This window comes from Paenibacillus cymbidii (assembly GCF_004764705.1).
In the GTDB taxonomy this organism is placed as follows: Bacteria; Bacillota; Bacilli; order Paenibacillales; family NBRC-103111; genus Paenibacillus_AN; species Paenibacillus_AN cymbidii.
In genome coordinates this window covers 1-57671 of the sequence record NZ_SHLX01000020.1, presented here as the reverse complement: position 1 = coordinate 57671, position 57671 = coordinate 1, and the positions used below count along the sequence as shown (strand labels likewise).

Annotated in this window: 41 protein-coding genes and 2 pseudogenes (1 of these 43 running past the window's edge); 35 read left to right on the top strand and 8 right to left on the bottom strand. The window is 50.7% G+C overall.

Annotation, left to right across the window (positions count from 1 at the left end):
* On the bottom strand, positions 1-818 hold the 5' portion of the coding sequence (locus EXY20_RS24690) for an RMD1 family protein (RefSeq protein ID WP_135554795.1). Its footprint begins 22 nt before the window's first position; 818 of the gene's 840 nt are visible here — the first part of the coding sequence; the start codon lies at positions 816-818; its stop codon lies off the left edge, out of view.
* Positions 819-1612: 794 nt separating this feature from the next.
* Between EXY20_RS24690 and EXY20_RS24685 the strand changes: the two genes are divergently transcribed.
* The 6 genes from EXY20_RS24685 to EXY20_RS24655 all read left to right on the top strand — a co-directional run bounded on the left by EXY20_RS24685 (position 1613) and on the right by EXY20_RS24655 (position 9473).
* Positions 1613-2560, top strand: coding sequence for a helix-turn-helix transcriptional regulator (locus tag EXY20_RS24685; protein WP_135554794.1), 948 nt, complete (start codon positions 1613-1615; stop codon positions 2558-2560).
* 78 nt (positions 2561-2638) lie between these two features.
* Positions 2639-3043, top strand: coding sequence for a VOC family protein (locus EXY20_RS24680; RefSeq protein WP_135554793.1), 405 nt, complete (start codon positions 2639-2641; stop codon positions 3041-3043).
* A gap of 2384 nt (positions 3044-5427) precedes the next feature.
* Positions 5428-6669 carry a TolB-like translocation protein gene (locus tag EXY20_RS24670; RefSeq protein WP_135554792.1) on the top strand — a complete coding sequence of 414 codons (1242 nt, stop codon included), beginning with the start codon at positions 5428-5430 and terminating at the stop codon, positions 6667-6669.
* Positions 6666-7292, top strand: a complete 627-nt coding sequence (locus EXY20_RS24665) for an acyltransferase (protein ID WP_135554791.1) — start codon at positions 6666-6668, stop codon at positions 7290-7292. Before EXY20_RS24670 ends, EXY20_RS24665 begins: the two co-directional genes overlap by 4 nt.
* 11 nt (positions 7293-7303) lie before the next feature.
* Positions 7304-8353, top strand: a complete 1050-nt coding sequence (locus tag EXY20_RS24660; RefSeq protein ID WP_135554790.1) for a glycoside hydrolase family 88 protein — start codon at positions 7304-7306, stop codon at positions 8351-8353.
* The gene (locus EXY20_RS24655) at positions 8331-9473 is read left to right on the top strand and encodes a heparinase II/III domain-containing protein (protein WP_135554789.1); all 1143 of its coding nucleotides are present in this window, start codon (positions 8331-8333) and stop codon (positions 9471-9473) included. Before EXY20_RS24660 ends, EXY20_RS24655 begins: the two co-directional genes overlap by 23 nt.
* Here EXY20_RS24655 and EXY20_RS24650 read toward each other — a convergent pair.
* On the bottom strand, positions 9448-10254 hold the full coding sequence (locus EXY20_RS24650; RefSeq protein WP_135554788.1) for an AraC family transcriptional regulator: 807 nt from the start codon (positions 10252-10254) through the stop codon (positions 9448-9450). The genes EXY20_RS24655 and EXY20_RS24650 overlap by 26 nt on opposite strands.
* Before the next feature lie 189 nt (positions 10255-10443).
* Here EXY20_RS24650 and EXY20_RS24645 point away from each other — a divergent pair, with 189 nt between their 5' ends.
* The 11 genes from EXY20_RS24645 to EXY20_RS24595 all read left to right on the top strand — a co-directional run bounded on the left by EXY20_RS24645 (position 10444) and on the right by EXY20_RS24595 (position 27252).
* Positions 10444-11151, top strand: coding sequence for an RraA family protein (locus EXY20_RS24645; protein ID WP_135554787.1), 708 nt, complete (start codon positions 10444-10446; stop codon positions 11149-11151).
* Positions 11152-11170: 19 nt separating this feature from the next.
* Positions 11171-11881, top strand: coding sequence for an SDR family NAD(P)-dependent oxidoreductase (locus EXY20_RS24640; RefSeq protein WP_207671333.1), 711 nt, complete (start codon positions 11171-11173; stop codon positions 11879-11881).
* 197 nt (positions 11882-12078) lie between these two features.
* Complete coding sequence (locus EXY20_RS24635) at positions 12079-14442, top strand: helix-turn-helix domain-containing protein (protein ID WP_135554786.1); 2364 nt, start codon at positions 12079-12081, stop codon at positions 14440-14442.
* 103 nt (positions 14443-14545) lie between these two features.
* Positions 14546-15499 carry an ABC transporter permease gene (locus EXY20_RS24630; protein WP_135554785.1) on the top strand — a complete coding sequence of 318 codons (954 nt, stop codon included), beginning with the start codon at positions 14546-14548 and terminating at the stop codon, positions 15497-15499.
* An 18-nt stretch (positions 15500-15517) separates the two neighbouring features.
* Positions 15518-16369 (top strand): carbohydrate ABC transporter permease, encoded by an 852-nt coding sequence (locus EXY20_RS24625; protein WP_135554784.1) that lies wholly within the window; start codon positions 15518-15520, stop codon positions 16367-16369.
* 79 nt (positions 16370-16448) lie between these two features.
* Positions 16449-17978 (top strand): extracellular solute-binding protein, encoded by a 1530-nt coding sequence (locus EXY20_RS24620; protein WP_135554783.1) that lies wholly within the window; start codon positions 16449-16451, stop codon positions 17976-17978.
* A 98-nt stretch (positions 17979-18076) separates the two neighbouring features.
* On the top strand, positions 18077-19489 hold the full coding sequence (locus tag EXY20_RS24615) for a family 4 glycosyl hydrolase (protein ID WP_135554782.1): 1413 nt from the start codon (positions 18077-18079) through the stop codon (positions 19487-19489).
* Between the two features lie 3 nt (positions 19490-19492).
* Positions 19493-21241 (top strand): MGH1-like glycoside hydrolase domain-containing protein, encoded by a 1749-nt coding sequence (locus tag EXY20_RS24610; RefSeq protein ID WP_135554781.1) that lies wholly within the window; start codon positions 19493-19495, stop codon positions 21239-21241.
* An 89-nt stretch (positions 21242-21330) separates the two neighbouring features.
* Positions 21331-25224 (top strand): Ig-like domain-containing protein, encoded by a 3894-nt coding sequence (locus EXY20_RS24605; RefSeq protein WP_135554780.1) that lies wholly within the window; start codon positions 21331-21333, stop codon positions 25222-25224.
* Positions 25225-25343: 119 nt separating this feature from the next.
* Positions 25344-26396: an SGNH/GDSL hydrolase family protein gene (locus EXY20_RS24600; protein ID WP_135554779.1), complete on the top strand. Its 1053-nt coding sequence runs from the start codon at positions 25344-25346 to the stop codon at positions 26394-26396.
* 430 nt (positions 26397-26826) lie between these two features.
* Positions 26827-27252 carry a hypothetical protein gene (locus tag EXY20_RS24595; RefSeq protein WP_135554778.1) on the top strand — a complete coding sequence of 142 codons (426 nt, stop codon included), beginning with the start codon at positions 26827-26829 and terminating at the stop codon, positions 27250-27252.
* Positions 27253-27385: 133 nt separating this feature from the next.
* Here the strand turns inward: EXY20_RS24595 and EXY20_RS40465 are convergent, their stop codons facing one another.
* Both EXY20_RS40465 and EXY20_RS40460 read right to left on the bottom strand, forming a co-directional pair.
* A complete protein-coding gene (locus tag EXY20_RS40465; protein ID WP_328592589.1) occupies positions 27386-27694 on the bottom strand; it encodes an alpha-L-arabinofuranosidase C-terminal domain-containing protein in 309 nt (102 codons plus the stop codon).
* Complete coding sequence (locus tag EXY20_RS40460) at positions 27633-27953, bottom strand: alpha-L-arabinofuranosidase C-terminal domain-containing protein (RefSeq protein ID WP_328592590.1); 321 nt, start codon at positions 27951-27953, stop codon at positions 27633-27635. Before EXY20_RS40460 ends, EXY20_RS40465 begins: the two co-directional genes overlap by 62 nt.
* Positions 27954-28402: 449 nt before the next feature.
* Here EXY20_RS40460 and EXY20_RS24585 point away from each other — a divergent pair, with 449 nt between their 5' ends.
* The 4 genes from EXY20_RS24585 to EXY20_RS24570 all read left to right on the top strand — a co-directional run bounded on the left by EXY20_RS24585 (position 28403) and on the right by EXY20_RS24570 (position 33657).
* Positions 28403-29560: a type III polyketide synthase gene (locus EXY20_RS24585; RefSeq protein ID WP_135554777.1), complete on the top strand. Its 1158-nt coding sequence runs from the start codon at positions 28403-28405 to the stop codon at positions 29558-29560.
* Positions 29553-30293 (top strand): methyltransferase domain-containing protein, encoded by a 741-nt coding sequence (locus EXY20_RS24580; protein WP_235886180.1) that lies wholly within the window; start codon positions 29553-29555, stop codon positions 30291-30293. The genes EXY20_RS24585 and EXY20_RS24580 overlap by 8 nt, the downstream gene beginning before the upstream one ends.
* The gene (locus EXY20_RS24575; protein WP_135554776.1) at positions 30290-31444 is read left to right on the top strand and encodes an NAD(P)/FAD-dependent oxidoreductase; all 1155 of its coding nucleotides are present in this window, start codon (positions 30290-30292) and stop codon (positions 31442-31444) included. Before EXY20_RS24580 ends, EXY20_RS24575 begins: the two co-directional genes overlap by 4 nt.
* Before the next feature lie 71 nt (positions 31445-31515).
* Complete coding sequence (locus EXY20_RS24570) at positions 31516-33657, top strand: MMPL family transporter (protein ID WP_135554775.1); 2142 nt, start codon at positions 31516-31518, stop codon at positions 33655-33657.
* A gap of 81 nt (positions 33658-33738) precedes the next feature.
* On the opposite strand, the pseudogene EXY20_RS40700 reads toward EXY20_RS24570, so the two are convergent.
* Positions 33739-34014 (bottom strand): annotated as a pseudogene (locus EXY20_RS40700) (tyrosine-type recombinase/integrase); the annotation flags it as partial.
* Positions 33933-34262 (bottom strand): site-specific integrase, encoded by a 330-nt coding sequence (locus EXY20_RS40695; protein ID WP_407944936.1) that lies wholly within the window; start codon positions 34260-34262, stop codon positions 33933-33935. The pseudogene EXY20_RS40700 and the gene EXY20_RS40695, both read right to left, overlap by 82 nt.
* A 543-nt stretch (positions 34263-34805) precedes the next feature.
* Between EXY20_RS40695 and EXY20_RS24560 the strand changes: the two are divergent.
* The 3 genes and pseudogenes from EXY20_RS24560 to EXY20_RS24550 form a co-directional block, all read left to right on the top strand.
* Positions 34806-35519, top strand: a pseudogene (locus EXY20_RS24560) (IS4 family transposase); the annotation flags it as partial.
* A gap of 1818 nt (positions 35520-37337) precedes the next feature.
* A complete protein-coding gene (locus EXY20_RS24555; RefSeq protein WP_167859488.1) occupies positions 37338-37973 on the top strand; it encodes an XdhC family protein in 636 nt (211 codons plus the stop codon).
* Positions 37970-38569, top strand: coding sequence for a nucleotidyltransferase family protein (locus EXY20_RS24550; RefSeq protein ID WP_135554773.1), 600 nt, complete (start codon positions 37970-37972; stop codon positions 38567-38569). Before EXY20_RS24555 ends, EXY20_RS24550 begins: the two co-directional genes overlap by 4 nt.
* Before the next feature lie 500 nt (positions 38570-39069).
* On the opposite strand, the gene EXY20_RS24545 is transcribed toward EXY20_RS24550, so the two are convergent.
* Positions 39070-43458 (bottom strand): RCC1 domain-containing protein, encoded by a 4389-nt coding sequence (locus EXY20_RS24545; protein ID WP_135554772.1) that lies wholly within the window; start codon positions 43456-43458, stop codon positions 39070-39072.
* A gap of 183 nt (positions 43459-43641) precedes the next feature.
* Here EXY20_RS24545 and EXY20_RS24540 point away from each other — a divergent pair, with 183 nt between their 5' ends.
* The 4 genes from EXY20_RS24540 to EXY20_RS24525 all read left to right on the top strand — a co-directional run bounded on the left by EXY20_RS24540 (position 43642) and on the right by EXY20_RS24525 (position 49208).
* Positions 43642-44328: a response regulator transcription factor gene (locus EXY20_RS24540; RefSeq protein WP_167859487.1), complete on the top strand. Its 687-nt coding sequence runs from the start codon at positions 43642-43644 to the stop codon at positions 44326-44328.
* The gene (locus tag EXY20_RS24535) at positions 44325-45728 is read left to right on the top strand and encodes a sensor histidine kinase (protein WP_135554770.1); all 1404 of its coding nucleotides are present in this window, start codon (positions 44325-44327) and stop codon (positions 45726-45728) included. The genes EXY20_RS24540 and EXY20_RS24535 overlap by 4 nt, the downstream gene beginning before the upstream one ends.
* A gap of 881 nt (positions 45729-46609) precedes the next feature.
* Positions 46610-47734, top strand: coding sequence for a serine hydrolase domain-containing protein (locus tag EXY20_RS24530; RefSeq protein ID WP_167859486.1), 1125 nt, complete (start codon positions 46610-46612; stop codon positions 47732-47734).
* Positions 47735-48368: 634 nt separating this feature from the next.
* Positions 48369-49208: a histidine phosphatase family protein gene (locus EXY20_RS24525; protein WP_135554768.1), complete on the top strand. Its 840-nt coding sequence runs from the start codon at positions 48369-48371 to the stop codon at positions 49206-49208.
* Here EXY20_RS24525 and EXY20_RS24520 read toward each other — a convergent pair.
* Positions 49178-50536 carry an IS4 family transposase gene (locus EXY20_RS24520; protein WP_135554767.1) on the bottom strand — a complete coding sequence of 453 codons (1359 nt, stop codon included), beginning with the start codon at positions 50534-50536 and terminating at the stop codon, positions 49178-49180. The genes EXY20_RS24525 and EXY20_RS24520 overlap by 31 nt on opposite strands.
* Before the next feature lie 186 nt (positions 50537-50722).
* On the opposite strand from EXY20_RS24520, the gene EXY20_RS24515 reads away from it, so the two are divergent.
* From EXY20_RS24515 to EXY20_RS24485, 7 genes are all read left to right on the top strand, one after another.
* Positions 50723-51589, top strand: a complete 867-nt coding sequence (locus EXY20_RS24515; RefSeq protein ID WP_135554766.1) for an alpha/beta fold hydrolase — start codon at positions 50723-50725, stop codon at positions 51587-51589.
* Between the two features lie 285 nt (positions 51590-51874).
* Positions 51875-52288: an HIT family protein gene (locus EXY20_RS24510; RefSeq protein WP_135554765.1), complete on the top strand. Its 414-nt coding sequence runs from the start codon at positions 51875-51877 to the stop codon at positions 52286-52288.
* A gap of 482 nt (positions 52289-52770) precedes the next feature.
* Positions 52771-53238 carry an 8-oxo-dGTP diphosphatase gene (locus EXY20_RS24505; RefSeq protein ID WP_135554764.1) on the top strand — a complete coding sequence of 156 codons (468 nt, stop codon included), beginning with the start codon at positions 52771-52773 and terminating at the stop codon, positions 53236-53238.
* Between the two features lie 194 nt (positions 53239-53432).
* Complete coding sequence (locus EXY20_RS24500) at positions 53433-54227, top strand: P-loop NTPase family protein (RefSeq protein WP_135554763.1); 795 nt, start codon at positions 53433-53435, stop codon at positions 54225-54227.
* Positions 54228-54717: 490 nt separating this feature from the next.
* Positions 54718-55221, top strand: coding sequence for a P-loop NTPase family protein (locus tag EXY20_RS24495; protein WP_135554762.1), 504 nt, complete (start codon positions 54718-54720; stop codon positions 55219-55221).
* Positions 55222-55423: 202 nt separating this feature from the next.
* Positions 55424-55840, top strand: a complete 417-nt coding sequence (locus EXY20_RS24490; protein WP_135554761.1) for a cytidine/deoxycytidylate deaminase family protein — start codon at positions 55424-55426, stop codon at positions 55838-55840.
* Between the two features lie 417 nt (positions 55841-56257).
* Positions 56258-57028, top strand: a complete 771-nt coding sequence (locus EXY20_RS24485; RefSeq protein WP_135554760.1) for a nucleotidyltransferase — start codon at positions 56258-56260, stop codon at positions 57026-57028.
* Positions 57029-57671 lie beyond the last annotated feature (643 nt).

Genomic DNA, 57671 nt, shown 5'->3' with positions numbered 1-57671 from the left:
AGCTGCACCACAGCAAGGGCGAGCTCGCTTAAGATCAGCAGGACGATGATCCATTCGATGAACAAGCCGCGAGTCGAGTGGCTGATGGTCGAGAAGCCCTCCATGATCCGGTACAACATCTCCGTCTTGCTTTTGATGATCGCATAACGATCGTTCATCTCGAAAAACTCCAGCATCCGATCGTAGAAGTCGCCTGCGCTGCTGCTTGTCCACGTGATGTCCGGCTTGTCGAGAATCATAATGTAGGAAATCGTGTTGTACTCATGCCGCATGATCGCAGCGGTCGTGCGCGCAAGCTCCTTCTTGCCGAGCCGCAAATTATTTTTATCCAGCCGATCGATCATCGTTTCCAGCTTGTCGTGGATTTTGCCGAGTTGCTCCTCGATCTTCTCCAGCGCCACCGACTTCGCCAGCACCGTCGCGATCATCTCCTCGTGGAAAGGCTCGATCTCGGTGACCACGACGTATTCGTCGGTCAGCTCTGCCGTTCCCTCGGCAATCGTGCGAAGACGATAATCGTCCGTATACCGGTCCGCGTCGGTTTCGTCGATATTCGGCTCGAACGTTCGCAAATAACGAACGAAAGGCAGAAACCATTCCCGGGAAGCATCATTCACGAAGACGACGCTGCCGAACGAGAAAACGAGCGCCTTCTGCGACTCGTCGACGCTGCGCCGCACAATCATCTCAAGCGCTTCACCCTTCAGAATAAGCGGCTCCTCCCACGTGAACTTTTTCGGAATCCCGCAGTCCAGGGCGATTTTATTGAGATCGATTTCGTTGGTGACTGCAAACGCTTTGAAAATAACATCGTTCATCGGACTCAACTCACTTTACCAGATTATAAATTATTGTAAGCATATTACCCGTTCGATTATGTATGGCGGAGCGGCCGTATCCGAGAACCAAAATGAAAAAGCAAGCGCCGGAAGTGTCGATTTATGGTATAATCTGGACAGTTTAACGCGTGAATCGCAACTCGGCTTTTGAAGGGATGAAAGCATAAGACATCGCAGCAATTTGGCCGTTATGCTGGCATTTTTGCTGGTGGCGGCGATAATGCCGTTATCGACTTGGGTTAACGCCGCTCCGACCGAAGGCGCATGGCACCCCGGAACGACGACAAGCAACACTTCAACAGGCTTTATGGGCGCCGTATATAGCAACGGTGTGTTCTCGGCGGTGGGAAGTCGGGAAATATGGTCTTCCGCCGATGGCATTACCTGGACCATTCGTATAACTTCTTGTCATTAGACAGAACTGGATCTTTAGTTTAATAGGAGCAACTCTTGTCACCCGACATCTGTCCGATGTCGGGTGACAAGAACATAGGCCGAATCAAGTCCGCATAATTTGCGGGCTATTTCAGGTATCGGACAAAGTTCTTGACAATTGGCGATGTCAAGAACATTGTCAGATTGCCACGGAAAACAGATAATCAGTATTGTTGCCTGTGCTGTAACAAAGGAAATACCGGTGCCGGTGGCGAAATGTCTAACGTAACGATTCATTTAGCTAAACGAGCAGGATAGTTAACTAAATAATTCCGGTGGACCGTACCATAAGTAACGGCAAGTTTCTGTTGTACATTATTACGTTTCAAGGAGAGTCAATGAACAAAACAGATCGTTTGTTGGCCATCGTGCTGGAGCTGCAAGGCAGACAAGTGGTACGTGCCGAGGATTTGGCGGCACGATTTGAAACCAGCGTGAGGACCATCTATCGCGACATTCAGGCGCTCAGCGAAGCAGGCGTGCCGATTATAGGCACTACAGGCACAGGGTATTCCTTAATGGAGGGATATTTTCTACCTCCGATCAGTTTTACAATAGAGGAAGCCGTGACCTTGCTTCTAGGAACAGAATTTATCGAGCAACGATTTGATGATGATTATCGTGATAGAGCTAATGTTGCTAGGAAGAAAATCGAGGTCACTCTATCAGACAGTGTCCGCAGTGAGACCTCCCGTATACGCAAGTCGCTGCGATTGCTCGCTCCTGGCAAACAGACAGCTCTGTCAAACGAAAGGGGAAATCTCGATAAGATCCGCCGAGCAATACTAGATGGGCGAAAGATCAGATTTCATTATTCGAAAAGAATTACGGATTCCACGGGGAGCCGCCATGGCAAACGTACCGTCGCTCCTTATGGCCTTGTACTCGTTGAAGGGTCTTGGATGCTTGTGGCCCGGTGTGATCTACGCCAAGACATCCGCCATTTCCGGTTGTCCCGAATGGCTGAACTTATCGAACTGGACGAACGATTCGAACTCCCGGCGAATTTTGACTTAAGGGAGTATACCCCTTTAGATGATCGCACATTGCAAGTCTGCCTTCGATTTAACCAGGACATTGCAGATAAGGTGAAGGAATCGAACTATCATTACATAGAAGATATGAATGAGCATTCAGATGGATTGGATGTGGTCTTACGTGTTCGTCAGCTGGATGAATTGCTGCAATGGGTGCTTGGCTGGGGAGCGGGTGTGATCGTGTTGAAACCCGAATCTTTCCGAAATCGGATTCACGAGGAAGCCCAAAAAATTCTAAACCGTTACTGACATAACGTTGTCAGTAGCGGTTTTTTATAATTGGACATGTAAATGCAAAGGAGATAGATGAGGGAAGGATGATAGCTTGTGAATTTCGCTTCTGTACGCATCATTACTGACGACGTGGATCGTCTCGTCGCGTTTTATGAGAAAGTCATGGAGGTTGCGGCGGTGCGACCCGCGCCTGTATTTGCCGAACTCGTTGCGCCATCATGCACCCTTGCGATCGGCCACTCCCAGACGGCGCAGCTATTCGGCGCCGGTTCCGTAGTGGGGGCCCAAAACCGCACCGTCATTATTGAGTTCCGCGTCGACGATGTCGAGGCCGAATATGTACGTTTGAAGCCATTTGTCGATAATTGGGTAAAGGAACCGACAACGATGCCGTGGGGCAACCGTTCTATGCTGTTTCGCGATCCCGACGGCAACCTTCTTAACCTCTTCGAGCCGGTGACAGAGGATGCAATTAAACGGTTTAGAGGTAGACATTGACGGGGAGTAAAGGATAGCCTTCAAACTTGCCGTTACAGACAGCGCGGAGAACCTTATCGCAAATAGGGCGAATATTTTGCAGAAAGTTCGCAGGAGCCTGTATTAGCAACAAGGGGATGGTGGAGTAGGTAGCTCACACCCAGGCTGTTCAGCTATCGGGCAGAATAGCATAGCTTTCTGTATCTAACTAAACGGAACACAGCGCCGTTATTCAGCAATAAATGGTGCAAATGCGCCTGCCAAACGCCCAATAACGGCGCTGAGTTCCGTTGTGATGCGATTCATCGGGTTGTGCCCATGATAAGGGCGCTGGGTTCCGCTAGCTTCCTCCACATGTTTGTACATCCAAATTTGGAATGCATTCACGTGGGACTATCGTTTTCAATCGAAAAGTAAAGGAAGGCGAGCATTACGCTAACGGAGAACGATAGTTAAATAAGGAGCAACCGCCGCGGCAGTTGCTCCTTATTTATAATTGGACCTGGAATCAAATAATAGTCCGTCCGCAGGAGCACCATTCGGATTGAACGGCGGAAAACAATTGAGCGACACAAACGAGTTTTATTACCGCATCGTGGCAATCGGACAATGTACTTGACAACCGACAAGCAGCCACATCTGTCGGATGACAAGAACATAGGCCGAATCAAGTCCGCGTAATTAGCGGGCTTTTTTGTTAATCGGACAATGTTCTTGACAATTGGTGATGTCAAGAACATTGTCCGATTGCCGAAAATGTCAAGAACATTGTCCGATTGCCACGGAAAGTGGTTATGGCGAACCGGGGAGACGCCGGCGCCAATGCTATGTGTTGACAGGACGGTCCATTAAGCTAATCGGGATGGAATTTTTTACATTTGGCGAATGACGAATGCTGTTAACACAATCAACCTTCCGAATCGACAGCAAACAATCTGTGATTATGGTATTGAAAACCATTTTTCCCCGCTTTTCAAGGACGATGTTGGTTATGAGAATCGGTTCGTCAAGAATCCAGAAGGCTTCGTGTTGAACGTGTATGAAGAGAAAGCAACATCGGACGAGATGCACTTAGCTAGCTTTATCTTCGATCAGGGGGCGATGAGAGTCGTTGAATTAACTCAAACGAAAAGGTTTGCTCCGACAACCTTGAGGAAAAGTCAAATGAAGCAACTAAGGTCGGCATCAAACGCAATAATGTTTGGGCATTACAAGATGAAAGTTGACGAGAAAAAAGCGAGGTTCTTTATATTGTAAGAATGTGAATGAAGGCTATGCGGAAGCTAAATCTCTAGTACAACACTTATTATCCGAATCTTGATAGTTCACCAACAACAGGCTGCCGATGATTCGGTTGCCTGCAGCTATTCCTGTTAAGGCAAAGAAATGGCCTTTGCCAAAGTGGGAGCGCCTCAGTATGATGGGTTTGCCCGCTACACCATCAAGGAGACGCTCTTATTATGTCACTAAATCAACGGATTTAACTCTACTTTGCATCTATATAGTCGTAGGGAACGACATGGCCAAGGAAACACATGTAGCTACGAACTACCGTGGGATCGTGCTCACGAATCGGCATCTGTCGTTAATAACACCATAGAACGATTTGAACAGGGATCGTTGGATGACTTACAAGTATGTATCGATTAAGCAGCGTTATCATTGGAAGAAAATCGAGATAATTGTCAATCGATGAGTGACCCAAAAGATGCGTTTGTCATTGCCGATGTGCTTTGCCGCGGCTGCTACTATGATTACACGAGGCAGACCCATGTGTCTAAGCGCTTAAAAACCTCCCTCGTACTTAAGGGTCTTTCTCGCGAATGCTCAACCATTCGCAGGATTTCATGGATTCCGATTCGTTTTCCGTAGTACAGTTTGGTGTTTTAAAAGATTGGACCTGCAAACGTTCAAGGCAACGCTGAAGGAGCTACCTACACCTCAGGATCTTGCGGATCTGTCTATACCAGAAGTCATTTCGCTGTTCAGAAAACATATGCAGAGGGATCCACAGCCACACAGAAGGCCGCCGAGCTCCTTGCACAAGCGATACGGAGCGTAGGAGACATGACGGCTTTAAAGGAAACAAAGCAAGACTTGTTGCGGAGCCGTGCCGGGAAGACACCAGTGCGGTTGTGACAAACTGTGTCTGATGTGACGAATCATTAAGCTGCTATGATTAGAACGGATTAACTTTCGTTCTCGTGATGTGTGCGGCATGGATGGACGGGACGCGATAGAATGATAGGTTAGCGTAAAGAAACACAGTGTTGAGGTCACTTTAAATTGTGGGAGCAGGCACGGAAATAAGCATTTTGTGAAAAAAACCAGGCAGTCTATCAATGGCAGAGGAGCAGTCTTAAGGCATAAAATCAATGAGAAGAAAATAAACGGGGGGATGAGGCATGAATCGGGAACAAGCAACCATTGCTGCTCCCTTCCGACTGATTACGGTGCCTGAACGTTGGTGCGTTCACAGCTATTACACCTTATCTCCGTATGCCCCTGACGGCTCCGGGCGTTTACTGCTGGCCGGCGCTGATCTGGAACGGGGAACGGGAGAGGTGCTTGTGTTGGACCCGGCAAGCCGTGTGATGGACCGATTCGGGGAGAACCGATTGGATTCGTCTTTTTATCATACCGCACACTGGCAAACCTGGGGACCGGACGGACGCAGCGTCTATTACCGCAGCGGTTCCCTGAAGGAGCCGCGGATGGTGAGGCGGGATCTGGCCAGCGGAAGGGAGGTGACGCTGGAAGGGGATATGGAAGGGGCTCCGCCCTTTGGCGAGCCGATTGTATCGGGGTTATTGGGTATGCTGTACGCCGCCGGGTATGGATACAACCGCTTTCAGCCGGAGCTTGCCCCTGTGCCGTTCCAGAAGCGGGGGGAGCATGGGCTCTTCAGCTATAGCTTCGATTCTGCCTCCAAGAATTTTGGTGGGCGGCTGGTGCTAAGCGTGGAACAAATTCTTGCTTGCCATCCCATGCGGGATCGGCTCCTGTCCAGCGACCGTGAGCTGAAGCTGCGACTGGGGCAAGAGGATGGTCTTACGCTCATGGCGTATTGCGTGCGTTGGAACAGGGACGGCAGCAGACTGTTGTTTTACTTTGGCAATCATAGTGTGGTCGGCAGTCGACACGAGCCGCGGCTGGCCTATATTTTTACCGCGGACCGGGAGTTTAGAGAGATTCATTTGGCTGTCGATTTAAGTTATGGCCGCCGGGGGGTCCATTGGGGATGGCATCCGGACGGGGAGCATTTGCTCGGTTATGGACCCGACCCTGAGAATGATGGGGGCATGTGTCTGGCTCAAGTGCGATACGATGGAAGCGGTTACCGCAGAATCAGCCGCCATACCAGCGGCGGGCATCCCAGCATCTCTCCGGCAGACTACAATTTGTTGGCAACGGATGAGAGCACCGCGCCCGGCAAGGTACTGCTGATTGACCTGCGGGAGGACCAGGAGCTGATGAGCTTCACCCTGCCCCGGGTATACGGCACGGAGGAGCCCAAGGGCCGCAATCCCTTCCGCGTGTGCCATCATCCGGTGTTTTCTTCAGACGGCAGCAGGCTGCTGGTGAATGTATTGCCCGGGCGGCATTCGGCGTTGGCCGAGCTTGTGATGGAGGAGGCCCTATCATGAGCCTGTGGACCTTGCTGGAAGGCGGGTACAGCATGCCGGGCCGGCAAACGATAGGCCGAAGAATATCGGCGGCATTCGGCTATTGGCTGGCTAACCGGCACAAGCAGGCAACGATACATCCGACTTGCCTGATCAGCCCGGAGGCGAAGATTTGCCCCCGGCAAGGGCGGATTGAAATCGGGGAGGGCAGTGTTGTAGCCGCCGGTGTCTTGTTACAGGGAAATGTGGTTATGGGACGGAAGTCTTCCATTCAGGCATATGCCAATATTGTCGGCTACGGGGGGCCCGATGAGGAGAGCGGGCGTATTACCATAGGCAACGGGGTCCGGATTGCCTCGCACACCATTATGATTGCCGGCAATCACCGTTTCGACGATATGACTCGCCCCATCCATAAACAGGGGATGCAGCTGGCGCCGATTGTCATTGAAGACGATGTCTGGATTGCCGCCCGAGTCAACATTATGGCGGGAGTTACGATCGGCACAGGTTCTGTCATTGCTGCCGGAGCCGTAGTGACGAAGGATATTCCCCCATACAGCATTGCAGCGGGTGTACCGGCGGTGGTAATCAAACAACGAGGGAAGCAAGAGCAAGACGAATGCAAGATTGAAAGCCGGTAGGAGGCGTACAGATGAACCCGTTATATATTGCACAAAAGCTGTATGAACGGTATGAGCATGAAGAGGAGGTCAAGCACTATTATGGGGTGCTGGCCATATACGGTCTGGTCCAGACAGCGGAGGAGAAGGAAGACGCTTATCTGCTGGAGAAATGCAAACGAATTCTCTCCCGCTTCCCCGATCATATCGAGCATCCTCATTACAATTTCCCCAGCTACCGGATCGGAGGGATTGCCAAGTCCTACGCTTATATGCGGAATCTTGCACCGGAAGCGGAGCAGGAGGTTCGCGAGTATGCGGAGGAAATGATGACGGCTGCGCGGGATCGAAGAGGCATTGTGTGTATGCCCCGGCAGTCAGAGGAGGAAAAGATCTGGATCGACGCGGCCACGGCGGTTACTCCGTATCTGTTGTACGCCGGTCTGGCATTTCATGAGCCCAGGTACATGGATGAGGCCGTCAAGCAGACATTGCTGATGATAGATGAATTTCGCAATCCGCTGAACGGACTGCTCCATCAGTGCAAGAACTTCATTGCACCCGGCGTCTATTCCCAGGACCACTGGGGCAGGGGCAATGGCTGGGGCTACTTCCCCCTGGCGGAGCTGGTGCGCTGGCTGCCTGCCGATTCGGCTCACCGGCCTGCTGTAGAGAAGGCGTTTACGGACTTGTCTGCATCGCTCCTGCCCCATCAGTCCAAGCGAGGCCTATGGCGGCAGGAAATTCCGTTCCCTTACTCCTATGAAGAAACCTCAGGCACAGGTCTGATTCTGTATGGATTTGGCGTTGGCATGCGCCTTGGCCTTCTGAATCGTGATGAATATGGTCCGGCTTTCCGAAGAGGAGTGGAGGGCTTGAACAAGCTCAGCATTAGTCCGGATTTTTCCACCGAACACGGCTGTCCAGGTTGTTTGTGCCCGGGTGACGGGGACGACAAGGGAACGGTGAAAGCCTATGTCACCCTAAAGCTGCCTCGCCGCAATGAGCATCACAGCTTTGCACCGTTGATCTTGGCTATGGTGGAGGCATACCGCAACGGTGTCGTGGATCTTCCCCGTTAAGGCCGAGAAAGGGCACTGGAACGAGGTGGAGAAAGCGGGATTATGGTTTCGGGAAAGGTTGTCCGTGCCGGCCATTACCCTTGAGGAGGCGAAGCTGATCTTGTTAGCCCCATTCGAAACAGGCACCATCACCGCCAGGGATAAGCGGGAGAAACCAGATACCATTCTGGCGGTTCAAGGTGGCTTTCGGCAGAGGAACTTATCCTCCCGCAGCCATGAAGACAAGACCAGCTTTCTATTGGCTCATAAAAACGAGCGCTTCTTCATCGTCGACCCGGGCCATTGCTGCGATCCGTTAAACGCCCTTCATTCGTCCGGGCGGACGGATTCCCACAATACCTGGAGCTTTCAGGCGGAGCCGGATCAAGAGGGCGGGGAAGGGAAAGTTATCCTTCAGCAGCAGGCAACAGAAATAAGTCACCATTCCCAGAAATATTCCAATCGTAACCGGATGGTTCAGCAGGTGGGACAGCTGCATGTTATCCGTGTCGACAGCGCCGATGCGTACGGGGATCCTATCATGAAGGCTGAGCGGACCTGGATTGCGTTTATGCCTCATGTGCTGTTCATTGTCGACCGGGTGGAAAGCCGGACGCCGGTGAAGGTACAAAGCCATTTTCTCCTTAACAACCGGGACAACCGCCTGAAGGTTAATGTAGCCGCAGCCAACAGGCTGGTGTTCAGGCGCAATGAGGCTGCCCTGAAATTCATTCTGCTGGATGCCAGATCAGGGGAGCAAGACAATCCATACCGGCTTCGGAGGGATCGGTGCTGTAAGCATGACTGCGGCCAACCTCCGACCAATCATGAGGGACAGGACATGGCGGGAGATGCTCCTATTTTCCGCTACGAAACCGAACATTACTTTCCCAGTCATACGATGATATACGCCATAGCCATGGACGAAGAGCCGCTGATCAGGGGCTGGCACCTGAACGTGCTGGAGGATGGAAGCTGCTTCGTGGAGCCGCCGGGCAAGGCGGGCGGATTCGCCCTTCAATTGGACAAAGAAGAGTGGCTGCTGCACAATCGGGGAAGTGGGGAAACATACCGCATTGCCGCCAACCATGTGGAGAAGCTGCAGGCGCCTCCCGTCACTCCATCAGATCGGACGGATTGATCCCCAGCGTCTTCTTAAACAGACGGCTGAAATAGAAGATATCCTGGAAGCCTACGGCAAGAGCGGCTTCGGTCACATTGCACTCCCCGCTGGCCAATAGATCACGCGCTTTGAGCATACGAATCCGGTTGGAATACTTCACCGAGGTTATGCCGGTTATTTGCTTGAACAGCAGACGGAAATGAGAGGGACTCAGCCTGGCATGCCGGGCCAGCTCCTCAATGGAGTAGGAGCGGGTAAAGTCGGATTGGATCAGCTGCAGCACTCTTTCAATGGCTTGGTATTTGCCGGAATGGAACCGGACTTTATCCCGTTCCTTCAGCATCCGGTAGAGAATATCCATCAGCAGGCTTTTGCAGCGGACGCGATAGCCGTTGCGCCGGCCTGTCCAGGTATGGTGCAGCTCGGATAATTGGGATTGCAGGGTTTGCAGGTTGGGATTGCGGATAATCCCTCCCATGGAGTCGAAGTACCGGCCGCTTTCTTCATCCGTGAAGCCGATGTCGAAGGATATGGAATAGAAGGACCAGGGATTGTCCGGGTTGCTGCGGCCTGTCCGGAGACATTCCTTGGGAAACAGCAGCAGGTCTCCTTTGACCACCTTATGGTCTTGCTCTCCGAAGAAATAACAAGCTTCTCCGTCCAGGCAATAGGCAAGCACGTAGTTGGATCCCGGTTTGGTATTGGCATAGCGCCATTCCGGATTGGGCTTGCTTTCGGTAACGGTGTTGATTTTGACGATCTGAAAATCATAGTCCTGTCCCGCAGGGATGAAGGACATGGCAACCGCTCCTTCAGGATCAGCATTCTGCTGCTACTGTCAGTATAGTGCATGCGGAAAGGAGCGTCCAGCAAGGGAAACAGGGATAAATGCCTGACAGCATCACTTTGATGCCATGCGTTTGTCACGAATTCTTGCAGCTTCCTCGCTTATTTTATTGATATTTGGACCAAAGGATGGTGCGTCAAAATGGATTTGAAGCAACTGGCTGCCTCCCGGGAGCAGCATCAAGCGGTAAAACTGCCGATCCCGGACAAGGAGCTCTGCGACCGGTATGAGCAGGTCTTTACGGCTGCGGTAAACGATGTGCTGCGGGAGCTGGGCTATGTGTATCAAACATTGCCGACAGGAATTATGCCGCTTCGCGAGGAGATGAAGGTGGCCGGCATTGCTTTTACCGTAAAAGGCTCGAAGAACCTTACCTTGACCAGCGAAATGGAGCAGCGGGCGAAGATGCTGGAGGAACTGCACGAGGATTCGGTTTGCGTCTGGGATACGAGCAGCGACGATGAATCCGCCCAATGGGGAGAAATTATGACCATGGCCTCCAAACGGCGGGGCTGCCGGGGAGCCATTGTGGACGGCGGCGTAAGGGATACGGATAAGGTGCTGGAGCAGCAGTTTCCCGTCTTCTGCAAATACCGCACCTCAAACGGCATGCTGGGCCGGTTTCGAATGATTGGCTGGCAAATGCCGATCAAGCTGGGGAACGTGATGATTTATCCCGGCGATGTGGTGTTTGGCGATGTGGACGGCGTTATTGTAGTGCCCCGTCATCTGGCCTGCGATGTCCTGCTGAAGGCGGAGCATATTAAGGAGAACGAAAAAGAAATCAAGCAGATGATTGTGGATGGGCTAACGCCGTCACAGGTTGTAAGTCGCGGCGGATATTTCTGAACAAGGGAGTGGATCGGCAATGATTTCGCTGCAGGATAAAGTGGCTATTATTACCGGCGCTACAGGGGGAATGGGAACCATTCTGACCCGGGAGCTTGCCGCCCGTGGAGTCAAGTTGGCGCTAACTTCCAAAGACTCGGCAAAGCTGGAGAAGCTGCAGACCGCGGCTATCGGCGCCGGAACCCAAGCTGTGGCGCTGGCCGCGGATATTGCCAATGAGGAGGAAATCAGCAAGGTTTTCCAACTGGTGCGGGAAACGTACGGCAAAGCCCACATGCTGATTAATTTGGCCGGAGTATCCATCCCCGCGAAGGTGGAGACGATGGAGGAGGAGCAGTACGTTGCGACCCTGGAAGTCAATCTGAAGGGCACCTTCCTGTGCTGCAAGCATTTTATTCCGCTGACGGAGAAGGAGGAAGGGGGCCGAATTATCAATATCGGGTCCATGGCCGCCAAACGGGCCAACGGCAGTGCTCCCATGTACTGTGCTGCGAAGGCGGCGGTGCATATGTTCTCGCAGGGACTTGGCATTCAGGTGAAGGAAAACAATATCCGGGTCACTACGCTGAATCCGGGCCCGGCGAATACCGGTTTCTGGGGCAATCGCCAAGTGCCGCGGGAGAAGTTTCTTCAGCCGGAGGACGTGGCGGAGGTCATATTATTCGTGCTGACGGCCGATGCCCGCCTGCAATTTCACGAAATCGCCTTTGAATCTTTTTATGCGATGTAGATCATCTGTGCAACGGGCATGCGGCCTTTGATGTCGGAATACTAGTAGAACGAGCGGGAATGCGAGCTTTCTTGAAAAGCGGCATTCCCGATTTTCATAAACTCAAATTGCCATACTGACGTCGGATGGATAAGATGAAGGAACAAAGACGATAAAGTTGTAACCGCCTTCATTAGGGAAGAAAGGTGTGTCCTCGCATGTTTCAGCTTATACGAATCAAATGGGGCCTGTTCTGGAAATTATTTATTCCTTTGCTGGTCGTCATGATTGTGCCTACGGTAGTTGGCTCTTTGTACAATTATCGCACCATGGCGGGCAGTCTGGAGTCGGAAGTGAGCTATTCGAATCTGGAGCTGCTTCGTCAGACCAATCAAGCGGTCGATCATATTTTGCAGATGACGGAATATGTCGGCAAACAGATGGTCACCGACCAGGCCATTGCCAGCTTGCTGGAAACGCCGGTTTCCCTGTCCTCCTACAATGATGCGGACAGGCTCCTTCGAGTCATTCAAACAGGCAAGGGAATTATAGCCGGCTATCCGTTCATCGCCAATATTTCGGTATACAGCCAGAAGAATCACGCCACGCTTTCTGCGGCCGATGAAACTTATCGAAATGTGGATGCCAAGGCATTCGATGAAATGATACCGCAATATTCCCGTGAACAGCAGTCAGGAATTTGGCTCAGACCCCAGGATCGGGAATTTCTCGGTACGAAGTCCGGGGCGATTCGTTATGTCCGGTTTATGTACGGAATTGACGGCAGAGCCATCGGTCTTCTTGTGATTCACCTGAACGACAATGAATTGTTGCAAAGTATGAAGAATCTGTATATCCGCAAATCGGGATTTATGGCCATACTGGACGAGTCGGGTCAGCCCATCAGCAATGAAGGTGCCTCTCTTTCCCCTTTGCAGTCTCAACTCAATCAGATGAATTGGCTTTCCAATAAAGAAGGGATCGCTCGTTTGTATGGAAGTGACAAAGAATCGCTGCTGTTTTCTTATACCACCTCACACTTGACGGGGTGGAAATATGCAGCTGTATTGCCCGCGGATGAATTGAAGATAAAGAAAGAAATCATTGCCCGGAATATCGGGTTCGTCAGTTTGTTGTTTACCGTAGTAGCTGTCCTTGTTTCCCTTGCCATGGCTAGGGGGATTTATCATCCGGTCCGGCTTATAAAAAGTCTCATTAGCGGCGAGAGTCTGGACATGAAGAAGCTGGGCAAGCTGTTGCTGCGCCAAGATGAATTCGGACAAATCAACACGGGGATCCGTTATATGTTCGATCAAATTTCGCAGGAGCAGACTCTCCGCCGCCAGGCTGTAGGGGAGCATAATCAATTGAAGGCCAAATGGGAGAGGATCGTGCCCGAGCACGTGCAATACTTTTTGTATCGAGTGGCCAGGGGAGATATCACCGATTCGCAAGAAATTCGGGAGCAGGCGGAAGAATTTCAAATCGCCGCGGATGCAGCTTATGTCGTCCTGCTCATGGAGTGGAATGGGCCGACTGGCAATCCGGCTTCTTACAGCCAGCAGGCACAAGTGAGCAGAAGCTTTTTAACCATCTTCAAAGGATGCCCTCAGGCGGATGAAGTATATGCATATAAGGAGCAAGAGCACCTGCTGGTTGGAATTGTCTGCTGCAATAAGGGGACTTTCGACAGCAATTCATTAAAAGAGCAATGCGAAATCCTGCAAAAGCGTGTTGCCGGCGATCGCGATTCTGCCTTGACCATTGCCATCGGTTCCACAAAGCATGGTTTGGATCAACTGGCTTGTTCCTATCGAATAGCTCTTCAAACCTTACGGTTAAAGTTTGTGCTGAAGCGCGGCATTGTTATTGCTGCCGAGGATATGACGGAACAATTCTCTGCAGACCTCCCTGACTTGGCTCGTATTGATTTGCTGAGGTACTTCCGCAATCATATGGAGACTGGAAATTACGGAGAAGCCCGACAAATTGTTAGTGAATTTCGCGAATTCCTCGTTGCCAATATGATGTATGTGACGGGATATACCTACTACTACCGTTTTTTTATTAGCCTATTGGATCAAAATGTAGACGCCCGGATGTCGGAAGAGATCGAGCTGAAGAGGGAACTTAATCAGGCTTTTTTGCACTTCGAGCAAAGATTCCAGCATGTGAATGACGTGACGGAATGGTTAACAGGCATTTTGCAGGTCATGGAGGAAGCGCAAGCCAACAGAAATCGTCAGCTGCATCCGTTGATCGAGCAAGCGCTGGATATCATTCACCTGGAATATACCCGGGATTTAAGCCTGTTCGAATTGGCGGAGCGGTTATCCGTGAAGCATACGTATTTAAGCGGACTGTTCACGGAAGAAATGGGGAAAAGCTTCAAAGCGTATTTAACCCAAATCAAACTGGAAAAAGCCAAGGAACTGCTGCGGGATACGGATTGGCCCATCGAACAGATTGTCAGAGCGGTCGGCTACAACAACCATGTGCAGTTTGCGCGCATGTTCAAGAAATATGAGCAGCTATCGGCGATGGAGTACCGGAATATGATCCGAAATACGGACCTTTCCTAGCTCGCTGCAAAAAGAGCAAATCCGCCGAAATAAAGACTATATAAAATGTTGATGCGCTTTCATACAATTAAACCATCGCATACAGGGGAGGAGAGAGAAGCTCATGGAAAGCTCGCTGGGTCCGTCCATGAACGCCAAACGGGACAAGTCGATTCTGTCTCGTTATATCAATATGTTCGTCCGCCATAAATTTATTTACTTCATGGTATTGCCCGGTCTTTGCTATCTGCTGTTGTTTGATTATTTCCCTTTGTACTTCCTGCAGATCGCGTTTCGCAGCTTCAATATGTTTACCGGACTCGCCGACAGTCCTTGGGTTGGACTGCAAAATTTTCTCGATTTATTCCAATCCACCTATTTCTTGCAAGCGCTTAAAAACACGGTTATCATCAGCTTTTACAATTTGTTCTGGGGATTTCCGGTTCCGATTATGATCGCCATTCTGCTCAACGAGTTACGAAATGTTGCATTTGGCAGAACGATTCAATCCCTGTTGTATCTCCCTCATTTCCTCTCCTGGGTCATTATCGGCGGTTTGGTAGCTATGATCCTGTCGCCGGAGGGGGGCATCGTCAACATCATGCTGGGGAAATTTGGGGTGGATCCGATATTTTTCATGGCAGACAAGAGGTGGTTTCGTTCCGTGTTGGTAGCCAGCAGCATCTGGAAGGAAATGGGATGGAGCAGCATCATTTACCTGGCCGCCATTCTCGGGATTAACTCGGATCAGTATGAATCGGCGATTGTGGATGGCGCAAGCCGATTTCAACGCATGATTTACATTACGCTTCCGTCTCTGGTGGAAACCATTCTGGTCGTATTGCTCCTGAAGATCAAAGACATTCTGGACGTCTTTACGCAAGTGTTCGTCATGTACAATCCCAACGTGGCGGAGGTATCCGAGACCTTGGGCACATACACGTATATGATGGGGATTCAGAAGGGGGATTTTTCCTTTTCAACTGCCGCAGGCTTGTTTAACGGCCTCATTTCCCTGATTCTCGTGCTTAGTGTCAACCAGATCGTAAAAAGACTTCGTGGCAGCGCCATTGTATAGCAAGGAGACGTGACTAGATTGACATTTCACAAGAAGCTATCCCTATTTGACATCCTGAATGTAATGTTTTTCCTGATTCTAGGTGTTGTCATGCTGTTTCCGTTTCTGAACGTTATTGCACTTTCCCTTGAGCCGGAGCATATTGCGGCGGATACCAGCCGGATCCATCTGATTCCTCGGCAGGCTACCCTGGATGCTTATAAACTGATTTGGGAATTTGGCCAAGTGCAGAGAGCCTTCTGGAATTCCGCGTATACCACTTTAGTCGGTACTCTTCTGGCTGTACTCTTGACCGGGATGATGGCGTACGGGCTGGCGCAGCGTCATGTGCCAGGAATGCGACTTCTCTTGTATATGGTCATGTTTACCATGGTGATAAAAACGGGCATTATCCCCACGTATATGATTATCAAATCCTTGGGGTTAATCAATCATCTATGGGCCGTTATCGTGATTCATCTGCTCAGTGCATTCAATCTGTTTCTCATGAAGGTATTCTTCGAGAATTTGCCCCGAGAGCTGCCGGAGTCGGCCAAGATTGACGGTTGCTCGGAGGTTGGCATTTTCTTCCGTCTCATCATTCCCGTTTCAGCTCCGATCTTTGCCACTTGCGCATTGTTCTATGCCGTAGGACTATGGAATGACTATTTTAATATCGTCATGTTCATTACTTCCGATCAGAAGAAAACGCTGCAGGTGCTGTTGAGGGAAATTCTCATCCAATCGGTGGATGCGGAGGGGGGGTTGTCATTGGGCAAAAACTTGAAGATGGCCACTACGATTTATGCCATTGTGCCCATTCTGTTGGTATACCCCTTCTTGCAAAAGCATTTCACTAAGGGCATTTTGCTGGGTGCGGTAAAAGGCTAGTTTGCTCTGGGAGCGGTTATTCCCCGCTATCTCTGCGAGATAACGGGATAACATAAAATTGTTTAGGGGAGCGTGTAGTATGGAGAAAAAAAGCATGTGGAAGCCGGCTGCGGCAGCGATGGTGGCCCTTTCATTTATGGCCGGTTGCGGCAGTACGGGAGGTGACGGGGGACAGAAAGCTGCAGGTACGTCGGCAAGTCCCGCAACGAGTACTGCCGCAAGTCCCGCAGCCACTTCTTCCGCTTCGAAGGCGCCAACGACGATTAATGTCATGTTTCGCGGCAAGCTGCCGGACAGTGTGACCAACATTTTCCGGGATGAAGCGAAATCCAGGTTCAACGCAGATCTTGTCATTGAATATGTGGATGACACCGTCTATGCCGAAAAGTTGAATGTGGCGCTGGCTGGAGGGACTACAGCGGATATCGTGAATACATCCGATGCTCTCTTGGCCAAGAAAGCGGTAGAGAGCAATGCATTCCTGCCTATCGACGATTTGATTGCCTCCGAACCGGCATTCAAGGATTTGCCCAAGCAATATTTAGGTAAAATCAATGGAAAAGTGTATACCTTGCCCGCTGTGAAGGGGATGCCGTCAGCGATTTATTATCGTGCGGACTGGCTGAAGAAGCTGAATTTGAAGGTGCCGGCAACGGCGGATGAGCTGTACCAAATGATGTATGCTTTTACCAAGAACGATCCGAATGGCAATGGCAAGGAAGATACGAAGGGCTTTATTATGTTCAATAATTTCGGAGCGGACGGTCCTTTCTGGAATATGTTCCTTCCCGGCTTCTGGACCAACAAGCTGTATTGGTATTTCGAGCCGGACGGCACCGTAAAGTCTTCTTACCTGCTGGCGGACGACTATAAGGCCGCTTTGAGCTGGTTCCGCAAAGCCTATGCGGACGGCGTGCTGGATAAAGAATATATTCTGGAGAAGGGGCAAACCCGGGAAGATAAAACGTTCACCGGGGTAATCGGAGTCAACACCCAACAACCGCAAAATGTATTCGCACGTGTGGCCAAAGTGCAGGCAAGCAATCCGCAAGCCGAGCTTGCGGTCTTGCCTCCCATTATGGGGAAGTACGGCAGCAATTATTCCGCCAAGACTTTTGAAGCTGCCGGATATTATATTATGAGCAAGACCAAGTCACCGGATATTGCCAAGAAAGTGTACGCCTTGATCTTCGGCCCCGAAGGACAACAAATCCGGGCATACGGCAAGGAAGGGGTAACCTATACCATAGAAAACGGAAAGATGGTTTTCAAAGATAAGGAACTGGAAACCAAGTACAATCCTGCAACCATGTATGCGAGCGTTTTCAATGTAAAACCTGCGGTACCGGAACCGATGATCGAGAAGTTTATCGATCAGGCCAAGGGCGAGCTGAAGGTCTATGATGATCCGACGCCGATTTTTTCACAGAGTTCAACTTATACCGCCAAGCTGGCAGACATCGACAAGACGGTGCAGGAATATTCCAACAGGATCATTATGGGAGAACTGCCGGTAAATGCATGGGATGAGGCCATCACCAAACTGAAAAGCATCGGCATCGACAAGATGCTGGAGGAAATTAACGCCGTTGTAAAGAAGGGGCAATAAGCTTCATACAGGAGTTTTAAAAACATGCAGCGGGAGGGGACATTATTCGTTACTAGTTTCCCTTCCGCCAGATAAACAGAAAAGGCGGGAAACTGTCAATGGATGATCGGAAAGGTATTGCGGGAGGAATCAGGATTACCTACATTGGCGGTGGCTCACGCAATTGGGCCAGAAAATTGATGATAGACCTGGCTTTGGAGGGGCAGATGTCCGGAAAGCTGGTTCTTTACGATATTGACGCAGACGCAGCGCAGGATAATGCTTCTATTGGAAATCGAATTAGCGCGATGGAAGAAGCCGTCGGCAAATGGAGCTACGAAGTAGCAGATACGCTTCCTAAAGCCTTGGAAGGTTCGGACTTCGTCATTATCTCCATTTTACCGGGAACCTTCGATGAAATGGAAGTCGATGTGCATGCTCCGGAAAAGTACGGCATTTATCAGTCCGTTGGCGATACGGTGGGCCCGGGGGGCCTGATGCGGGCATTGCGGACGATTCCCATGTATGCCGAATTTGCCCGGCAAATAGAGCGGTATTGCCCCGAGGCATGGGTTATCAATTACACGAATCCCATGACCTTGTGCACCCGAACCTTATATGAGGTATTTCCCGGAATCAAAGCCTTCGGCTGCTGTCATGAAGTGTTCAGCGCGGAGGAAGAACTGTCGGCGCTGCTGGAGGTGTTCGCCGGAATCAAAAGTGTGGAGCGCACCGAAATTGAGATTAATGTGAAGGGAATCAATCATTTCACCTGGATTGATCGGGCTTCCTATCAGAGCATCAATCTGATGGATCTCTACAGCGAGGCAGCAGAGCGATATTCCCGAGACGGGTTTATCGCTGATGCAGAAGGAAAGGGCAGCAGGCAGCGGGGCAAATGGCGCTGGCCCAAGCCGGTCCACTTTCATATGTATGAACGCTACGGTCTCGTGCCGGCTGCCGGAGCTAGGCATATGGTTGAATTTATGCCTCTTGCCTGGTATCTGAAGGATCATGATCCCAAGTGGGGCTTCGGTTTGACCACGGTTGCCGAGCGAAGGGAAGGCCAGGCCAGACAGCTTGCCGAAACGAAGCAGATTGTTCGGGGTGAAACACCTATCCGATTGCAGCAATCTCCGGAGGAGGGAGTACGCATTATCAAGGGGCTTGTCGGTTTAGGCAGCTTCGTCACCAATATGAACCTTCCCAATCAGGGGCAAATCCCCGGCATTCCTCACGGTGCGGTGGTGGAGACCAATGCCGTTATAAGCCTGAACAGGGTACAACCTGTTATGACAGGCGAGCTGCCTGTCCCTTTGCAGAACATTGCCTTGCGGCATGTACTGAATCAGGAGACCATTCTGCAGGCGGCGTTGTTGGGGGATTATGAACTGGGTTTTCAGGCTTTCCTGAACGACCCGCTGGTCGCCATTGGCGAGCAACAAGCCCGAACACTATATGAGGAAATGCTGCAGGGCACCAAAGCCTATTTACCCGGCTTGTCCGGCAAGTTCGCCATACAAGGAGTTTAATTCATGCAAGCCTATCATCATGGTTACCGCAAAGTATTGCTTACCTGGCGGCAAGAAGAGGAAATAAGAGGAGTACGGCTTTACCGCATGGAAGAAGGCGCAGAGAAGAGCCTGGAGCTTTCCCTACAACTTCCGGCCGTTTCCGGGAAAACGTCCGGTACAATGGAATCTGCCTACATCGATATCGTTCCAAAGGCGTTAAGCCGGACGCGCTATATGTATACCCTTGAGAAAAGTGAAGGTTCCCATACGGTGATTGAAACGGCTGCAACCTCCTTCGAAGATTGGTGCGAACCGCTTCTGCCCAGACTGGTGTTGCCCGCGCATCCCGATTGGCTGGCTGTCTACCGGAAGGCCTGGCAGTTGGCCTGGTCATCGATCGTTATGTCCGATGCCCTTCCGGTTCCGTTTGCCTATAACGACTACCCGGACAATAACAGCACCTATCTGTGGGACAGCTGTTTCTGCTCGTTGTATCACCGGTATGCCGCCTTGCAGGAGGCGCATCCTTGCATGGGTACACTGGATAATTTCTATGCCAAGCAGCAGGAGGACGGCTATATAGTCAGAGTATTCAATTGGCAGACTTATGAAGCAGCCAATGGGCATTCTGCCGATATACCGGCGCCTGAAGCCGTCAACCCGCCGCTGCTTGCCTGGGCGGAATGGCAGTATTATCAGACAAGCGGAGATCTTGCCCGTTTGCGGGCGATTCTGCCCAAGCTGGTCCTTCATTATCAGTTCATTCACTCGTTCTTGGAGGAACAGCCGGGTCGCTTCCGCTGGGACGGGGACGGCAGCGGCTGGGACAATATCAACTGGAACCAGGATCAGGACACCATTTGCTGGTATGTGGACATGCTGGGACAGCAAGCTTTGGCTGCCCGAATGATCGCCAGCATTGCCGGTGCGGTAGAAGAGGAGGGAATTCGGAAGCAGTTTGAACAGTTGGAACCGGTCCATAAGGAAGCACTCCGTCCGTATTGGAATGAGGAGAAGGGCTGGTATTGCAGTCTCACGGCAGACGGCCGCTTCACCCGCAAAACCTTAAGCGGGATCTGGCCTTTGCTGGCCGGACTAACGGATAAAGATCAGGCGCGACGCATGGTCAAGGAAAACTTGCTGAATCCGGCGGTTTTCTTAAGCGAACCGCTGCCGCTCCCCGTGCTGGCCAAGGATGAACCGGGATATAACCCCCTGGGAGAATATTGGTTGGGCGGCGTATGGATCAACATGTCCCTGGCCGTTGTCAAGGCGCTTGATGAAAATGGGTTTGGGCAGGAGGCGCTGGAGCTTGCCAGGCGTACCTTGCAGGGGGTTGCCGATGTATACCACCATTATGAGCCTTTTCCCTACTCACTCTGGGAATGTTATGCACCCGAGCATCCTGCTCCCGCTTCCCATAAAATCCGCGAGCCAAATCGTCACGGCGGAGTCCGCAGGGAGTTTGGAGGTTGGACGGGAAATGTGATTAACCTGCTGATTGAGCATATTTTGGGCATTGCTGTGGATGCGCCGAAAAACAGACTGCGCTGGCAAGTACGGCTACAAGAGAATCAGGGGATAGAAAATCTCCGGTTCGGCAAGGTTTGTACGGACGTAAGGCTGGAACTGACAACGGATACTATTGAACATGCCGGTCAGGCAAAACTAACCGTTGCCAGCAATTCTCCGTACGAATTGGAAATGGTCTTTTTTGGTGAAACACGCATTTGGCAGATTCAGCCGGGAACGCAATATTGGGCCATATGAAGTGCCGTTAACAAAGCTTTATTCCGGAGAGCATATCGCGAGCGCATTGCCAATTATCGTCACTACCAGTAGGAAAGGTGGCTATAACGATGAAGGGTACATTAAAGCTGAAGAAGGCTGGGCTGTTTGTTATCTTGTTAAGTTTGTTGCTGCAGAACGTGTCTGTTTTCACCCTGGTCTCGGCCAATCCGCCGCTTTTTGCAGACGGATTCGAGAGTGGTTTTGGCGAATGGACAAATTTGTATGGAACTCCCAGTACAAGTTCAACGCAAAAATATGAAGGAAGCGCAAGCTATATCGTTAACGAAGATACGGATTCGATCAAACGAACCTGGCCGGAAGCGATGAATAAAGTGGTTTCCGTACGGTATTACGACGATGCGAACGATACCTCGATGCAGGTGGAAGCGGGAGCGGGAAGTGCAACCGTAAGTGCCTACATGGGAGTGAAAACCACCCAGTCCGCCACCACGTACTCGTATAAGCTGGGGAATGCCGCATGGGCATCAACTTCTATTCCCAGGACCACGGCCTGGCATAGTTTTGTATGGGATTTTCGGTCAGGGACGGAATGTATCTTGTATCTGGATGGCGTTGAAATCGGCAGAACAACCGCAGTGAAGTCGATCAGCACCCTGCGTCTTGGAGACGCAACCAATGACGGAAGAACCGGAACCGTCTATTTTGATCAGGTTGAAGTATTGGATGGATTGCCGGTGATGGAAGCAACGGGGGTTACGCTTGATAAATCGAGTGTTTCCATCCAGGTGGGCGAAACCGATACCCTGGCAGCGGCCGTATTGCCTGCCGGCACCCATCAAGGGGTGATCTGGTCCAGCAGCAATGCCGGCGTTGCTACGGTATCCGGCGGGCTGATCACCGGTGTTGCGGCGGGAACAGCCACCATTACAGCCACCAGTGTGACCAACGCGGTATATACGGCTTCCGCCACCGTGCATGTGTCCGGATCTACTACGCCGCTTTTTTCAGACGGATTCGAGAGTGGTTTTGGAGAATGGACAAATTTGTATGGAACCCCCAGTACAAGTTCAACGCAAAAATATGAAGGAAGCGTAAGCTATATCGTTAACGAAGATACGGATTCGATCAAACGAACCTGGCCGGAAGCGATGAATAAAGTGGTTTCCGTACGGTATTACGACGATGCGAACGATACCTCCATGCAGGTGGAAGCGGGAGCGGGAAGTGCTACGGTAAATGCCTACATGGGGGTGAAAACCACCCAGTCCGCCACCACGTACTCGTATAAGCTGGGGAATGCCGCATGGGCGTCAACTTCAATTCCCAGGACCACGGCCTGGCATAGTTTTGTATGGGATTTTCGGTCAGGTACGGAATGTGTCTTGTATCTGGATGGCGTTGAAATCGGCAGAACAACCGCTGTAAAGTCAATCAGCTCCCTGCGTCTTGGAGACGCAACCAATGACGGAAGAACCGGAACCGTTTATTTCGATCAAGTTGAAGTATTGGATGGATTGCCGGTGATGGAAGCAACGGGGGTTACGCTTGATAAATCGAGTGTTTCCATTCAGGTAGGCGAAACCGATACCCTGGCAGCGGCCGTATTGCCTGCCGGCACCCATCAAGGGGTGATCTGGTCCAGCAGCAATTCCGGCGTTGCTACGGTATCCGGCGGGCTGATCACCGGTGTTGCGGCGGGAACAGCCACCATTACGGCCACCAGTGTGACCAATGCGGTATATACGGCTTCCGCCACCGTGCATGTGTCTGAAGCACCCGTATATCCGGGCGGGGTTAAACTTACCCAATATACGGCTTCTCTTCTCGTTGGGTCTACGGATTTAATAGCTGCCTCCGTAACTCCCGCGGGAGCCAATCAAGGTGTCATTTGGTCCAGTAGCGATAGCGATGTGGTAACGGTAGTTGATGGAGCAATAACCGCTGTTTCCGTTGGAAGTGCTATCATTAAGGCAACCAGTTCGGAGGACCCGAATTATTCCGCATCCTGCTTTGTAGCAGTAACCTCGCCTCAGCCGGTTACGAAAGATGTTTTGGTACAATATCCTGTGCCGGGATTTGTCAAAGCGGCTGACAATTATACGGTTACCATCAACGGACAGCCCGTTATTGTGCAAAAAACAATGGAGGGCGGCTACGTACATGTTTCATTTGCGGGAACTGCCCATATTACTGTCACCGTTGCCAATGCGGAAGAGTTTGATGAAGATTGGACGTTAAGTCCGTTAAGCTACGAGATCGCCACCGTTCAAACAGGCAATGACATCAGCTTTGCCATTGATAGACCTATGCAGTTGATCCTGCAGAAAGACAAATATTATCAATATGATTACGAATACGTGGATAAAGCCGCAAGCGATGCTGCCAATTTAGCCGATATTGAGAATAGGATATCGGACAAACTGTTTATTATTGCCGATCCTTTGGAAGAAGCGGGTACTCCCAGGCTTGGAGATCCTGACGTCGTGAGTGTACTGGATTTTGGCATAGACAACACAGGGAGCGTGTCCGTCAATGAGGCGGTTTACGCGGCCTTGCTCGAGACCTCGATTGCCGGAAAAACACTGTATTTTCCCCCGGGGGTTTATAATTGGGAGAAACGAGTTGTCGTTCCAAGCCATTCCAAGATCTATCTGGAGGGAGGGGCTTACCTCTTCCTCGATTCGGACAAATTTCCCGTGGTCAATAATAAAATTCAAAGCGGGGGCGGTTTCTTCTCGGTAGGCGGAAGGGAAGATATTCGCATATTCGGCAGGGGAACCTTGCACGGCAACAATCATTTACGCGGTGATGGCCTGTTCTTCAGGACCTCGGCCATTAACCCTTACGGAGATGAACTGGTAGAGGAATTAAGCGACAATATCACCATTGAGGGCATTATCATTGCCGAGATTCCCGGCCTTCCCGGAGGAACGAGGGGCAGCAATACGACCGTGCGGAATGTGAAATTTATTGGGAGTGTCAGAAAGCATATGGACCCGGTCAATGCCGGCTACGACCGCTCCGAGGGTTTTAATTTTCAGGGGGGATCGTCCAACATACTGGTGGAGAACAGCTTGATTGTAGGAGAGGACGATTCCATCAATTTTTCCAATTCTATAGGGAGAGAACTTCCTAACGATGGATTAACATTGAGGAATAGCGTTATTATGAACGCCAATGGCGGCTCATTGAAGGCAACTCGGCCATATGGAGGATATATAAGGAATGTTGCCTATGAAAATGTGGATGCCGTTTATGCAGACCGTGCCCTTGCCATCGGTCAATGGAACGAAAAAAGCTCAGGCAGTATGCACGATTTCTATTTCAAAGGTTATCGGGTAGAAGAGATGAGGTATAAGGGTGCTTCAACAGGGTATACGGAAATCAAAAATTCCATCGCTCCCACAGCTCCGTCCGGTACGACGGTAGGTCCAATTTATAATTTCTTCCTGCAAAATAGCGAATGGAGTGGAATTGGCAGTCGTTTGGCACCGGAATACCTGAAAATAAGCGGTGAAAATGAACTAACCATGGTGAAGGATATTCATTTCTATAACTTCAAAGTAAATGGAACGATGATAACCGAAGACAATAAGTTTACGGACGGCAGATTAAATCCGGTAATGCCCTTCACCGAAGATATCACCTTTGAGACGAACGATCCCGCAATTGTCAGTATTGAAGCTACGAATCAATATGCTTATGCTGCAGGAAATTCCGGCACTTTCACGATTACGAGAACGGGAGATTTAACCGATGCCTTTCCTGTAGGTTATCAAATTCGAGGCTCGGCAGTAAACGGTGTGGACTATACGACTATCAGCCATGTGGCAACCATTCCAGCAGGGCAAGCTTCGACAACCATCACGATTGTATCGTCAGTTGGTCTCGATACCGTCAAGACGGTGTATCTGAGCTTGCTCAGCAGCGGCTACAATTTGGATTATATGCTGGCGCCTCATTCGGAAGCGGTGGTCACATTGGTCCCGGACGGACTCTAAAACACCATTCAAGGAAACAGGTTCAATAACGCCATCCGGCAAGTCATGAATAAGTCCAGAAATGGCTTGCCGGATCATAAGGTTGGGCTTTTGTATTCCGCCGGACTTTACCTTGGAGAATGAAAGAAGAGTGGAGCATGCTCAATAGTTTTGAGAGCGACAAAGACAGTGTGGAATGGATCACCTATGAAGATGAACGAATCAGCAGGTATGGATTGGCCACCCAGGATGATCGATCCGTTTTTTGCCGGTTGCCTGCATGGATTTTACCGCAATTGCCTGACAATTTGCGCCGTTTGGCTTATTGTACTGCAGGAGCCCGGCTAAGATTTCGTACGGATTCTCCCTTTATAAGATTGACTTCAGAATTGCGGAAAGATGAAAATATGCGATTCATCGGCAGAGGAGGAGTAACTGGCTTTGACCTGTACTCCGGTGAAGGCGGGAAAATGAGTTTTTGCAAAGTCATGCTGCCTGATCTGCAGACAGGTGAAATCGATGTCGAATATAAATTCCGAAGTGAGTCCGTAAAAGATATTTTGATTCATTTCCCGCTGTTTCTGGGTATACAACGTTTTCAGTTGGGTTTAAAACCTGGATCGCTCATCCTGAAGCCTAAGCCGTATCAAATCCAAGATCCGGTTGTCTTTTATGGTTCCTCCATTACCCAAGGCGCTTATGCATCAAGGCCTGGTAATAGTTACCCTCATCTGCTGTCGCGCTGGTTAGATGCTGATATCTACAATTTAGGTTTTAGTGGCAACGCAAAAGGAGAGCAGATCTTAGCCGAATATATTGCCCAGCTTACGATGAACGCCTTTGTACTCGATTATGATCACAATGCGCCTACGCCTGCTATTCTGGAAGAGACTCATTTTCGTTTCTATGAAACAATTCGCAAAACCAGGCCTGAGCTTCCTATCTTCCTTGTAAGTCGGCCTGATTTCGACCTGCATGTTGAAGATTCTGTGGTTCGTCGTGCGATTATTCAAGATACCTATCGAAGAGGCAACGAGAATGGAGATAAAAAACTGTGGTTTGTAGATGGTGAAACCCTTTTCGGCGAACAAGAGCGCGATGCATGTACTGTTGATACCTGTCATCCCAACGATCTCGGTTTCATGAGAATAGCAGAGGTGCTATATTCTGTTATAAAACAAGTTTTGGACTAATAGTTAACATAGTTAACAGAGGCACATCCTCGGCGCAGGATATGGTGCCGCTTTTCAAGTCCGCGAAAATTGCGGGCTTTTTTAATTTATCGGACAATGTTCTTGGCAATTGGCGATGTCAAGAACATTGTCCGATTTCCGAAAGATTGTCCATTTAGACAATAACTCGATTAGAGCTTTTCGTTGGTAATGTAACCAATGCATAAGGAATAAACAACAGGCTGTTACAACCGTGGCAGCCTATTGTTTTTCGAAAATAGAGCAAAACGTGGCAATCGGACATTGTTCTTGTTAACCGACAATGTTCGATTACCACGCAAAAATCCAAAGGAAATACAACCGAAACCGACATGTAAACTGTCGGATGACAAGAACATAGGCCGAATCAAGTCCGCGTAAATAAGTGTCGAATGACAAGAAGATATACCGAATGAAACCCGCTACTGATGCGGGTTTTTATATTTATCGGTACAAGTTCTTGTCATTTTGGCGTGACAAGAACTTGTACCGATTGTCGATACTGGACAAGAACATGTACCGACTGTCACGATTTGCTTGGAGGCCGCCACAAGCCGCTCGTGTTGGACATTGCGACAAGCGTCTTGGCGCAAGGCAGAATCATTATCGCCGTCAAGGGATGCATGTCGATCCCCGGGCATTGGACAGTGGACGAGAGCGCTGCGCCAACGATCGACCCGCCGCCGCGCTGAGAGGCGCGTTGCTGCCGTTCGGCGGCCCGAAGGGCTTATGGCATCGCCACGCTCGGCGGCAAGTTAGCCAGCCCGCATATCCGCGCGTTCTGGAACGGAATATGAGCAACCGCAATGTACCTATATTTGATATAGAAGTAACATGACAAAATTGCTATAGCGAGTTCGATAACGGCTGCATGCACGTCATTCCCGGCGGAATGAAGCTACCCGGCGATTGTTTATACATAACCGTATATTCGGCATTCGCGAATGACATGGAAACTAAGCGCTCCGCCTTTATTCCGCTTGCTTGCCGTTCACGTCGACGCGAATGACGTTCCACGACAACTTCGGCAGCGACGCGCGCAGCAAGCCGTCCTCACACGCGGCGCCGCCCCGTTCATGCGGTACGGCCGCATTCGGCCGCGCTTCGGTGTTGCGTGCGTCGCGATCGCCGCTTTCGTAGACGATATGCGAGATGACACGGCCGCCGGCGAAGCTGCGGATATCGGCATCCAGCAGCAGCGTGTCGGTTTCGCTGCGGTTAACCGCGAAGACAAACCAGTTCGCCGGCTTCCTCGTTGTAGACGACAGCAGATTCCACATAGGGAACGTCGGAGAAATCGGCGCTGTCGTACCGGGGGCTATTGCCCGGGGTATGCAGAACGACGCCGCGGCTGTACAGACTGGCGTGCAGGTACGGATAAAAAATCGTCTGCCGCCAAGCCCCTCCGCCGTTCGCCGTCATGATCGGGGTGATTTCGTTGACCAGATGGGCGATGCACGCCATTTTTACGCGATCGGCGTACCGGAGCATTGTAATGAGCATGCAGCCGACGACGAGCGCATCTTCGAAGGTGTATATATCCTCGAGCTGCGGCGGCGCAATTGACCATGGCGCCCGCTTCCTTAGTCCCCATCCAGATCACGCAGAAGATCTGGATGTTCAGGCTTCCACCCATGCAGTTCTTGGGTCAACTTACTCGAAGCCTGAATGTTCTGCGATGCGAAATGCGCGAGCCAACCAAAGTGACCAGGAGCAGCTTCCATCGACTTGCTGATCATAGGTAAATCAAGGCGGCGACCGATAACTGCTGCAATCTCGCGGATAGGTACCCCTACCTCGCCGATTGCATGCAGTTTGGAGCCTGCTAGCAAAAAGCGCGATCAGCTTGGACATGGCTCGTCATAATGGCAGGAACAGGAGAATATGCTTGGAACAAGCAGGGATCTTGCTAGGAAGCATTTCCAATAGGGAATGCAGCATCGTAGGTTAACTGGAGTGTTAATTGCCTGGAAGAATGGAGGCAGGATATGGAGCACGATCATTCCGTCATCGGTATTTGGGGAATTGGGACGGCCGTTCCGGAGCATCGGATTGACCAAGCTGAAACTTCGCAGCGGCTGGCGGAAGCGCTTGCCGGGCAGTCGGATTCGGCGCGCTGGGCCAAGCGAATATTCAGGCAATGCGGGGTGGAAACCCGCTACACATGCGAACCGAACCTCCTAGCGAAAGCGGCGGATTGCCGTTATTTTCCGGGTGGATCGGCAGAGGTTGCGCCTTCAACGGCGGTGCGCATGCAATCGTATAAACGGGCTGCCGTCCCGCTGGCAGTGGAAGCGGCGACCAAGGCGCTGGCTGATGCGGAGAACGAAGCTTCCGATATTACGCATCTGATTACCGTAAGTTGCACCGGTATGTTCCTTCCGGGTTTGGATGCGGCTTTGATCCGGCAGCTAGGGCTTGCCGGCGGCACGAATCGGATTCCACTGCAATTTCTCGGCTGCGCTGCGGGGCTTAAGGCGGTATGTCTGGCGCGGCAAATCGTTGCCGGGAATCCGCAGGCGCACGTATTGATCGTTTGTGTCGAGCTATGCACGCTTCACATCCAGCCTTCTGCCGAGCGGGAAGCGTTGTTTGCCGCTTCCTTCTTCGGAGACGGCGCTTCCGCATGCGTCGTTGGCGCCGACCAGCTTGGCCGGAAAGCGGGATTGCAATTGGGGCGGGAACACTCCGTTCTTCTGCCGGACGGCGCTGACGAAATGGTGTGGGAACTTGGCGATCACGGCTTTGATCTGTATCTGTCCCCGGACATTCCGAAGCAGCTCGGCCGGCTCATTCCGCACGAAGCGGCGCAGCTTCTGGGCGATGCCCCGCAGTTGCCGGAATTATGGGCGATTCATCCGGGCGGGAAAGGCATTGTCGAAGAAATGAAGCGAGTGTTCGGGCTGACGGAGAAGCAGGTAGAGCCAAGTCTTTCGGTGCTTCGTCGGGTCGGCAACGTTTCGTCCGCAACGATCTTGTTCGTGCTGGAGGAAATGAGGCGGGCGCTTGTTGCAGACGGTACCGGGTCGGCCAGCGGCGTGGCAATGGCGTTCGGTCCGGGATTAACGGTGGAAATGCTTTCGTTTGATTATGTTCCGACCGCTGCCGCGAACATCCACTCGATGGCGGAAGGTGTTCGTGTATAAGAGGCTGCTGCAGCGGGCGGAGGCACCCGAGCTGATGGACGACTTGTCCCGTGGAGGGGACGACCTGCGAGAGGCGCTGCGGCATCTTCGCCGGCTGAATCGGCTGTTCGGCGCTGCAGGACCGACGGTATACGGAGTGAAGCGGCTGTGGGCGGTTGCAGGCAAGCCATCCCGTCTGTCCGTTCTCGACATCGGCTGTGGTTCGGGAGACGTGAACCGGAGGCTGCTGCGCTGGGCCGACGAAAGAGGGATCGAGATCGCCATTACGCTGGCCGACATCACGGTCGAAGCTTGCGAAGAAGCACGGCGGCTGTTTCGCGGCGAGCCTCGGGTGACGGTCATGAAGCTTGACTTATTAGCGCTTCCGGAAGACTACGCCGACATCGTCACCGGGACGCAGGTAGTTCATCATTTTGCGGCGGGGGATTTGCCCGTCGTCATAGGGCGCATGGTGGCAGCATCTCGGCTCGGCGCCGTCGTGAACGACATTCACCGGCACTGGCTGCCGTGGGCCGCCGTTTGGGCGGCGACGCATCTCGTATCTCGTAACCGGTATATTCGGCATGACGGACCGTTATCCGTAGCCAAAGGGTTTCAGCCGGCCGACTGGGAGCGGCTGCGGTCGGAAGCGGGTTTATCCGACATGAGCTATAAATGGCGGCCATTATTCCGTTATGCAGTCGTCATCCGCAAACAGGACGAATCGAAACGAGCAGCGGAGCTGATACGATGAATCGTTTGTGGGACGCAGCCATAATCGGAGCGGGTATCGCCGGCGGCAGCTTGGCCAAGGCGCTCGCGGATAAAGGGTGGGAGACGATGCTGCTTGACCGCCGTTCGTTTCCCCGGCATAAGGTGTGCGGTGAGTTTCTATCGCCCGAGTCGCAGCGCATGTTGCATACACTTGGGCTGAGCGAGCGCGTGCAAGCGCTACGTCCCGTCGCGATTGAGCGCATTCGGCTGATCGCGGGAAACGGTGCGAAGCTGGATATCGAACTCTCGGGTACCGCGATCGGCATAAGCCGGTACCGGCTTGACGCTGCGCTGCACGAAGCGGCGGTCGAGGCAAGCGCCTTTGTTCAGACGGCGGCGACAGTAACGGCGGTTCACCGCGACGGCGACGGCTATTTGGTGGAAACGAAGCGGCAGGGGGAACATAGCGTTATTCGTGCCCGCGCCGTTATTGCTGCATGGGGCGCTAGCCGCCGGCCTGATCTTCCCGGTATCAAGGCGGCCTTTCGCTCGCCGGGGCGGACGATGCTTGGCGTCAAATCGCATTTCACCGGTATCGATCCGGAGCCGGTGGTGGAGCTGTATTTGTTTCCGGGTGGGTACATGGGCATTTGCCCGGTCGGAGACGGGATCGTCAATGTGGCGGCGCTGCTTGATCCAATGATGTGCGGCGGTGGTGCTCGAGAGGGAGCGGTGCTGCAGCTGATTGATGCTGCAGCTCGCGGCAACCCGGCGCTGTGCCGCAAGCTGGAAGGCGCCATGGCGATTCCCGGCACTCAGGCAGCCGTTGCTCCGGTCGTTCTCGCCCGCAATCTACTTGCCTGGGACGAGCTGCCTCTCATCGGCGATGCGGCGATGATGCTGCCTCCGCTGTGCGGCGATGGCATGTCGATAGCGCTTCGTTCTGCGCTGCTATGCGCAGACTTCGCGGATGGTTATTTGCGCGGAAGCCTGCCGCTTGCTTCCTGGGAACGCGAGTATTCGCTGGCGCTCCATAAGGAAATGAACGGTCCGCTGCGGTGGGGCCGTTTCCTGCAGTGGCTGTTCGGCAGACCGAAGCTTGCCGCGCAGCTGCTTGGCATTACCCGACGGATGCCTGGCCTCACGGAGCTGCTCGTTCGCTCGACCAGGTTGAAAGAGGCGGAAAGGTAGCGGGGGATTGGGGGCAGGTATCAGCTGCAGGGTGTAGAAGCCAATCTCCCTTGCACGAAAGGAGTGCGGTTATGGACAAGGGGTTGCGGATGCTGGCCGTGCTTTCGTTTCAATTTCCACTAGTGGTGCTTGCGGTTTGGATTGTGCTGGTGACGTTTTTCGGCTGCTTCGTCCCCAAGCTGCCGCATGTGCTGAAGGACCACGGCTTGCTGGCCCACGGCACCTATTCGCAGGTACAGCGCATCCTTGTCTCCGATTTTCAACTCCCCGACAATCCCGTCATCCTCGTGTTCGAGAACTCACAGCATGTTTCCACAGACCGGTTCCGAGAAGGGATAGAGGGCGCGTTGCAGCGTGTGCAGGGTACGGACGGCTTGCTCGAAACCGTCTCTCCGCTCGAACGGCCGGACATGCTCGATGGAGATCATGCGTACGCTTTACTTGTCTTTCGGCAGCCAGCTTATGAAATGGAACCGGTACTGGCGAAGCTGGACCGGCGTCTGCCGCATCGCAGCGATATCACCGTGCGGGTAACGGGCAAATCCGTCGTGCAGGCAGATGTGAATCGCATGAGTCGCAAGGACCTGCAGCAAGCGGAGCGGATCGGCATTCCCGCCGCCATGCTTGTGCTGTGGCTAGCCTTCGGCGGGTTCATCGTCGCCATACTGCCGGTTGCCGTTGGGGTCGCAGGGGTCACCGCCGCCATGGGGATGATGGTGTTCATCGGCATGAAGCTGGAGCTTTCCAATTTTGTGCTGAACGTCATACCGATGGTTGGCCTTGCGCTGAGTATCGATTACGCGCTCATGATCGTCAGCCGATACCGGGAGGAGCTCGTGTGGCGTCCCGCCGAAGCGGCTTTAACCGTCGCCATGCAGACGGCCGGACGAGCCGTTTTATTCTCCGCCGCCGTCGTTTGTTTTGGCCTGCTTGCGGTGCTGTTCATCCCGCTGCCGATGTTCGCTTCCATTGCGATCGGCGCGCTGACCGTGCTGGCCGTTTCGGTGGCGGCCACATTGACGCTGCTTCCAGCGCTGCTTGTTCTCTTTCGACGAGGTATCCGGGCAGTTAGCGGCGCTTCACCGGCGGTTCGGCGAGCGGCACGCTGGCGTGCCTGGCCGCAATTCGTGCTGCGCAGGCCGCTGCGCGTCATGCTTTTGGCGGCGGTGATTTTGTTCGTTTGCTTCCTGCCGCTGAAAGACATGGAAGTAGCCATTCCCGATGCGTCCTCGCTGCCAAAGGGAAACGACTCCCGGCAGGCGGCGGAAGCTTACCAGACCCATTTCGAATCTGCTGATAGCTCGTTGGTGTACGTGCTTGCGCAAGCGCAGGGCAAGGAATGGACGCCGGACGACTGGCGCAGGGCGAATGCACTTGTACGAAGCTTACGTGGGGACCCGGGGGTGGAGCGTGTAGACGATGTGTTTACCCGCTTGCGTCTGACTCCCGAGCAACTGGATGCGCTAGTCAGGCAGCCCGCGGTCATGAAGCGATTTGAGCCAACGCTGAAGCCGTTCATGCAAAGCGGTCGAATGCTTATCGCAGTGACGATCGAAGGAGCGCCATCCTCCAAACAGGCAGCGGACTGGGTCCGTAGCTCGCAAAACCGGTACTCATCTAGCCAGATGCCCGTTCTTGTGGGAGGAGAAGCGAAGTACCGGCAGGAAGTGTTCGACGCCATTTTCGGAAATATCGGAAAAGTCATTTGGTTTCTCGCCATTTCCAACTTCATCGTCCTGTTTGCTGCCTTCCGCTCCGTCATCATTCCGCTCAAAACGATTGCAATGAATATCATGAGTATCGGGGCGTCGTTCGGCATTTTGGTTTGGCTGTTCGGCTCGGGACGATTCGGTTTGGAGCCGGCGCCGATTGCAATTATGATCCCGGTTTTCATATTCGGACTCGTGTTCGGGATCAGCATGGACTATGGAGTGTTTCTCATTTCCCGCATGTACGAAAGCTACCGGCGCACGTTGTGCAATGAAGAGGCGGTGCTGGACGGAGTGGCCGGCTCCGGCCCGATCATCACGTCGGCTGCGGCGATCATGATTGCGGTCACCCTGCCGTTCGCGTTCGGCGAAGTGCAAGGGGTGAAGCAGCTTGGTATCGGCATTGCGGCGGCGATCCTGATCGATGCGACCGTCATCCGGTTGATGCTGGTCCCGTCGCTCATGAAATGGCTTGGCAAATGGAACTGGTGGGCACCGGGGTGATCAAGCGCCGATGATAACGACAGTTCGGGTCGTTAATAATCGCCCGAAGCTGTCGTTTCATAATGGGATTTCTTATGTGACTCACAATCGATTGATGGCGGTTTCCATCGTTTTATCGGAAAGCTGGGCATAGATTTCGGTTGTGTCCGTACTCGCATGGCCGAGCTGCCGCTGGGTTTTATAAATATCGTTTTTTAAATAATAGCAAGTCGCAAACGAATGTCGCAGTTTATGTACCGATAACATCGGCTTGCCTTAAACGGCGGCGTATTTGCTCACCATTTGTTGAATTGCTCGTTTGGACATCCGTTTGGCATGTGAATTGCCTCTTGGTACGGCCAAAAACAGCGCTTTTTCGGATAAGTATCGATGTTGACCGTTTGAAGCTTTTCAAGATCCGACAATGGAATTTGGTTTATTGATGGGGAAGACGCAAGCCCTTCCTGGATGAGCCATTGAAAAAATTCGAAATCGCGTGTGTATTCCAGCAGGGTAGAAGGAGAGAGTGCGACAAGCTTGTGTTGGATGTATTGCTCGACATACCATGGGAAAAAAGGAAGCCGTTGCACAAGCAAATTCAAATCATGAGCCTTGATGACATTCATGGCAAACCTCCAATGTATATTATTAATGACATTAATTATAATAAAATAGAACACATGTTCTGTGAAGGTGTTTATTTAAGATATGTGGGTTGAGCGTGTGTGTGGGTTCATATACACATAAAACGTATTTTGTGTGCAATATACTGTCCAAGGCTTAGCAATGGAGATAACGCTGCGGAATTATAAATGACATTGAATCAAATGAAACCGTGAATATTCGATACATATGAATAAATTAAGCTCCATAATATGGAGTTTAATTAGAAAAGTGAATATTTAATTAGTTGGATCGTTTAAGCTAAACGAATGCAAAATTGTTGACGAGATTCAGATGTCATTATTTGAGGAAGTTACGGCGAACTCCGGATGATTTCATTTCTTTAAAACTCAACTTTCGCAGCGCCAAAATCAGTTCAACAGCACGTATAGCTTGGGTTTGAAGCCAATGGGAAGGATGGCTTGACGAAAATAGAAAAACACCGCTTCGTTTGGTAAAGTGAAGGTGACTAGCAATCACTACCACACAGAAGAGGTGTCTTCTCTATGATAGATCAACAAGGGTCACTCGATCAACTACCAAATGAAATCAAACCGGCTTTCCAGGAACTGAAGGTGCTCAAACACTTGCGCGGCGCGGGTTTCAAAAAGAAATTCGGCTTATCATGCACCTCTTTATTCCGCCTTGTATTTGTCCTGCTGTTTCATCAAAAGAACTGGTTCCGTCTCTTGGAGAGCAAGAAAGGCGAAACTTTCCCGGGCAAAGACACGGTCTATCGTTTCTTAAATCACAGCGGCTACGCCTGGCGGCGGTTTTTGTTGTCGCTCAGCGGTGAAACGATCACCCGGATGGAACCGCTGTCCTCGGTGAGACGGGAGACGGCGCTCATCTTTGACGATTCCATGTTTGAGCGTAATCGGAGCAAAGCCGTCGAAATGCTGGCACACTTTAAAGATCATGCCACAGGCGCTTTCTACAAAGGCTTCCGCATGCTGACCATGGGCTGGTCGGATGGCCATTCGTTTGTCCCCGTAGACTTTGTGCTGCTGAGTTCAGTAAAATCTGGCATTACTGGCATTACAGGAATGGCAGACGGGATCGACAAACGAAGCCATGGTTACAAACGTCGACAAGAAGCGTTTTGTTCGGCTCCGCAAGTGATTCCAGCGATGCTGGATCGTGCGCTAAAAGCCGGTATTTCGGCCGCATACGCCCTGATGGATAGCTGGTTTACCCGTGCGCCGCTCATCCAGGAAGTTGCTTCATAACTTTCAAGGCGAAATTGAACCACTGTTAGTAAGAACAAGTTTATGCAATAAGTATTGCTTCAATTAGTCTTATGCACATGTTTTGGCTTCATCAATGCAATATGATTTGCTTCACCGTACTGTCGGATGACAAGAACATAGGCCGAATCAAGTCCGCGTAAACTGCGGGCTTTTTTAGTTATCGGACAATGTTCTTGACAATTGGTGATGTCAAGAACATTGTCCGATTGCCACGGAAAGAGATAATCAGTATTGTCACTGGGCAGTAACAAAGGAGATACAGGTGCCGGTGGCGAAATGTCTGATGAAACGTTTCATTGAGCTATTCCGGGCAGGATACTTCTAAAGACTGATTTACTAAATATACCATATGATATACTTACAAGAGCGATCTTTGCTCAGAAATATAGCGTCACGGAACTTAATACTATATCGATCCAAGGCTCACAGCACGGCTTTTATTTCAAATCCATTCTCATTCGGTTCTGGATATGCCGAACCAGCGGGAAAACATCAAGAATGACATTATTCGTTCACAATATTTAAATGAAGACGAAAAGGGAGCAGTTATCACCCATTTGGATCAATTACCTCTGAAGCAGCAGCATTGTCACGGAGATCCCAACCTGATTAAATATGCAATATTACCGCCAACTTCTCCACTTTACGTAAGTATTGTTTTTAATGAAACGCGTGAGGCCAGCATCCGCATGTTTATGTAGGAGTACGAAGGGTTGTGCGGTATTGGATATGCAACCGTAGAGCCGTGGATTGTTCTAATTGCAGCACGAAAGCTTTGTGCTGATGGAATATCCGAGGAGGAGAAAAATATGCTGGTAACGGAAATCAGAAGAAAACGGCGACCTGCTCCTGGTCTTAATAATACGCGGGCGGCTATGCCCCTTGTAATACTGATCTCTATGAAAAAATCTGAGCAGGCATGTGTGTGTGAAATGTTTGGGTAGCGCAGCGCAAGCGAGGGCTGTGCGATTCGTGAAGCTCCGCTGCGAGCGTACGGCTTTGCTGCTGCGGAAAACCGCATCAGCCTCGAACTACTGCTGCGAAATGCCGAGCAACCGCGGTTCGATTGCGTTAGCACCGATGATGTGATGAACGGGGACGGCGGGCGGGCAATCTTGCCACGTTCAAGATCGACTGGATGACTTGCTCCGCCATAATTATACACTCCCGGCAAAAGATTATCCGTATGGCCGTGGAGCGAATCGACCCGCACCGAGCAATATTCTCAATCCGCGTCTCTTGCCAAGGGCGGCGACCCGGCTTGCCAGTCGCGGATTTGGAAGGCGTACAGTTGTTGGTGATCGACAACAGCAACTGTAAAGATGACACCCGGACAGTTGACCTATGAGGAGCGGCAATTGGCTAACAGCATGCCGACATTGCTCTTCATGCACATTTATCCCCAGCCTGCTGGAGGAAGTCATGCGAACGTGGCATTCGCCGATGCGCGATTATCGGAGGGTACCGGAAATTCCGATTTCCTGTTTAAATCTGGGGGATATTTTAAGTCACAATTAAGTAAGCATATTCATCATATGATTCAACGGACACGTTAGTTGAACAGCTGCCGCGGTGTATCCCGTTAGTTCCAGAGCAATTGCAACCGCGGCAGCCTGTTTTATTCGAAAAACGAGCATAACGTGGCAATCGGTGTCGAGTGACAAGAAGATATACCGAATGAAATCCGCTGCTGATGTGGGTTTTTATATTTATCGGTACATGTTCTTGTCATTTTTGCGTGACAAGAACATGTACCGATTGTCGATTTTGGACAAGAAAATGTACCGATTGTCACGAATTAGGGTCGGCGGGCAACGGCTGTTTTGCGATGAAAATGGCGCGGTGTTCGGCAATGTCGCCGATCCGTCGGCGGAGCAGGTCGTTCCGGCACTGCAGCGGCTGCTGGCGTCGGGTGAGACGGCTGTCGTTTCGGCGGCGGAAACGGAATGGAAGCTTGAGCTGTACTGGCCGCGCGAGCGGTTGTATGTGTTCGGCGCGGGGCCGGATGCCGAGCCGGTCGTGCGGCTGGCGGCGGGGCTCGACTTCGAAGAGACGGTTGTCGATCCGCGCAGCGACAGATGTACGGAGGAAACATTCCCCGATGCGCAGCACCGGGTTGTCGAGCATCCGGGAGCTTATCTGGAACGCCACAAGCTGCCGTCCGGCGACTATGTGCTGGTGATGACGCATTGGTTCCAGCACGACCGTGCGATTGTCGAGCGGCTGCGGGCGAACCCGTCTCATTATGTCGGCATGCTGGGGAACAAGGTGCGTACCGCTCGATTATTTCAACCGGAGCCGGTGCCGGAGTGGGTGCAATCGCCCGTCGGGCTTTCTCTCGGAGCCGAAGGCCCGGACGAAATCGCCGTCAGCATCATGGCTGAGCTGATCCGGGTGCGCAGCGGGAAGGTGCAGCCGCGATGAGCGCGATCGGCGCCGTCGTGCTGGCTGCGGGGATGTCGACGCGCATGGGGGAGCACAAGCTGCTGCTGCGGGCAGGCGGCCGGCCGCTGTTTCACTATGCGGCGCGGGCGGCATTGGCGGCGAGTCTCGAGCCGGTCGTCGTTGTCGGCGGGTATCGGTTCGATGCGTTGGCCGCGGAGGTTGATCTGTTTTACGGCCAGATCGAACTGGTCGAAAACAAGCGTTATGCGTCGGGGATGGCTTCGTCACTCCAGGCGGGTATTCAGGCGATGGAGGGGAGAACGGACGCGGCGTTCGTGTTCGTGGCGGATCAGCCGCTCGTTCCCGTGTTGGCGATCGACGCCATGGTCAGGCAGTACGAGCGGGAATACGCGGATGGAGTCCGCATTATCCGCCCGCTCTACGGCGACGCGCCGGGGCATCCCGTGTTGTTCGACGCCGAGATTTACGGCGAGTTCCGGCATTTGGCCGGCGACGAAGGAGGGCGATCGATCGTCGTGAAGGATCGGTCCCGCGTGCAGACCGTGATATTCGCGAACGCGGTGTGGGGCTTCGACGTCGATACTCCGGACGATTATGAGCGGGTAAGGGCATGACTGTGAACTTCCCGCCGGACGATCAGGACGGCGAGCTGCCCGCTCTCGGCTCCGTACCGGGACTGTGCTGAGGCCGATCGGTGTCTGCATGACTGAGGCGGATGAGTTTGACCCGTATAAGGATTAAGCCGGCTAGCGATTTATGGTGCGAGCTTTATTCGTCGTAAACCGCGATGCGTGTCAGGATGTGATACCGCAGCGAGCCGCATTTTTGCACGAAGTGCAACATTTTTTTTCGTCAGGTTGTATTCTGTACAACAATTGGCGTACAAAAGCGGCTCCATCGCCCCGATTGTTGTATTCTGTACAACAATTCTGCTCATACTGCCTCCCAACCACCCGAATTGTTGCAGGAAATACAATTTACCATAATAAATTGTTGCATTATATACATGATTGCTTTCCGTATACGGGGACCAGGCGTGTATGTATATAAAACGGGGCTGTCCCAGGGTCAGTATTTCATGACCTCTTGGGACAGCCCCTGTCTTACGATTGGATCAGTCGATCATGCCGAGCCGCTGCAGCGAACGAATGAAGACGACTGCGGCTTGCGCGCGTGTCGTTTGCCCTTTGGGGCTGAACGTGCCGTCGTCCATGCCGGTCATGATTTGCAGCTTCACCATCAAGCGCACATCCTCCAGATAGGAAGCGTCCACGCTGTCGATATCCGCATAATCGTCCAAGCCTACTAACCCGCCCGGGATCGGCAGCTTCTCCAGCGCCACCACCGCAGCCAGCATACTCGCCATTTCCTCGCGGGCGAGCGGTTGATCGGGCTTGAAGCTGCTGCCGCCTGCGAAGCCTAACAGGCCGAGTTCTTTCGCCGCCGCTACGGCTCCGAAATACCACGCTCCTTGTTCGACGTCGGCATATGGCGCCGGCGCGCCGGTCGACGCGCTTTGCCCTAGCGCCCGGACGAGCATCGCGGCGAATTCCGCCCTTGTCACGGGCCGGTCGGGGCCGTACACGCCGTCGCCGAATCCTTCCACAAGCCCTTTCGACGCGGCGAGCTCGACGAACGAACGGCTCCAATGGCCTCGCACATCGGCAAAGCTCGTTTCGTTATCCGCCACCGCATAGGCGCTATTGGAATACGAGCTTATCATGACATACCACACGCCGTCGATCTGCTTCGCTTGGGCCGGGACAAACTCGAATCGGTTCGCCGCCTCGTTGTAGCGGAACGCTCCCCATTGCTCCGGCATGCCCGATTGATCTTTCGGCAGCGGAATGATTCGTGTCAGCGCTTGATTGAATCGGTCCGCCTTCCCGATCGGTTGCCCGGACTTGCTGTTCAGCACGTCGATATGGAAATCGACCATCGCACCCATCACGCTGCCATGCGGCAAGCCGTTTACGAACGCGGCTTGAAGCCCCTTGTCGCCGGACCTGTCCGTTAAGGTAATCCGGAAGCTGATATCCCCGGCTTGGAGGTTGTTCGCCGCAAGCCATTCCTTCAGCCCCGGGATCAGCGACGCCAGATTCACCGGAACTTGATAGCTCCCGTAAGGCGTCTTGATTTCGATGAAAAAGTCGGCGTTCTTGTTCTCGAGATTCGTTAATATGCTGGCCGGAATGCTGACAACCGCCGTCCCGTCCTTGGGCGTCACCTCCAACGTGACGGAAGGCCGCGACGTATCGATGGCATCCGGGTCGAACGAAATGCCTCCCAGATCGATGACCGGCTTCTTCACGACAGGCGTCGAGCTGCCGCCGCCGCTCGGGGCCGTTGGAGGTGCAGCCGCCTCATCCACGATGACGGTGCGCTCAACTTCCGCGGCCTCGTTCCCTGCACGATCGGAGACGCGATACTGCAGGGAGTACGTTCCAGGCGCGTTCGCATACACCCACCCGGTCACCGTTACCGCGCCGGCGACTCCGGAACCGCCGGTATCCGTTGCCGTCGCTCCTTCTTCCGTATACACGCCGCCCGCCGTTATATGCCTGCTGGACGGGCCAGTGAGCGTAATGACCGGAGCCGTCAGATCGATGTTTACCGCCAGCGGGGCGGTTAACGTATTGCCGGCGGTGTCGGTTACCTGAAACAAGAGCGTATGTGCGCCTTCCTGCGAAAGTTGTACCGGCGTCCCGCTCGTATAAGCTTGCGCCTGGGCGCCATCCAATTGATAGCTCAAATCGGCGATGCCGCTTGCTCCTGCTTCCGCGTCAACGCTCACGGTGACGCTGCCGTTCGTCCAATCGCCGCTCGTATAGGCGCTTCCGCCCTCCTGGGTCAGCGTTGGCGTCAACCGCAATCCGCTTTTGCTGATCTTCACCGTGCGCTGTTTGAGCGTTTCATTGCCCGCCGCATCGACGGCTTTGAATGACAACGCGTGCATGCTGTCCGCTTGCAGGACGATGGGCGCGTTGTATCCGCTCCATTTTGCGCCGCTATCGAGCGAATACGTAACCGACGTCACGCTGTTGGCATCCGTTGCGCTCGCGCTAACGGTGACGTCCTGATTCGTCCATGTGTCATCCGGATACGGACTCGCATCGGCTGTCGTCATCGTAATGTCGACCGACGGCCCCGTATTGTCCAGCAGGAACGGATCCGATACGAGCACCGCCTGGTTGCCTACGCGATCTTTGGCCTGAATGTGCAAATACCACTCCCCATCCGCACCGGCTTTCGTCAGCGTAGCTCCGCTTGTGAAATCCGTCCATTCGCCAGCTTGAACATCGGCAGTTTGCGTCCAAACATACTGAAGCGAATGGGGATCGACATCGCTTTCCGTATCGTACACCGTCACTACGGTCGCAGCGGACCGGGACGGAACCGTGTTCCCGTACACGCTGTAATGCACATCCGGAGGCGTAGCATCCCGCAGTATGGTAATCGTGTAGGTTTTGGACGGCAGGAAATAAGGCTCGATGCGCACCGGAACGACGGTCGATGCGCCCGTGACGTCGATCGTTGCGGCGCTGCCGCTCGTTTGCGGTTGGTTGTTGACATACAGGGCGGCATACGACGAGTCCGACAAAGACGCCGTCACATGGACGCCGGAAACCGACGGCCCGATATAGGAATAGGTGTAGCCCGTAATCGAAGTGGAAAACGCGGTATCGAAATCGCCTTCCTGCAGCGTCAATCCGTTCAGGTCGGTGTTTCTGCCCGGCAAGGTTGTTTGACCGCTCGCATTATCGCCCCATGCGACAATAGTGCCGTCCGCTTTTAATGCGAATGAAGAATCGTTTGATCCTGCGGCAATCGCTACGACTTGATTCAGATCTGCCGGTACTGCCGTTTGCCCTTTGCTGTTATCGCCCCAAGCGACGACAGTGCCGTCCGCTTTCAGCGCCAGCGAATGATTCGTTCCTGCTGCGATCGCCACAACCCCATTCAGCCCTGACGGCACGTCCAATTGCCCATTTCCGTTATCGCCCCAAACGACGACGTTGCCGTCCGCTTTGAGCGCCAGCGAATGGTACCGTCCCGCGGCAATTGCCGTAACTCCGGAAAGCGCGCCTGGCACGTTCGATTGTCCTGCATAATTCCATCCCCAAGCGACGACAGTGCCGTCCGCTCGCAGCGCCAGCGAATGGTCTGTGCCCGCGGCAATCGCCGTCACCCCGGTCGCCCATGCCGGCACAGTAGATTGTCCAACGCTATTGGCCCCCCAAGCGACGACAGTGCCGTCCGCTTTCAGTGCCAGCGAATGGAACCTTCCCGATGCAATCGCCGTGACCCCGTTCAGCCCAGTTGGTACGTTCAATATTCCATAACTATTTTGCCCCCAAGCGGTGACGGTTCTGTCCGATTTTAATGCCAGGGAGTGGTACCATCCCGCGGCAACCGCGACTACCCCGTTCAGCCCTGCGGGCACGTTCGTTTGTCCGACGGTATTATTCCCCCAGGCGACGACGGTGCCGTCCGATTTCAGCGCCAACGTATGTGCGCCTCCCGTAGCCATGCCGATGCCTTTAACAGGGGAAGAAAAATCCGCCGGGACGTTCAATTGCCGATAATTATTTTTTCCCCAGGCGACAACGGTGCCGTCCGATTTTAGCGCCACGGTATGATAATATCCTGTGGAGATTGCAACAATGCCGGTCAACCCCGAGGGGAATTGATAATCAAACCCGTCACTTAGCCCCCAAGCGACGATGCTACCGTCCGCTTTTACCGCCATCGCATGACCGCCGTGTGCGGCGATGTCGACGACGTCGGTTAATCCGGCAGGCATAAGATTGGCAAAATCGCCCCAAGCGACGACGGTGCCGTCCGATTTTAACGCGTAGGCAGTGTAGTCGCCTGCGGCAACTTTGATAACGCCGGTTAACCCCGCGGGAACGTTGTTTACTGATGTGTTGCTTCCCCAAGCGACGACGGTGCCGTTTGCTTGCAGCGCCAAGAAACTGTTGGGACCTAATGTCGTTGCGGCGATATCGACGACGTCGGTCAACCCCGCCGGTACTTGATAGGAGGGGATCGTACTTCCCCAAACAACGAGAGTGCCGTCCGCTTTAAGCGCCAATATCGTACTGCTTCCCACGGCGACTGTAACGGCATTGGTCAAGCCGGAAGGTACATTGTTTTGACCGGAACCGTTCGTTCCCCAGACGACGACGGTACCGTCCGCTTTCATCGCGGCTGAATTATTTGGCCCTGCGGCAACGGAGACGACGCCGGTCAACCCTGCGGGTACATTCGTTTGGCCGTTGCTGTTATCTCCCCAAGCGACGACGGTGCCATCCGTTGTGAGCGCAACGGTATGATAGTCTCCTGCGGCGATCTTCTGGAAGCTTCCCCCGTGCCGGCTGCCTGCTGCGGCCGATTTTGCCGAAACTGCGGCGGGTGCTATGCAGGTCCATACTAATAGAATCGACAACCACACAAAGAGCCATTTTGCGGGTGACGCTTTGCGTCCGATTTTATATGCCATATTCAGACTTCCTTCCTGCCATGTCGGCTTGCCTTTCTCTTAGAAATTATAGCAACCTTCCATTCGCGGAAATCTTAAAGGATTCTTAAAGGATTCGACATCATCATCCTTAAAATGACAACGATCGGAGCAATCGTGCTAAAATCGAGCTATACAAACATTCCGGGCGGTGACGACAAGACAATGGAACAAATCCTCGTGGTTGACGACGATCCGCAAATTCGCGAGCTGATTCGCGCCCATATCGAACAATCGGGCATGCACGCGCTCGAAGCCGAATCCGGCCGACAAGCGATCGAACGGCTCGAGTCCGATCGGGTGGACGTCCTTATTCTTGATTTGATGATGGACGATCGCGACGGGTTCGAGGTGCTGCGGCACATGCACGATCGGAGGCTGGATACCATGACCATCGTGGTAAGCGCAAGAAGGCAGGAGCAAGACAAAATCGAGACGCTTGGACTCGGTGCCGACGACTATATGACAAAGCCCTTCAGCCCGATGGAGCTCATGGCTCGCGTGCAAGCCGTTCTGCGCCGGCGTTATCCGGTATCCGGCCGATCCTCCCTGGTAATCCGGTTGAATCAATTGGTTCTGGACGTCGACAACTATACGCTTCTGACCGGGAGCGAAAAAAGTTCCTTGACGATGATGGAGTGCGGACTAATGCAGCTCTTCATGCAAAATCCCGACCGCGTGATGACGAAGCTCGAAATCTACCAGCAAGTCTGGCAGCATGAAAGGTACGATGACAATAACTTAAGCGTTTATATGAGCCGGTTGCGGAAATTGCTGGAGAAGGCGCAGTCCCCTTGGGATATTCAAACGGTTCGCGGCGTCGGCTACCGTTTGACGGGGGCCGGCATATGAAATTGCGCACAAAACTATGGCTGTTGCTGATGCTTAGTGCCGCGTTCAGCATGGTGCTGTTCGGGTTTACGTCGGTTTGGATCGGGAAGACGGCGAATAAAGGGTATGCGCTGTTCGAGCTGAATCCGCTCGCGTTATCCATCGTGGATTCGATCGAGAAGCAGCCCGCCTCCGGGCCGGACGCGCTGAAACGCATTTTGGACCGGGCGCATGAAGAACATCCGGAAATTCGGCTGTTGTGGATCGACGAGACGGGAATGTCCTTTTACGATACGGCGGGTCTGAATCCGACTTTTACTTTCCATGACTTGGCGAAGCTGATGCAGAACATGCCCAAGCAATACTTGACGAATGACGATGTGCCGATCATTACGCCGGCAACATGGAGCGGACAGTCGTATTACTTGCTTATGACCATTCCCGCCTCTGCTATGAAGCAAGGCGAGGTGTATTTTCTGATCCGCACGCTGAAATCGCTGCTTACGCTCGTTTTGCCGCTGATTCTGTCGTTTTCGCTGCCTTATTTGTTGGCCCTGTGGAGCTTCACCGAGCTCAATAAACGAATCCGCAAGCTGAACAACGCGCTGAACCAACTGAATATCCAGAGCAGCTCTCCCGTCGTGGAATTGGCCGATTCGTCCAAGGACGAGATTGGCCAGCTGACGCAGCACTACAATTCTATGGCGCATCGGATCCGCTCCCAATTCGCCCAGATTCAGCAGTTTGAGAACAACCGCAAGCTACTGCTTTCCAACCTGTCGCACGATTTGCGCACGCCGCTGACCACGATGCTCGGTTATGCGGAAATGATTCGAACCGGGAATTATTCCGATGAGAAAGACCTCCAGGCGAGGGCCAAAATCATTCTGCAGCGCTGCCGATACATGGACAAGCTGCTGGATCAGATGCTGGACATCTCGCGCCAGGACGCGGAAGCGCTGACGCTTCGTTCGGTGGACCATAACGTTTCCGAGCTCACCCGTAAAATAGCGGCGGAATACATCATGATACTCGACGGCGAGCAATTTGAGTTCGATGTCGAGATCCCGGACGAGGATATTTCGATTCCGATCGATGCTCCACTCGTTGAGAGGGCATTGCGCAACATTCTCGACAATGCGATCCGGTATGGGAAAGAAGGGCGCTATCTCGGCATCCGGCTGAAGGAGGACGGGCAATCCGTAAATGTCAGCGTGACGGATAAGGGAAAAGGCATTCCTCCGGAGCATCAAGCGCACATATTCGAACGTTTCTATCGGGTCGATAGCGGAAGGAAGGGAGAAGGGCTCGGGATCGGTCTGGCGATTGTGAAAGATGTCGCCCTCGCTCACCATGGCAGCATCGAGGTGCACAGTACGCCGAACGAGGAAACGGTGTTTAAGCTCAAGCTGCCTCGATGAGGGTTGATAGAAGCGGCAAAAATGGAGCGACTCAATGGATCGGGGGAGCGAAAGCAATGACGATGGTTTCCGAACAATAGCCAGCAGGGTCGGAAATGGAAGCATACGGGCTGGTCCGGGCGCGGCGAATAAGGGTGAAGGCGAACGCGCCTTATATGCGCCAATCGGAGGTCTTTACTTTTATGTCTGTACCAGTCGCGAACTGTATTTTGTGCAGGTAATTTTGCGATTTCACCCCCAAACGGCTTCATAAACTGCAGAAAGTACAGCATATTCCATAAAATCTCCGTTTATAGCGAAATGTGCTGCAGTTTCTGCAGTACAATAGGGTCATTTCACGAAATAAGAAAATAAGTTGTAGTTTCTACAGTTCGTCGGCGCGTGATGCAGGAGCTGCGCGACATTCGCAAAGGCGGGGTGGCGAGCGCATCACCCCTGACATTAGCTTGTTGCGCTGTTGCGCTGCCACTCTTTTCTTGATCGCACTATATAATGATTCGGCGGAATGGAGGGGACAATCGCTGAAAATGGCAGCGCTTTGATGAACTAGGGCACAGATGGATCGTATTCTGTGGTTACGCACCGAAATGTTTCATATGCTTGTCGTCAAGGCGGATATGTTCTGAAGACGGGCATACGGAAGTTGAATAGGGGGTACTGAAAAGTAACGTGTAACAAGTATATTAATCAACAAAAAAAGCGTATTTAGGAAATTGTACGCTTTATCGTTAAATGTATCTTGTTCGACGAATAAAGATTATGTAACCTTTATTCATGTCTTGCACAAAAATCAAATATATAGCGTCAAACTATTGGCGGGATTGCCTGTCCGGAAGTTGCCGAATATAATGACCCTATCACAGAAAAGGAGAATGAATCAGTTGCAATTGCATTATGGAGCCATCGATACTACTCCAGATACCGCAGGCTTTTATGAGCCAAAGCTGACGGAATTAGATAACCATTTCAGAGAGCTTGTGGAAACCAGGGAACTGCAGTGCGCCAGCTACTTACTGTCCCGAAATGGCAGTATTTTTGCCTGCCGGTCCATGGGCCGACTCCGATACGATGATTCGGAAAGTGGATTTCTTCCGGATTCCATCCGCGGGATCGCCTCAATAACGAAAGTATTTACATCAGTGGCGATCCTGCAACTGATAGAGCAGGGTAAGCTGCTGGTCGATTCCCCCGTAAGTCAGTGGATAGAGGAGTTTAATACCCCGCTGCATAGAGGGATTACCGTTTTCCACCTGCTGACTCATACATCCGGCTTAATAGCCGATCCGGGTTACTTTACAGAGCCTTATACGCGCGGTTGGGGGGACGGTGCGAGCAAGGGCAACTGGCTAAAATCGGTGCTTGCGGGGCCACTGCAGAGCGAACCGGGTAGAACTTGGAGTTATTCCAGCGCGGGCTTTTGCGTGCTTGGCGAAATGATCGCCCGTATCTCGGGTATGTCATATGAAGACTATATCTTGAAGCGGATCGTCGAGCCGCTTGGTATGGAACGTACCTTCTTTCATGTTCCTTCGGCACTTCATGATCAGGTGTGCCTGACGGCCGATTGGGATATGAAACGGCTACAGTCCGTTCCCGAGGCGGAAGATAGAGTGAGCCGGCCACCTAGAGCAGGCGGAGGGCTGTACTCGAGCCTTCATGATTTATGGAAACTTGGAGAGGCATTGCTGAATCAGGGAATGTTTCAAGGCGTCCGCATATTAGGCCGAAAAACCGTCGAAGCGTTTACGAGAAATCATCTGTACGATGTTCCCGCATTCTGTTGGGGAGCGAGAATTCCTTCCATGCGCTATGGATTGGGTATTCAATTGAGGGAAGAAGGGTTCTGTTCCCCGCAGACGTTCTCACATGAAGGCACTGGTCGATGCGCATTGTTCGTTGATCCGGTGGAACGGTTCGTAGCGGTCTACATGGTGCCTTCACTCGTTCCTTTCTGCGAGAAGTCTGTTTTTCATCCCAGAAGCATCATGTGGTCCGGACTTCTATGAGCCGTTCATTTGCCGTTATGAAGGTTGTAGCTTTCGATACATACAAAGAGTGGGCGGCTGCCGCGACGAATCGCTACCACTTCTTGTCAATTATCGGCACAATTTCTTAACACTATATTAAAAAACTTATAGACATTGACGATTGGTGTCGAATGACAAGAACATACGCCGTTTCAAACCCGTAAGAGTCCTTATAGCTTCCGCGGCAAAACATAAAAGCATGATCCACTTGGCACGCATACTGAGGCGTGTTTTTTTATTATTCTTGAGCACCACATGGATCGGTTCAAGTTCTTGTCAATTATCGGTATAGCTTCTTGTCACTCAGCAGTTGTCGAGTGACAAGAAGATAGGCCGAATCAAGTCCGCATAAACTGCGGGCTTTTTTAGTTATCGGACAATGTTCTTGACATTAGGTGATGTCAAGAACATTGTCCGATTGCCGAAAATGTCAAGAACATTGTCCGATTGCCACGGAAATGGCTATGCCGAACCGGGGGGACGCCGGCGCGAAGTGTGTTGTCAGATGGATATTATCTTTCAACGGTCCATTAAGCTAACGGGCAGGATAGTGAGAATCTCCTAGCGAAATATACAAGGAAAGTAATCAAATATTGGAAGAGGGAGTGAAAAGTTGAAAACAACATTATATCTTACTCGACACGGAGAAACAGAATGGAATGTCGAGGGAAAATTACAAGGTCATATGGACTCGCGATTAACAGAGTTAGGTACACAGCAAGCAAAGTGGCTGAGGTCATCATTGAAGGATATCCATTTTGATGCTATTTACTCCAGCACAAGTAAAAGAGCATTACATACTGCTGAAATACTACGTGATAAACAAGGAATGGATATTATTACATGTGATAATTTGATGGAAATCAATATGGGCACTTGGGAAGGTCAGAAAGGGACTGATATTGAGAATACCTGTCTAGATGAGCATAAAGCTTTTTGGAATACACCACATTTGTACGAACCTAAAAATGGTGGAGAATCCTTTACTGAATTTCAATATAGAATTATTGCAGCAATAAAAGAGATTGTTTCGAAACAAAGAGGAAGCAATATTCTGATTGTTACCCATGCAATTGCACTTAAAGTTATCATGGCCTATTTTAGAGGTGACACTCTTGAAAAGTTATGGACTCCCCCATTTATCCATCCTACTGCGTTGAATAAAGTTATCATTGATGAAACCGAAAATGTTATTGAACTGTATGGGGATATATCGCATTATCAAACCACTCGTAAAGCTGTCGGAGCAATTGCTTACCAAGGGAGTAAGTTTATATTAGTGCATAAAACGGATAGATTCGGGGAAGGACCTGGAGCTTGGGATTTCCCAAAGGGAGGGTGTGAGGAAGAGGATTTAAGTTTAGTAGATGCTGTTAAACGTGAGTTGTTAGAGGAAACTGGAACTGATAAATACATAATAACTCAACTTTCGCAGCTTGAAATCGGCGGATAAGTCTTGATGTAACTGGGCAAAGCTGCAATCCAATGCTGGAGTTGACGCTGAATCAGGGACGAAAGATTTTTGCTCGCTTTCGAGGCGACTTCCTGGATCAACTCGAGCAGTTGTTGCAAAGCGGTTGCCCAATCGAGGGTGCCGACTTCATCGCACAGCAAATAAAACAAGCCGCCAAACGAGCGCGAATCCGTGCTTTGCCGATGTTGCCAAGCGAGCAGGATGTAGCGCGAGAACACAATGGTGGTGTGACTCACAAGCAGGTCATACGAGCGGCCTTGGAATTCTTTTTGCAGACGCAACAGTGACTTGGCGCATTTGAAGAACACTTCGATGTCCCAGCGGATGCGGTAGATCCGGATGATGTCCTGGGCGGCGAGGCTCAGATCGGTCGAAAGCAGGGCCAGCCATTCGTTCTTCTTGGAACGATGTCGAACAAATACGACCACAACCGGGATTCCCGGGACAAGCTCAGTTTGTATCAAGCGAAGGATGTTGCGGTTCTTTCCCGCTACACGTGGCGCTGCGCCATAGAGTTCCTTCAGGCTGAGCCGCTTTCCGTTCACGAGATAACGCTTGTTATCGTTCTTCACCATGCCGATCACAGGCAGTCCGCGACGGATGACTTCTGCAATCAGCGGCGCATGGGTAAACCAACTGTCCATCAGGACGTATGATGCGGAAATGCCAGCTTGTATCGCGCGATCCAGCATCGCCGCGATTACCTGCGGAGCGGTACAAAATGCTTCTTGTCGGCGCTTGTAGCCATGGCTTCGCTTATCGATGCCGTCCGCCATGCCGGTGATGCCGGACTTTACTGAACTGAGCAAAGCAAAATCCATCGGCACAAAGGAATGGCCATCCGACCAACCCATGGTCAGCATGCGGTAGCCCTTGTAGAAGGTACCTGTGGCATGATCTTTAAATCGCGCCAGCATCTCGACGGCTTTGCTCCGGTTGCGCTCAAACATGGAATCGTCAAAGATGAGCGCAGTCTCCCGGTTCGCTGAAGTCAGCGGTTCCATTCGCGCGATTGTTTCACCGCTGAGTGCCAGCAAGAATCGCCGCCAGGCATAACCGCCGTGATTCAAAAACCGATAGATGGCATCTTTCCCAGGAAACGTCTCGCCTTTGGCACTCTCCAAGAGCCGAAACCAGTTCTTCTGGTGAAACAACAAAACAAACACAAGGCGGAATAAATAGGCGCATGAGAAGCCGAATTTCTTTTTGAAACCCGCGCCACGCAAGAGTTTCAGCACATTCAGTTCGTGAAAAGCGGGCTTGATTTCATTTGGCAGTTGATCGAGTGACCCTTGTTGATCTATCATAGAGAAGACACCTCTTCTGTGTGGTAGTGATTGGTCGCACTTTCACTTTACCAAACGAAGCGGTGTTTTTCTATTTTTGTCAAGCAGGCGACTTTATTCGCGCCTTCCCTATGCTGTACCTGTTATCATGCTGATTTTGTAGCTGCGAAAGTTGAGTTAATAAAATGTGTGTTCGGGAGGGGTTAAATGCAAGGGACTGTTTCAAAAATAAACGGCGTATCGCTATGGTATACCATGCAAGGACAAGGTATTCCTTTCGTATTAATTCACGGTGGTCCAGGATCATACGATTATTTGGAACCCTTGGCTGAGTTGATGGATAACCATAGCTATAAGGTAATTCGTTATGAGCAGCGTGGAAGTTCAAGGTCCGAAAAAAAGGGTCCCTATAATATTGAAACGTTTATAGAAGATTTGGAACAATTAAGGATTCATTTAGATTTTGAAAGCTGGGTTGTGTGCGGACATTCTTGGGGTGCATCATTGGCATTAGCATATGTCGCTAAATATCATAATCATGTTAATGCATTAATCTATATATCGGGAACAGGGATTAATTCCTCTTGGCATGCTGAATATCGTATCAATAGGCTTAACAAAATGAGCGCAAACGATAGAGAAGAATATTCCTACTTACGATCAATCGTAGAAACATTGAACGGAGAAGACAAAAAGCTTGCTAAAGAACGATTACGTGAACTTGGTTTGAGAACAGATTTATTTAATCAAGACAATTATGATATGCTTCCCAGGGTGGACGGCCAATTTGTAAATAATGAGGTCAATCAGAAAGTTGGATCAGAGTGTAAAGAGTATTTTGAAACCGAAAAATTCGAAAAACTTCTTACTATAATTACCGCACCTTCCCTCTTTATTCATGGTGAGGTAGACCCCCGTCCATATCATTACGCGAATGAGCTCTCTAATAATTTACAGAACAGCGAGTTTATTCTGATTCCTAAAACCGGACATTATCCTTGGCTGGATAGCCCCTCTGTTTTAGTAAAGCATATAGATGAATTTATAGGTGAGAGGGTGCTGAAAACAAGTTGATCTGATAGGTTCCCCAATTAATGGATACGGTACTTGAATAATCTACTGTGAGGCAGCCTCGATATCAACCGGAGACCTTGTTACGCTAAAGATGAACGATAGCGCGGCGATGGAACTGATCTATCGCTTGTTTTCATTTCAATGTGCACCGCTCAATAAATTGGCAGGAGAGCTTATCAGATTAGTCGAAAAATATTCATACCAACGTCAGAAAGCTGACAAAACGAACAATTCGCCACGATTGATTTTATGGTAATAGCGAATCTAAAACGGGGTGAAGCGACAATGGAATGTTTGGGATGCAGGATTGCAAATGGAATTGAACCTAATCTGAATATTATTTATGAAAACGAGCTAATAACTTGTGTACTTGATATTGCTCCGTTTAATGAAGGACACATTCTGATCCTTCCTAAAAAACACTATTTGGATGTCGAAGAAATCGACCAAGAGACTGCTTATAGCATCATGGATACCTCAAAGATGCTTTCAACTGTCTTAAAACGCTTGTTTAAACCCGATGGTATTAGCATTTGTCAAAATGGTGGGAAATTCAATGATTTGACTCATTACCACATGCATCTCATTCCGAGGTACGAAGGCGATGGTTTTTCTTGGAATGAACCATTACATCCACATGGTGCCGAAAACCGGTTACCACAAACAAAGGAAGAGATCTTGAGGATTTTACTGAACTAACGGGCACGATAGTTAAATAAGGAGCAACCGCCGCGGCAGTTGCTCCTTTAATTGTTATTGGACCTGGAAATCAAATATAAGTTGCCGCAGGAGCACCATTCAATTGAACGGCGGAAATCAATTGAGCGACAAACAAGTTTTATAACGGATCGTGGCAATCGGACAATGTTCTTGACAACCGACAAACATCCGTGTTGGATGACAAGAACATAGGCTGAATCAAGTCCGCGTATATCGCGGGCTTTTTTGTTAATCGGACAATGTTCTTGACAATTGGCGATGTCAAGAACATTGTCCGATTGCCACGGAAAACAGATAATCAGTATTGTTGCCTGTGCTGTAACAAAGGAGATACCGGTGCCGGTGGCGAAATGTCTAACGCAACGATTCATTAAGCTAAACGGGCAGTTTAAATTGGGAAGGAAATCATCAATAATACAAAGAGCTTATGATTAAATACTCAAACCAACGGAGGAATACATTTGGAGCAAAATGTTCAACACAAATTATATACTGTTTGTTTGATTGTAAATGACGATAGTATCTTGCTTATGCACCGAAAACATGATGATTACAGTGGGTATATCGCACCTGGAGGACGGGTTGAGTTCTTCGAGAGTCCAGTCGAAGGGGCTATTAGAGAGGTTAAAGAGGAAACTGGATTAACGGTTAAAAATTTGAAATATAAAGGATTCGCAGAGTACATTAACCCTTTCAAGCCAGAGCGATACATGATTTTTAATTATATAACATCAGATTTTGAAGGCGAACTTTTGCCAGACCACGATGAAGGTAAATCAGAGTGGATTCATATCAATGAGTTGGACTCGATTCCAATGCAAGATTCATTTAGAAGAAGGCTACCGCTTTTTTTCGATGATTGTACATTTGAAATTCATACGACTTGGAGAGAAAATCGTCAATATGATGAAGTTATAATAAGAACATAGACCAGCGTTTTTCGTAAATAACAAAATTAACCGTTCTACTAACGGGTAACGATAGTAGAATGTACAGCGCGGCAGTTGGCCAAACGTCGACTGCCGTTTTCAATGACGGGCAGGATAGCGTAAATTGAGGTCAAATATATTATTATAAAAGTTATTTGGTGGTTAGGGGAACTCGTATGCGGAAGGATTGCAAATTGATTTTGGTCGAAGGGTTGTGCGGCACGGGTAAATCTACGTTAGCGGAACGATTGCATCAGTACCTGGTGCAACAAGGCAGGTCGTCTTGTTTTTTTGATGAAGGCGCCGAAGGGCATCCAGCAAGCTTAAACTGGCATGCTTTCTTTCGAGAAGAGGACTATAAGCAATTTTTGGAGCGCTATTCGATCACAGCAAACGAGATCCGTTCGCGGGCTATAAAGGATGGTAGTAATTATTTACTACCTTATCGTGGGGTCAAGGAGTTTAGCGAGTTGAATGCACTTTATGCCGAGCTGAGGTCCCGTGAATTATGCTGGACGGATTCGCCCAATGCCTCGCTATCGGAGTTTACATACTTGATTCAGCGGCATTGGGCTCGTTTTGCTGAACTTGCCAGCACTACAGATACCACTTTTGTACTTGAAGCTGTGTTTTTTCAACATCAAATTCATGATTTACTAGGTCACTATGAGGCTTCTGATGGCCAAATTGAGCAGCATATTCAGGGAATCGCTAATCAAATCATCACTATGAAACCTGTCTTGATTTATTTAACTCAACCTAGTGTACGGGAGCAGCAGGTCTGGATTTCATCCATCCGTTCTAAGCCACACTTTGCAACGGAACAGAATATTAAGTTTATGGAGAACCGTGCACGGATCGAATTAAGTTTGCTTGATGCGCTTCCTTTCCCAACCCATTTGATTGAAAATGTAAATCTGGACTGGGAAGATGTCTTTTGTAAAATGTTATGCGCAATGAAAGACGAAACGGAGCTTTCATTGCGCTAACGAGTGACGATAGTTAAATAAGGAGCAACCGCCGCGGCAGTTGCTCCTTATTTATAATTGGACCTGGAATCAAATAATGGTCCGTCCGCAGGAGCACTATTCGGATTGGACGGCGGAAAACAATTGAGCGACACAAACGAGTTTTATTACCGCATCGTGGCAATCGGACAATGTTCTTGTCAATCGACATTATTTATCCGCAACTGTCGGGTGACAAGATCATAGGCCGAATCAAGTCCGCATAAATTGCGGGCTTTTGTGTTTATCGGACAATGTTCTTGACAATTGGTGATGTCAAGAACATTGTCCGATTGCCGAAAATGTCAAGAACATTGTCCGATTGCCACGGAAACGCAGGTACGTGATCAAGAAGAAGCTGGAGCAGGCGCGACATGGAGGGGCAGATGATTAATTAAAAACGGTCCATTAAGCTAACGGGCAGGATAGCCTAATAGCGATGTAGAATCAGTGAAGTAATAGTAGGAAAGAGGTGATAGCAATCCGAATCCATATCATCGGCGGATCAGGTAGCGGCAAATCCTATATCGCGGGGATATTGAGCGAAAAGCTCCGGATTCCGCATTTCGATTTAGACGATATTTTCTGGGATCCTCAATCGAATGAATATGGCGTTAGGGCACCAGAGGATGAGCGTGATCGCCGGCTCAGAGAGATCATCAGTCTTGATTCATGGATTGTTGAAGGTGTACATAGGTCGTGGGCATTTCCAAGCTTTGCTGCTGCAGATAAAATCGTCGTACTGATGGTACCATTGTCTGTTCAGGAGGAACGGATTTGGAAACGTTATGAAGAACGCATTACCGGCATCGTCCCAAGCAAGAAGCGTGAGACACTTGAAGGCATCCACAACTTGCTGGCATATAATAAAGGCTACAATCTTAAGCTGTCTAACTTAATCGCCAATTGGGACTATAAGGATAAAACGATCCTCTTTCGAGATAATCTGGAACTTCTTGAATATCAATTGATATAAGTTATTAGCGGACAAGACCTCCATTACCCCTATTTATTATGCTAACGGATACAAGAGCTCAATAAACCACAACACGAGGCTGCCGCGGGGATCGATCGGCAGCTTCGTTATGCTATCGGGCAGGATAATACAGCAACAAAAAGGATAAATATGCGTACAAGTCGAATATATAAAATACAATTTTTGTATATAGGGGATATGCATGAAGACATATAATTTAACTCAAAGTGACTATGATCTTATTACTGTGGCATTGGAAGTGTTAGAAAAGAACTTTGATGACGGGGTGTACAACCACACAGTTGGCGGAGCTATCCGCTGTAAAAATGGCAAAGTATATCTTGGGGTTAATTGTGATGGTATCCATGGCTCATGTGCAGAATATATAGCTATCGGTGCAGCTATAACTGCTGGCGAACGAGAATTTGAAACCATAGTCGCCGCTCATGATAAAGCACATAACTGTTTAATTCCTCCATGCGGGAACTGCCGCCAAATGCTCATTAATTATTGTCCTGATATTAAGGTGATCTTGAACGATGAGAAAGGGAATCCAGTTAAAGTTGAAGTAAAAGATTTGCTGCCCTTATCTTATAAACGCATAATTGTGAATGATTAATGCAATCACACGTCGATAAAGTGTACTAAACCAACGGAGAACGTTAACTCCATTTCTATACCCACGAGGCTGCCGAGGGAATTTGATGGGCGGCGTCGTTTAGCTATCGGGCAGTTATCTTGAGCAAGTTCTTGACTAAGGTGACGGGAAAGAGTAATATTTAACCAATATCCGTAAATCAATGATGGAACAAAAGTAAATCATTAAACTCTTCACAGGAAAGGGTTTCATGACTGAGAAAACCCTAGAGTACTGATTGATATGCCAGTTCCAGAGTATGGCTAATACCCATCGGTTTGACCCGTTATAGTCAATTAAGGTGGCTGTGTGAAAATACAGCAACCTGGGTGGTACCGCGATTAATATCGTCCCAGAGCATTTGGCTTTGGGGCGTTTTTTATTTTGGGAGGAGTCTATATGATATTAGAAAAAGTTATAAAAAGAATTGTAATACAAAATGAATATAAGGATTTTGTTGATAAGTATATAGATAATATACTTACCGAATTTAAAGGTAAGATTCATAGCATTTATATGTGTGGCTCGATTCCAAAAGGAACTGCTATACCTTTTAAGTCAGATGCAGACTTTACTATTGTATGTGTAAATCCCAATGATATTGATTACGAAAGATTGTCAAATATTAAAGACAGTCTGTTGGAAAAGTATCCATTACTAACTAAGATTGATACGATAATTTGCTCGATTGACGATGTATTAAGCAAACCAAATGAGTGGGGTTTTTGGATTAAGATAATTTGTGTTTGCATATATGGTCATGACGTTGGTGAAAAAGTACCACCGATAATTATTTCTCCAGAGTTCATTTTAGACTTAAATACAGAGACCAAGAAGGAAGTAGATCGTATACATCGTTTACTTTCTAATGCTAGTGATAACACAATGAAGAACAGATATATTAAAGGTTACTCTAAGAGATTAATTCGTGCATTATACTCTTTGGTTTTAGAAGATACAGGTGTATGGCAAGATGACATTATTAAGATGAAGAATGCCATATTAAACTATTGTGAGATTGACTCCGCTTTAGTTGATTATCTGTATGCTTGTTACTTGGATAGTAATAATATACTTGTTGAAGAGTTTCTGGGAATTGCAGTTGAAGTATATAGCTATTTTGAGAACGCGTTAAATGCAATGGCTGCTTCCAGAACTTCCTTCGACTAACACCAGCCCCCTAAGCCCGTCGGGACGTCACTGCATTAGGTGTTCGGCAAGCCTTACAACTATAAGCAGCGACTCTAATTAAAACATAAGACTATTAAGCCAACGGGTACGATAGTTATTAAGGAGCAACTGCCACGGCGTTTGCTCCTTATTTATATTGGGCCTGGAATCAAATATAATGATTGCCGTAGGAGCACCATTCTGATCAAACGAGTTTTTTACCGGATCGTGGCAATCGGACAATGTTCTTGTCATTTATCGGACAATGTTCTTGTCAACCGACAACATCCGATGTCGGGTGACAAGAACATAGGCCGAATCAAGTCCGCATAAACTGCGGGCTTTTTTAGTTATCGGACAATGTTCTTGACAATTGGAGATGTCAAGAACATTGTCCGATTGCCGAAAATGTCAAGAACATTGTCCGATTGCCACGGAAAGTGTATGTGCCGTACCGGGTTGTCGCCGGCCTCGGCGCGATGTGAGTTATCAAATGAATATTATTTTCAATGATCCTGCGTATTCCGGTAATGTTTGGACACTCATTCCGAAAAGATTTGGACACCTATTCCGGTAATATGTAGACAGTCATTCCGAAAAGTATTGGACACTCATTCCGGAAATGGTTGGACAGTTTCTCTTT

What these genes read in the sequence shown, in the direction of transcription:
- EXY20_RS24620 (WP_135554783.1), top strand. Translation starts at nt 16,449, where the DNA reads ATGGAGAAAAAAAGCATGTGGAAGCCGGCTGCGGCAGCGATGGTGGCC.
- EXY20_RS24615 (WP_135554782.1), top strand. Translation starts at nt 18,077, where the DNA reads ATGGATGATCGGAAAGGTATTGCGGGAGGAATCAGGATTACCTACATT.
- EXY20_RS24610 (WP_135554781.1), top strand. Translation starts at nt 19,493, where the DNA reads ATGCAAGCCTATCATCATGGTTACCGCAAAGTATTGCTTACCTGGCGG.
- EXY20_RS24490 (WP_135554761.1), top strand. Translation starts at nt 55,424, where the DNA reads ATGAAGACATATAATTTAACTCAAAGTGACTATGATCTTATTACTGTG.
- EXY20_RS24650 (WP_135554788.1), bottom strand. Translation starts at nt 10,254, where the DNA reads ATGTCCTTCATCCCTGCGGGACAGGACTATGATTTTCAGATCGTCAAA.
- EXY20_RS24585 (WP_135554777.1), top strand. Translation starts at nt 28,403, where the DNA reads ATGGAGCACGATCATTCCGTCATCGGTATTTGGGGAATTGGGACGGCC.
- EXY20_RS24685 (WP_135554794.1), top strand. Translation starts at nt 1,613, where the DNA reads ATGAACAAAACAGATCGTTTGTTGGCCATCGTGCTGGAGCTGCAAGGC.
- EXY20_RS24665 (WP_135554791.1), top strand. Translation starts at nt 6,666, where the DNA reads ATGAGCCTGTGGACCTTGCTGGAAGGCGGGTACAGCATGCCGGGCCGG.
- EXY20_RS24540 (WP_167859487.1), top strand. Translation starts at nt 43,642, where the DNA reads ATGGAACAAATCCTCGTGGTTGACGACGATCCGCAAATTCGCGAGCTG.
- EXY20_RS24545 (WP_135554772.1), bottom strand. Translation starts at nt 43,458, where the DNA reads ATGGCATATAAAATCGGACGCAAAGCGTCACCCGCAAAATGGCTCTTT.
- EXY20_RS24515 (WP_135554766.1), top strand. Translation starts at nt 50,723, where the DNA reads ATGCAAGGGACTGTTTCAAAAATAAACGGCGTATCGCTATGGTATACC.
- EXY20_RS24640 (WP_207671333.1), top strand. Translation starts at nt 11,171, where the DNA reads ATGATTTCGCTGCAGGATAAAGTGGCTATTATTACCGGCGCTACAGGG.
- EXY20_RS24660 (WP_135554790.1), top strand. Translation starts at nt 7,304, where the DNA reads ATGAACCCGTTATATATTGCACAAAAGCTGTATGAACGGTATGAGCAT.
- EXY20_RS24535 (WP_135554770.1), top strand. Translation starts at nt 44,325, where the DNA reads ATGAAATTGCGCACAAAACTATGGCTGTTGCTGATGCTTAGTGCCGCG.
- EXY20_RS40465 (WP_328592589.1), bottom strand. Translation starts at nt 27,694, where the DNA reads ATGTGGAATCTGCTGTCGTCTACAACGAGGAAGCCGGCGAACTGGTTT.
- EXY20_RS24600 (WP_135554779.1), top strand. Translation starts at nt 25,344, where the DNA reads ATGAAAGAAGAGTGGAGCATGCTCAATAGTTTTGAGAGCGACAAAGAC.
- EXY20_RS24595 (WP_135554778.1), top strand. Translation starts at nt 26,827, where the DNA reads ATGAAACCCGCTACTGATGCGGGTTTTTATATTTATCGGTACAAGTTC.
- EXY20_RS24575 (WP_135554776.1), top strand. Translation starts at nt 30,290, where the DNA reads ATGAATCGTTTGTGGGACGCAGCCATAATCGGAGCGGGTATCGCCGGC.
- EXY20_RS40695 (WP_407944936.1), bottom strand. Translation starts at nt 34,262, where the DNA reads ATGAATGTCATCAAGGCTCATGATTTGAATTTGCTTGTGCAACGGCTT.
- EXY20_RS24570 (WP_135554775.1), top strand. Translation starts at nt 31,516, where the DNA reads ATGGACAAGGGGTTGCGGATGCTGGCCGTGCTTTCGTTTCAATTTCCA.
- EXY20_RS24605 (WP_135554780.1), top strand. Translation starts at nt 21,331, where the DNA reads ATGAAGGGTACATTAAAGCTGAAGAAGGCTGGGCTGTTTGTTATCTTG.
- EXY20_RS24510 (WP_135554765.1), top strand. Translation starts at nt 51,875, where the DNA reads ATGGAATGTTTGGGATGCAGGATTGCAAATGGAATTGAACCTAATCTG.
- EXY20_RS24485 (WP_135554760.1), top strand. Translation starts at nt 56,258, where the DNA reads ATGATATTAGAAAAAGTTATAAAAAGAATTGTAATACAAAATGAATAT.
- EXY20_RS24645 (WP_135554787.1), top strand. Translation starts at nt 10,444, where the DNA reads ATGGATTTGAAGCAACTGGCTGCCTCCCGGGAGCAGCATCAAGCGGTA.
- EXY20_RS24635 (WP_135554786.1), top strand. Translation starts at nt 12,079, where the DNA reads ATGTTTCAGCTTATACGAATCAAATGGGGCCTGTTCTGGAAATTATTT.
- EXY20_RS24520 (WP_135554767.1), bottom strand. Translation starts at nt 50,536, where the DNA reads ATGATAGATCAACAAGGGTCACTCGATCAACTGCCAAATGAAATCAAG.
- EXY20_RS24550 (WP_135554773.1), top strand. Translation starts at nt 37,970, where the DNA reads ATGAGCGCGATCGGCGCCGTCGTGCTGGCTGCGGGGATGTCGACGCGC.
- EXY20_RS24670 (WP_135554792.1), top strand. Translation starts at nt 5,428, where the DNA reads ATGAATCGGGAACAAGCAACCATTGCTGCTCCCTTCCGACTGATTACG.
- EXY20_RS24630 (WP_135554785.1), top strand. Translation starts at nt 14,546, where the DNA reads ATGGAAAGCTCGCTGGGTCCGTCCATGAACGCCAAACGGGACAAGTCG.